We start from the raw sequence: 42,801 nt of genomic DNA on the forward strand, positions 1-42,801 counted from the left end.
TTGATCCAGCATGGCAAAGTGGTGTGGGAAGGCGGGCTGGGGGTGAAACGGCTGGGCGGAGATGCCCCTGTCGGCGCGCACACCCGGTTCATGATCGCATCGAACACCAAGGGCATGTCGACGCTGTTGCTGTCCATGCTGGTCGATCAGGGCAAGCTGGGCTGGGATCAGCCCGTCACCCAGGTCTATCCCGGGTTTCGCCTGGGCAGCGACGCCACCACCCGCGCGGTCGTTCTGCGCCAGCTGGTGTGCGCCTGCACCGGCCTGCCGCGCAAGGATCTGGAATGGCTGTTCAACGGCGCCGGCAAACCCGCCCGCGACACCTTTGCGCAACTCGCGCTGACCGAGCCGACCTCGAAATATGGCGAAGTGTTTCAATACAACAATCTGATGGCGGCGGCGGCCGGCTATATCGGTGGCCATATCGCCTATCCCGATCTGGAACTGGGCGCGGCCTATGACAAGGCGATGCAGACGCGGATTTTCGATCCGCTGGGGATGACGGACACCACATTTGACATGGCCGCCGCACTGGCCGGCGATCATGCCGACCCCACCGGGCTTGATATCGATAGGCACCCGATCGTGCCGACACAAACGGTGAACTATCAGATTCAGCCCTATCGGCCTGCTGGCGGCGCGTGGTCAAGCGCGCATGACGTGGCGCGATATGTGCTGCTCGAACTGGGCGAGGGGCAAATGCCCGATGGCACGCGGCTGGTCAGCGCAGCCAACCTGCTGGAACGCCGCCGGCGCAATGTGCCGGTGTCACAGGACAGCTGGTACGGCATGGGGCTGGAAACGCGCCACCGTTATGGCATCGACGTGGTCTATCACGGTGGCAGCCTGGCGGGGTACAAGACCAACTGGTTCGCGCTGCCCCAGGCGGGCGTGGGTGCGGTGGTACTGACCAATTCGGACGAAGGCGTGCAATTGCTCGATCCGTTCCTGCGCCGGCTGATCGAGATGCTGTGGGATGCCAAGCCCGAGGCAGCCACCCGGATCTCCGCAGCGGCCGCTGCGCAACAAGCGGTGTATGTCGCGATCCGGGCCAAATTGACGTTTGGCGAAGCGGCGATCGACAAGCTGGGTCTGGCGACACGTTATCGTAATGCCGATCTGGGCCAGCTAGTGATCACCCGCGCCGATGGACACAGCCGGATCGCGCCGGGGCCATACAACGATGCGTTCGCCGTGCAGCACAACGCGGATGGCACCGACAGTCTGGTTATGACCGGTCCCGATCTGGTCAGCTTGGATTACCTGGTCGGCAAAGCTGCCGGCAAACGCACGCTGACCCTGCGCGATGGTCAGCATGTTTACGTCTATACCGAGGAATAGTTTCGCCCCCCGGGGGGGCTAAGCCGCCACGCCCACCGCGCGCAGCACGCTTTCAAACAGCGCGCGGCCATCACTGCCGCCATGCGCCGGTTCGATCATGCGTTCGGGGTGCGGCATCATGCCCAGCACATTGCCCGCGGCATTCAATACGCCAGCGATATTGCGCTGTGACCCGTTAACCGGCTCGGCATAGCGAAACGCGATGCGGTCGTCCGCTTCCAGCTGGTCCAGCGTGGCGGCGTCGGCATAGAAATTGCCATCGTGGTGCGCGACCGGGATGGTGATCCGCTGATCCTTGAAATAGCCTGACGTAAACAGCGACTGGCTGGTGCCCACGGTCAGCGCGACATCGCGGCAGACAAAGCGCTGCCCGCCATTGCGCAACAACGCGCCGGGCAACAGCCCCGCCTCGGTCAGCACCTGAAACCCGTTGCACACGCCCAACACCGCCACGCCGCGCGCGGCCTCTGCCACCACCGCCTGCATGATCGGCGATCGCGCCGCCATCGCGCCCGACCGCAGATAATCGCCATAGGAAAACCCGCCGGGCAGCGCGATGAAATCCAGGCCATCTGGCAGCACCGCATCGCCGTGCCACACGCGATGGACTGTGCCACCGGTGATCTCCTCGATCGCAACCGCCATGTCACGGTCGCAGTTCGATCCCGGAAAAGTGATGACAGCAGCGGCAAAAGGCATTTTAAGCTACCTTTTCAATGCGGTAATTTTCGATCACCTGGTTGGCCAGCAGCTTGCGGCACATATCGTCGAGCGCAGCGTCAGTCACGCTGTCGGCCACATCCAGCTCGATCAGGCGTCCCGCGCGCACATCCTCGATTCCCGCAAAGCCCATCCCTTCCAGCGCATGGTGGATGGCACGGCCCTGCGGATCGAGCACGCCGTTCTTCAGGCTGACATGGACGCGCACTTTCATCGTTCGCACTCTTTCATGACGGAATTTGCCTGCCCTATGCCCCCACTGGTGCCCCGGATCAAGCCGGTTCGGGCCAATTGCGCCAATCCCCCCGCGCACCTTCAAACCAGTGCGCCACGCGCAGCACGCCATGGTCATCAAACCGCCGCCCGACAATCTGCAGCCCGATCGGCAGGCCATCGGGCGTGACCCCGCAATCGATCGATGCGGCGGGCTGTTCGGTCATGTTGGCGGGCATCGTAAACGCGATATGGTCGAACGGCCGCGCCGGATCATTGTTGGGCCCGGGCAGCTGCGCGGCAAACGCCGGCATCGGCGCCACCGGCGACAGCACATAATCAAACCCCTGGCTGAACCGCACGCCTGCCTCGCGGATCGCCATCAGCTGCTGATATCCCTGGTACAGCTCCAGCGCGCTGGTGCGCTCCGCCGGTTCGACCCAGGCACGGATATAGGGCAGGATGCGGTCATAGCGTGCGGCCGGCAGATCGCGCGTTTCCGCCCAGAACCGCGTGCGGAAAAACGTGTCGAACGCATCGAACATGGCCGGCGTCAAAAACGGCGCCACTGGTTCGACAATCGCGCCGCCGGCCTCAAACACCCGCGCTGCCGCCTCAACCGCCGCGCGCACCGCCGGCTCCACCGGCGTGCCCGCGCCGGCGTCGGTCATCAGCCCGATGTGCAATCCCCGCACATCACCCGCCAGATCCATCCAGTCGATCGCACCGGGCGGCAGGCTCATGAAATCGCGCGCATCGCCTTTCGTGATCGCGGTCATCATCAGCGCGGCATCGGCCACGCTGCGCGTCATCGGCCCGGCTACGCGGCCCATATAGGGCGGATCGATCGGCACCCGCCCGTTCGACGGTTTCAGCCCGAACACCCCGCACCACCCCGCTGGCAGCCGGATCGACCCGCCGATATCGGTGCCCAGATGCAGCGGGCCATAGCCTGCCGCCGCCGCCGCGCCCGCGCCGCTGGATGATCCGCCGGGGGTGCGCGTCAGGTCCCACGGATTGCGGGTGAGCGCGTGAAAGCTGGACAGACCGGATGACAGCATGCCGTAATCGGGCGCAGTGGTCTTCGCAAAGATGACCGCGCCGGCCTCACGCAGCCGCGCTGGCGCCGGGGCATCGGCAGGCGCTGGGGTCAGGATGCTGGCGGCGGTGCCCAATGGCGTCGGCACGCCCCTGGTGGCGACCATTTCCTTGATCGTCACCGGCACGCCATCCAGCGGGCCCAGCGCAGCCTGGTTGCGCCAGCGCGCCTCTGCCGCGCACGCTGCGGCACGTGCGCCATCGGCATCCACCGCATAGGTCGCGCACAGTGCCGGGTCCCACGCCGCCACCCGCGCCAGCACGGCGTCGATCACCTCCACCGGCGAAAGGGCACCACTGGCATAGGCGGGGGCGAGCGCGGTGGCGGGCAGCTGGGCAAGATCGGTCATCGCGCCATCATGCCCTGCGCGCGGGCCATCGGCAAAGGGGGATCACACGTGATCCCCGGTCTTTTTTCACGGCCCCGGCGTCGGGGCAGCGGCGGGCAGCACCAACAGTTCAACCGCGCGGTCGGGCGCCAGATAGCGCGCGGCGGCACGTTGCAGGTCGTCCGCCGTAATATCCGTCAACAGCGCCTTTGCCGCGGTCTGGCGCGCAATGCGGTCGGGCCGGCTTTGCGCACGCGCGACCAGCGCCAGCCAGCCGCCATTGTCCTTCAGCGCGTTGTCGATCCGTTGCAACATCGGCGCGCGCGCACGGGCGATCAGGTCCGGGTCGATCGGCCCGGCGACCAGCATAGCCATGGTCGATTTCAGCGCAGCACGGGTGGGTGCCAGATCGCGGCTGGCGACCGCCGCCTGCACCGAAAACGTGCCCCAGCCCGGCCAGAAATCCGATTGGGCGGAATAGGCACGCGGCGAATAGGTCTTGCCCATCGTCTCTCGCAGCGTGTCCTGCACCGCGATCGTGACCACGTCCTGCAACAGGGTCAACGTCAGCGTCAGGCGCTGGTCGTGATCGTCGGTGGTGGGCCATTCCATCCGCACAATTGCCTGATCCGCCTCGCCGCTATGGCGCACCACCTGCGGGCCGCGCGTGTCGGTGAACTGCCGTTGCAGCGCGGCGGGATCGACGCGAAAATCGGCCTCGCGCGCGGGCAGCGCGGCCAGGCTGTGCGCCACGGCGGCAATCGCTGCCGCCTCATCAAAATCGCCGACCATGCCAATTTCGATCGCGCCATGCGTCAGCCAATCGCCAATATCGCTGCGCAATTTGCCAAAATCCAGCGCGCGATAGGCCGCCAGCGAGGCCAGCGCAAAGCGCGGATCGTGGTCGGAAATGATCCCGCCCAGCGCATTGGCCAGCGCGCTGTGCGGGGTCGCATTGCGCCGCGCCAGCACATTGGCAATGGCGGCATGGAACGCAGTATTGCCCTCTGCACGATAACCGGGATCGCTGATCAGCGCGGCCCAGTACCGGCATTGCAACGCCAGATCATCGGGCGTGGTGGTCGCCTCTGCCACAAACGCATCGCCCTGCGCGATCAGCGATCCGCCGACCGATCGCCCGGCCAGCAGTGTTTGCAAATCATCGGCGCTGTGCTGGCCCAGCCCGCCTTGCGCCAGAAACGGCACCATCGCCACCGCCAGCGGATTGTCGCGCGTGCCCAGCGCCTCGCCCCCGGCCAGCGCCAGGCTGACCCGGATGCGCCCCTTGGCCAGATCGGTGTGGCGCAAGTTCAGCCGCACGCCATTGGCAAATTGCACCAGCCGCACGCCCAATTGCGCATCACGGGCATCGGCCACGACCACCCCGGGCGGGCCGAACCGGTCATACCCAAACCGGCCCGATACCGGCACGAACGGGGTGGCAGTGGCGATCTGGCCCGCTGCCCAGCCGGCGCGCAAACCCGCTGCGCCGCCATCGGGCGCGCGACGGCCGCGAAACCGGATCAACGGCATGTCCAGTGGCAGTGCATCATCGCGCAGCGCGGCCAGCACCATCGCCGGGGTGATGGTGGGCGCAAACTGCGTGTACCGCGCCAGCGCATCGGCGGGCGTGGTGGGCACTGTGTCATCGGCAATCAGCGCCAGCGCGGCCGCCACCAGCGCAGAATGCGACCGTGTCGATCCTGCCGCAGCGGCATCAACAAAACCGGCGCGCAGGTTTGCCAGCTGTTCGTCCAGCTCGGCCCGGGTGAACCCCTGTGCCAGCGTCTGCCGCAGCACGGCGCTGGCGGCGATCAGCCCGCGCCGCCAGCCGCCGTCCGGCGTGTCGATGACCAGATTGGTGGTGCGGCCCAGATGGAACACCGGTGCGGTGCCAAACCCGGCGCCGCGAAACGGCGGATCGGCGCGGCGCGCCAGGCTTTGAAACCGTCGGTCGATCACGCGATAGCCAATCATGCGCAGCACCGCGCGGCGGCGGTTGGCAATCGTATCAGGCTCATCGCGCCACGGCCCGTGGCGCGACACGGTCACCCGTTCGGTCAGCGCCGGGTCGATATGGATATCTACCAGATCGCGCCGGTCGGTATCGACCGTGCCCAATGGCTGGCGCGGCGGCGGTGGGGTTGCAGGTTCGCGCCAATCGGCAAAATGCGCCGCCACCGCGCGTTCCATCGTGGCAGCGGAAAAATCGCCGACAATCACCACGTGCGTGCGCGATGGGCGGTAATGCGCCTGCCAGAATGCGCGCAAACCCGCCGCGCTGGCCAGTGTCACCCCCTGTTCGGTGCCAATCGGCAGCCGCTGGATATAGGTGGCGCGTGGGTACAGAAACCGCTGCGCACCCTGCCGGTCGGCCAGTGCAGACCCGCGCCCGTCGCGCATTTCGGCCAGCACCACGCCGCGCTGGCGTTCAACCGCCGCTGGCGCAAACGCCAGTTCGCTGGCGGTTTCGCGCATCAGCATCAGCGCGGTATCCAGCAGTGCCGGGTCGCCGCGCGGCAGATCAAGCTGATAGACCGTGCGTTCAAACCCGGTTGCGGCATTGGTGTCGGCGCCAAAGGTCAGCCCGGCGCGCTGCAACAGCGGCACCATTGTGCCCGGCGCCACATGGGTGCTGCCCTCAAACGCCATGTGTTCGACAAAATGCGCGTAACCGCGGCTGTCGGCCGCTTCATCCAGCGATCCGGTCTCCATCACCAGCCGCACCATCGCCGTGCCTGCCGGTGTCGCATTGGATCGCACGATCGTGCGCAGGCCATTGCCCAGCCGGCCATAATGAAATGCCGGATCGGGCGTCACATCGCTGGCCGCGAACGCCTGGTCGGGGCGGGGTGGGGGGGGCGTAACCAGCCCCCCGCCACCTTTTGCGCAGGCCCCCAGCAGCGCGACCGGCAGGATCAACCATGCAAGGCGGCGTTGCAAACCCAGCGTTCAGTTCACCACTGGCAGGTCGATATAGCTGCCATCATCGCCGCCCACGCTGATCATCTGCGTGGCCTTGGCATAATCGCCGGGTTTGGCGTCCAGGATCGACGCCACAAACGTCTGCGGGTTGCGATCATACAGCGGGAACCAGCTCGACTGGATCTGCACCATGATGCGGTGGCCGGGCAGGAACACGTGGTTCGCCGGCGGCAGCGCGAATGTATAGCCCAGCGGTGCGTTCGGCGTCAGCGGCTTCGCCTCCGACAGGCTCTGGCGATAACGGCCGCGGAAAATGTCCATGCCCACTGCCAGTTCATAGCCGCCCATGGCCGGGTCATACGCGACCTCGTCGGGATAGACGTCGATCAGCTTCACCACCCAGTCGCTGTCGGTGCCGCTGGTCGACGCGGTCAGGTGCACCACCGGTTGCCCGGCGATGGTCACCGGCTTGTCCAGCACCGCGCCGGTAAAGGTCAGCACATCGGGCCGACCCGACACCACGCGCTGGTCGCTGGTCAGCCAGGTGGGCCAGGGGTTGCCGTCATACCCCACCAGCTTGTTGGGGCGCGGCATGAACGACACCGGGTTGGCCGGGTCCGACACGTAATCGATCCGCGCCGCGCGGTCCGATGGTCCAAACCCCAGCGATTGATCGGCATGCAGGAACAGCTTGGTTTCCGGCTTTGCCACCGGCCAGCCGGGCAGGTGCTGCCAGGTCTTGGTGCCCGATTGATAGGCGGTGACCGGGGTCAGATCCATCGGCTGGTCATACAGATAATGCGCCAGAAACGGCGCCAGCACATGCATGCGCCACCATTTGGCGGTGTCGCTGTCCCACCGGATCGGGCCCAGCGATTCGGCGCGTTCAATCTCCTGCCCGTGGTACCAGGGCCCCATCGACATGAACAGATTACCAGCTTTGTCCTGCGATTTCAGCGCGGCCCATACCGCTGGCGCACCATAGATATCCTCCTGATCCCACAGCGAATGCACCAGCATGGTGGGCACGGTCAGCGGCGCGCGCGCCAGGATCTTGTCCATCGCCTGTTCCTGCCAGAACGAATCATAGGCCGGATGCGCTTTCAACTTTTGCCAGAATCCGATCTGGTCCAGCCCGTGCGCGGTGCCCAGCGCCCCGGCCGATCCTGCACGCATGAACAGCGTATAGGCATCGGCCTGCCCGGATTCATACTTGGCGGAATTGTCGCGGCTGGCCACCTGGTCCCAGATGTAATCGTTGTTGTACTGGCGATAGGCGCCATTGTGGAACCAGTCATCGCCGCGCCAGCCATCGACCATCGGGTTCATCGGCACCGCCACCTTCAGCGCGGGGTGCGGGTTGACCAGCGCTGCGAGCGCGGTGAACCCGTCATAGCTGATGCCCAGGATGCCGACGCGGCCGTTGGATTCGGGTACATTTTTCACCAGCCAGTCGATCGTGTCATACGTATCGGTGGCGTGATCGACCTTGGTGGGGTTCAGCGATGTGCCCACGAACGGCCGGTTCATCACATAGCCGCCGCCCGAACCGTATTTGCCGCGCACGTCCTGCACCACGCGGATATAGCCCCCCGCCATGACGACATCGGGTGCGCTGTCATAACCATCGATGCGGTTGGCCATATGCGGCGAATGGCCATAGCTGGTCTGTTCATCGGCACTATAGGGCGTGCGCGTCAGCAGCATGCCTGCGCCCTTTGCGCCGCGCGGCACCAGGATCACGGTGTGCAGCTTCACCCCGTCGCGCATCGGAATTTCCACCGCGCGGCGGTCAAAATCGCGCAAGGCGGTCGCCTCCTCCAGCTTGGCCGGGCGTTCGTCATAGACTGGCGGCGGCGCGGCGAGCGCAGGGACGGCGGCGCCCAGCATGAGGGCAAGACCAAGTGCGGTGGTGATTTTCATTGTCGCTCTCCCCAGGAATTCACGCCGGCGCACGGTCAAGCCGTTCGCCGATAATGTTGCTCAGCCGCCCCAATTGCGCCTTCAGCAAGCGGTTTTCGGTTTCGATCAATCCGGCATGCAGCGCCGCCAGCGCCAAGCCCACTTCATGCGCGGCCCAGCCCAGCAGCGCAACCTCATCCGGGCGATACAATGCGCCATTGCCCTTCAAATCCAGCAGCACCAGCCCCGCCAGCGCGCCATGGTCGAGCATCGGCAGCGCCAGCACACCGGGCAGGCTGGTAGACGTTTCACCCAGATCAAGCGGGTCACGTTCGGCGCGCATCAGCGCAAAGGCCGGATCATCGTCGCGGAAATGGCGCGGGGTCGCATCCCAGTTGCCCGCCACGCGGTCCAGCGCGCCTTCGTTGCGGCGATAGACCGCCACCCGCGCCTCCCCGCCAAACCGCACCAGTTCATCGGCAAACCCCCGCGCCAGCGCGCGCGCATCCTCAAAATGCGCCGCCGAAGCGACAAAGCGCCGCAGCGCATCCTCATTCGCCTGCCACTGGCGGAAAAACAGATGCTCGACCCGGTGCTCCACCCAATCGTGGACGCGGTGAAATGCCAGGTACACCAACACCGCTGCGCCCGCATCGATCCACGCGCTGGCCTTCACCCATTCTTCGGGCAGCAGGTGTTCAACACTCCATTCGATCAGGCCGAAACTGCCCAGCAGGATTACGCTGAACGTGCCATAGACCACCGTGCGATTGAGCGCGAAGCCAAGGTCGACTACGCGGTGGCGCAAGACGGCATAGGCCAGCGCCAGGGGCAGCAGCAGATTGCCCGGCAGCACCAACGCGATAATCACCGCAGGCGGATCGCGCGACATGTCATGACCGATGAACGCAAGAACCGCCTGCGTAAATCCGGCCCAGACCATGCACGTCATGGCAATGGCCATGACGGCAAACCGGCTCCGGTCCGCCCCGTCCGCCTCTCGCCATCCGCGCAAATTCCATACCATGCCCACGACGGCGCAGACCAGAAACGCCGCAGGGATCAGCGCCCGGCCATCGCCCAACACGGCAACGCTGGCATCGTTGAGAGCACACCACGCACCGAACAGATTGACGACCAGGCGCACGGCAGCCAGCAGGCCAAAGGCGGTGATCCAGCCACGTGATACCTGTGCGATGCGTTCGGCGTAAAGTGCGGCCGGGACCACGCACATGGCGGTGCTGCCGACGCTGGCAAACGCGCAGGCATACCGGATCGCGGCTGCCGACCATGGCGTCGTCGGCCAGGCCGGAAACGCGGTCTGCAAGCCGATCCCCATGATGCCGATACCGAACGCCAGCGCGGATACGCTGCCCCAGCCGCGCACGATCGCGATCGGTCCGAGGATCAGCGACACCATCATGGACAGGATAAAGGTCGATTGCTGGAACTGGTCGGAAGGCGGGAGCGCAGCAAAATGGGTCGGTGACACAGCAATTGTCACATGCTGCATCCGACCATCGCGGTCGGCGGTCAGCCCGATGGCCCGACCGGCCACCGGGCGCACGCTGGATTCATAGGGATGGTCAAAACGCACGCGCATCCCGACAGTCAGTCCCGCGCGCTGGGCGCTGCCTTGGGGCGTTACGGCGGTCACCCGTTCCCAGCCCGTTTGGCCTACCAGCCGTTCTGCCGCAAACCCGCGATCAGCGCCGGCGAACATGCCGAACGCACCGGTACGAAACAGTCTGTCAAGTCCTGACGATGCGCTGATCACCAGCACGAAGCCCGCAAACAGGACGACCGCGACGCTGCGCCAGCCGGTAAAAACCCAGCCAGCGGAGGCCGCCCCGGTGCCGTCACTTCGCCCCATGCACACACGCCCCCGCCGCAGAAGTGGCAGAGGTGCACAAGCGGGGGCGTTCCGTCAACCGGGGATGGCACCGGGTGCGATGCTGTGTACCGCCCTCAATTTTTGTCATTCCTGCGAAGGCAGGAATCCAGTTCTGCGCTATGTATCAGGATAGCCGCAGCGCAATATTGCTCAGCCGCGCAACTGGATTCCTGCGTTCGCAGGAATGACGTGGATTGTGGGGCGAACACCCAACGGCAAGGCGTACGCTACTTCTTGGTGCGCAGTTTCCGATGCGCGCCCAGGTCCAGCACTTCGGACGGGCCGCCTTCGTTGTCCAGCAGGCCAAGCCGGCGCGCGACTTCCTGATAGGCTTCTTCTTCGCCGCCCAGGTCGCGGCGGAACCGGTCCTTGTCCAGCTTTTCGCCGGTGGCCATGTCCCACAGCCGGCAGCCGTCGGGGCTGATTTCGTCGGCCAGGATCACGCGCGCAAAATCGCCATCCCAGATGCGGCCGAATTCCAGCTTGAAATCGACCAGGCGGATGCCGATCGTGGCAAACATGCCGCACATGAAATCGTTGACGCGGATCGCCATCGACGAAATGTCGTGCATTTCCTCGTTGCTGGCCCAGCCAAAGCAGGCGATGTGTTCTTCGGCCACCATCGGGTCGCCCAGCGCATCGTCCTTGTAATAATATTCGATCAGCGTGTGCGGCAGCGGTTCGCCTTCGGGAATGCCCAGCCGTTTTGAGATCGATCCGGCGGCGACATTGCGCACCACCACCTCGATCGGGATGATTTCCACCTGGCGCACCAGCTGTTCACGCATGTTCAGCCGGCGGATGAAGTGCGTGGGGATGCCGATATGCGCCAGCCGCGTGAACACATATTCGCTGATGCGGTTGTTGATCACGCCTTTGCCGTTGATCGTCCCGCGTTTCTGCGCGTTGAACGCGGTGGCGTCATCCTTGAAATACTGGATCAGCGTGCCAGGCTCCGGACCCTCATACAGGATCTTGGCCTTGCCTTCATAAATCTGGCGGCGACGGGACATGGGGCAAATCTTCCTGTGCAGCGAATGCAGACGGTACTGCCTTTTCGTATGGCACGAAACGGGGTTGGCTTAAAAAAACCCCGGAAAAACCGGTGCGCCCGGCAGGGGCAACACGCGATCGGCAACCGTCGAGTCTTTCATGGAGGTGCGCGCATAGGCGAAAAGTGCCCCCCGCGCAATTGGCCTGACCCGGCGTGTGCCGTTACCAGACCTGTTGCCGCGCCATACATTTTTTGGATCGATCCATTTTGCCATGGCGCGCAAGGGCCTGCCGCACTTATGGGGGTGGCCGGAAATAATTTTGCGGAAAACAAACCTGCCATGACCCGTGCCGCCACACTTGCGCTGATCGAACGCTATTACGCCGCTTTTAACGCGCGCGATTGGGCGGGCATGCTCGATTGCCTGTCCGACGATGTGGCGCATGATATCAACCAGGGCACGCGCCAGTCGGGCAAACCGGCGTTTGCCACGTTCATGGCGCATATGGAGCGCTGCTATCGCGAAAGGCTGGCCGATGTGGTGATCATGGCCAGCGAAGACGGCACGCGCGGCGCAGCCGAATTCGTGGTCCACGGCGAATATATCGCCACCGACGATGGCCTGCCCGATGCGGCGGGGCAGACCTATGTGCTGCCCGCCGGCGCCTTCATCGGCATTGCCGACGGGCGCATCAACCGCCTGACGATGTATTACAACCTGGCCGACTGGACCGCGCAGGTGGCGCCGGACGCAGCATGATCCTGGCCGTGCGGCCGCTGACCGGGGCGGAACTGGCGGCGGCGCTGGGCGATCTGGCCGATCTGCGCATCCGTGTGTTTGCCGATTTTCCCTACCTTTATGACGGCGATGCGGATTACGAGGCGCAGTATATCACCGAATTCGCCGCCGCGCCCGATGCCGTGCTGGTCGCCGCGTTCGATGGCGCACGTATCGTGGGCGCGGCCACGGCTGCGCCGATGATCCACCAAAAGGCCGAATTTCGCGATCCGTTCGCTGCGCGCGGCGTCGATGTCGCGCGATTGTTCTATTTTGGCGAAAGCGTCCTGCAGCGCGAATATCGCGGGCAGGGTGTTGGGCACGCGTTCTTTGATGCGCGAGAGGCGCAGGCGCGCCAATGCGGCGCCACTGCCGCCTGTTTTGCCGCAGTCATCCGCCCCGCCGACCACCCCGCTCGCCCGCACGGGTATGTCCCGCATGATGCGTTCTGGCAAAAACGCGGCTATGCCCCGGTGCCCGGGCTGGTCACACAGTTGGGCTGGAAGGACCATGGCGACATGGCCGAAACCGACAAACCCATGCAATACTGGATGCGGCAATGGTAGTTTCACACTGGCGCGTGGCAGCCGCGCAATATCCGATCGATCAGCTGGCGGACTGGGACGCCTATGCGGCAAAGCTGTCGCGCTGGGTGGCAGAGGCCGCCGCCGGTGGCGCAGTACTGGCGGTGTTTCCCGAATATGCCGCGATGGAACTGTCCAGCCTTGATCCGGCGACAATGGGCGATCTGCAGGGATCGATCGCGGCGGTGTCGGCGCTGCTGCCGCGTGTGGATGCGCTGCATGCTGATCTGTCGCGCGAACACGGCATCTGGCTGCTGGCGGGCAGCGCGCCGCGGCGGCTGGGTGATGGCCGGTTCGTCAACACCGCGCGGCTGTTTTCGCCCGATGGTCGCGCCGGGTATCAGGACAAGCTGATGATGACCCGGTTCGAACGCGAACAGTGGGGCATTGTCGGGGGCAGCAACGGCATCAACGTGTTCGTCACCCCGATCGGGCGGCTGGCGGTGCTGATCTGCTATGACAGCGAATTTCCGCTGCTGGCGCGCGCCGCGGTAGAGGCCGGCGCTGAGGTGCTGCTGGTGCCCAGTTGCACCGAAACCCTGCACGGATACTGGCGCGTGCGCATCGGCAGCCAGGCCCGCGCGCTGGAGGGGCAGTGCTATGCGGTGCATTGCCCGACCGTGGGCGATGCCGACTGGTCACCCTCGGTCGATCGCAACCGGGGGGCCGCGGGCATTTATGGCCCGCCCGATCGCCATGTGGCACAGGGCTTTGCCATGCCCCAGGACGGGGTGCTTGCAATCGGCGAAGAATCGCGCGCGCAATGGGTCTATGCCGATCTGGATCTGCGCCAGATCGCTGCGCTGCGCGCCGATGGCGGCGTGCTCAACCGGCGTGACTGGGCGGAACAGCCCGGTGCCGAACCATTGCCGCACGTCACGCTGGTCGATATGACCTGAATGCGTCAGGGCATTGTCGCTGGTGCGATGATCGGGTTGGGAGTGGTCGGTGATGCAGATGGCACGGCGCAATATTCTGGCGGGCGGCGGTGCGATTGCGGCCGCGCTGCTGGCCGGGATCGGCACCAGCGCGCGCGCAACGGGCGCGGTGCGGCCGGTCAAACCGGTGGTGCTGGGCCATCGCGGCTGCAGCGCGCTGCGCCCCGAACACACGCTCGGCTCCTATGCCAAGGCGATTGCCGATGGCGCCGATTTCATCGAACCCGATCTGGTCGTGACCAAAGACGGCGTGCTGGTCGCGCGGCACGAAAACAACATTGCCGAAACCACCGACATTGCCGATCATCCCGAATTTGCTGCGCGCAAAACCACCAAAATGGTCGACGGCATATCGCAGACCGGCTGGTTTACCGAAGACTTCACCCTGGATGAACTGCGCGCCCTGCGCGCGCGCGAACGCATGGTGGGTGAGGGGTTGCGCACCGAAAGCCATTCCTATGACGGGATGTTCCGCATTCTGACGCTGGCCGAAATCGGTGATTTTGTGGCCGCTGAATCCGCTGCGCGCGGGCGCATCGTGGGTTTGATCCCGGAAATCAAGCATTCCACCTATTTTGCCGCCGCCGGCCTGCCGATGGAGGACCGGTTCGCCAGCGAACTGGCGGCCAGCAAATACCTGATGAATGCGCCGATCATCGTGCAATCGTTCGAAATCGCCAATCTGAAGGCTTTGCGCGGGCAGCTGGGCGATCGCCCCAATGTGCAATTCATGCAATTGATCGATGACGATGGCCTGCACCCGGCCGATGTGCTCAAGGCTGGCGGCACACTGACTTATGCCGAAATGATGACGCCCGACGGGCTGGCAGCGATCGCGACCTATGCCGATTGGGTGGCGCCGTGGACGCGCCAGCTGATCCCGCTGGGCGACGATGGCAAACTGGGCGAGCCCAAGGCGGTGATCGCCGATGCGCACCGCTGCGGATTGCTGGTCGGGTGTTACACGTTCCGTCCCGAAAATCAGTATCTGGCCGCTGATTGGCGTAACGAGGCGGGTGTGAATGCGCGCAATCCCGAAGGCAGCGTGGCGGAAATCCGCCGCTATCTGGCCGAAGGGCTGGACGGATTCTTCACCGATGACCCCGCGCTGGGTCGCCGCGCGGTTGATGGCGCGTAATACCAACGTGCGGTGAGACAAACCTATCAAGCCCCTCCCCTTCAGGGGAGGGGTTGGGGTGGGGCCCATCCCCAAAGGCCGATCCATGTGGAGAGGCCCCACCCCCGGCCCCTCCCCTGAAGGGGAGGGGGGAAAAGCCCGCCATCATCGCAACCTGGTATGAGACTCTGACCAATCCATGGCACACGTGCCAAGGGACTGGACTTTTCGTGGCGTAACGGTTTCACTGCGATTTGGGATGGGATGCGGACCCGAAGGGTTGATTGTTCCTGCAGCCAAGGGATTTGCATCGCGCAATGATTCAGAAATCGGTTCTGTTCGTGTGTCTGGGAAACATCTGCCGCTCTCCGCTGGCAGAGGCTGCGCTGCGGGCAGAGGCCGTGGCGCAGGGCCTGGCGCTGACCATCGCGTCCGCCGGCACCAGCGCGTTGCACGCCGGCGAACCCGCCGATCCGCGTGCGCTGGCAGAGGCGCGCAACCATGGCATCGATCTGTCCTATCACCGCGCGCGCCAGGTGACCGAGGCTGATTTTACGCGGTTCGGCAACATCTTTGCGATGGATCAGCAGAACTTGCGCGATCTGCACGAAATGGCACCGCGCCGCCCGCTGGCGCGGATCAGCCTGCTGCTCGATCATGTACCGGGCCGCCACGGCACCGCGGTGGTCGACCCGTGGTATGGCGATGCCGATGATTTCGCCACGGCCTGGAACGATGTGGCCGAAGCCGCACGGTACATCGTGGCGCAACTGGCGCGCTAATCCGGCACGGTTCGCCGCGTGAATCAGGCCGTGCGCGCGCGCCGCCGCAGCCCGCGCGCGCCGGTTGACAGCCGTTCGCGCAGGAAACGGCTGGCCGCGCTGGCTTCGGCATAGCCCAGGCGGTGGGCCAGGTCGGTCAGGTTGGGTTTGCGCTGGTTGGTGAAATAATCGTCCGCCACGCGCCGCCGCACGGTGGTCAGCACGTCGGAAAAGGTCATGCCGCGTGCCGCCAGCGCGCGTTGCAGCGTGCGGGCGCCCAACCCCAGCGTGGACGCCGCACGATCCAGCGTCAGGCCGCCGCCCGCCAGGTTGGCGGTCACCAGCCGTTCCAGCGGGCGCAACACATCGTCGCGGCGCAGGCTGTGCGCTGTTTCCAGCTGGCGTTCCAGATAGGCGGTCAGGTGCGCGTTGCCGTGCGGGCTGGTGCGCGCCAGATCATCGCGGTGCAGCACCAGCGCACAGCGTTCGGCACCGAACACCAGCGGGCAGCGGAACACGCTGCGGTGAAACCCCAGCTGGTCGGGCGCGGGATGCGCAAATTCCATCCGCAGCGGGTGCCATTGTTGACCCAGGATCAGCCGGATGGTGCGCAATTGCAGCGTGATCGTCGCATCCAGATAGTGGCTGCCACCCAGCAGGGTCGGCACGGTCAGAAACTGCACCACCGCCACTTCATCGCCTTCGGCCAGGGCAGTTGACCCGATCGCCTCGGTTTCCAGATGCAGATAGCGCCCGCTCAGCCGCAACAGCTGATCGACGCTGGTGCAATGGTCCCACAACAGGCTGAGCGGGCCATAGCCATGCAGATTGCACCACATGGCAAAGCCGACGCCCAGATCATCGCGCCGCGCCGCGATCGCCACGATCTGGAAAATGTCGACCAGCGCTTGCGCCGGGACCAATTCGCTGGTGCGCGCAGCATGCAGCACGGCCCGGTGCGCATCGCCCAGAATCGCATCGAGGTCGATCCCGGAACTGTGGGCATAGCGTGCGAACTGTTGCAGCGCGGCGGTATGGGCAAGGGCGGTATTGAGCATCGGCGTTTCGCGTTTGCCCTTAAGCAGAAAGGATTTTTTGAATCAAGCCACTGGGGATGTGTGTGCCAATGGCAACACTTTGGGGCGGGGCGCGATCTGTCATGTTGCTGTCGCGATATGTCAAGTTTTAACGCCGGCGCGGTCGCAAAGGGACGCAACGTCCGGGCCAACATCCCCCCGCGGCCACCCCCATGGCCAGGCCCGGGCTCCACGCGATCACGCGTGCGAAACAACGTGACCATTTGGAAGAGGACTATTTATGCAGGGCATTTGGCGGGCCGGTACGGCCACCGCTCTTTTTGCATGTGTTATCGCCACCCCGGCGTTTGCCGCTGACGCTGCGCCCGGTCAGGCCGCCGCGGCCGCGCCGCAGGGTGGATTGCAGGAAATCGTCGTCACCGCGCAGCGCCGGTCGGAAAAGCTGCAGAACGTGCCGATTTCGATCACCGCCGCCAATGCAGAGGCGCTGGCGCTCGCGCGCGTTGAAAACGTGTCCAACATCGGTGCGATCACCCCCAGCGTGACCTTTCGCGTCACCAACATCGCCTCATCCAGCGCCAACGTGGTGATCCGCGGTCTGGGCACCGCCGGTATCAGTCGCTCGTTCGAAGGTTCGGTCGGCGTGTTCATCGACGGCGTCTATCGCACCCGTGCGGGCGCGGCGTTGCAGGATTTCCTGGATATCGACAATCTGCAGATCCTGCGCGGCGCGCAAGGGACGCTGTTTGGCAAGAACACCACCGCCGGCGCGCTGCTGCTGGCATCGACGAAGCCATCAACCACCGCGATCGGCGGTTCGTTTGACGCGACTTATGGCAATTACAACGCCTATGCGCTGCGCGGGTCGATCAACGTGCCGTTGGCCAGCAACCTGGCGCTGCGGGTATCCGGCCTGACGTCGAGCACCGATGGCTATTTCACCGATGTGAACACCGGCCATTCGGTCAACAGCAACGCCACCAACGCGGTCAAGGCGCAATTGCTGTGGCAGCCGTCATCGGCCGTCACCGTCCGCCTGATCGGCGATTATTCGCGCAGCCACGGCGATTGCTGTTACGCCACTGCGCGCGTGGTGGCCGGGCCGACCGCGCCGCTGATCGACGGGCTGACCCGCGCGCTGGGACTGAAACTGCCATCGACCGATGCATCCAAGTTTCAGGTTTCGCTCAACCGCCTGGGCTATCAGTCGACCAAGGATTACGGCACGACGCTGCTGATCGACGCGGCGGTGGGCGCAGGCACGCTGAAATCGGTAACCGCCTACCGCCATTTCGACGTGGCGCAACTGGGTGAGGATGCGGATTTTTCGGGCGCCGACGTGCTGCCCTATGATGAGGATTTCCACAGCCGGTTCCTGTCGCAGGAACTGACTTACAACACGCGCATCCCGTCGCTGAACGCAGACGTTCTGATTGGCGCGTTTGCGTCAAGTGAACGTCTGACATCGGGTCGCTCGCTGTACAACGGGGTTCAGGCGCAGGCCTATTGGAACGCCGTGCTGGGCTCAAAAGGTCTGCCGCCGGGCACCGCCGATGCCACCCCCGGCCGCATCGAATCCGAAGCGATGCGCGGATCGACCGATTCCTATGCCGCCTTTGCGCATGGCGATTTCAAGGTCACTGATCAGTTCAGCGTGATTGCGGGCCTGCGCTATTCGATCGAACACAAGCGCGGCGCGTTCAACTATACCTACACCAACGGCATTCCCAACGAATGGGCCACGCTGCTTAACCTGGAGCCGGCGCCGGCCTATGACGTCGGCCACACCGACAAGGCGTTTTCGGGCACATTCGGGCTGCAGTACAAACTGTCCCCCGATGCCATGGTCTATGCCACCTACAACCGCGGCTTTAAGGCGGGCGGGGTCAACATGGATGAAAACGGCGCCGGTGGCGTGCTCAACAACGCGGCCTATTTCGCCACGCTGCCGGTACCCTATCAGCACCTGATCGCCGCGATTGCCGGCGCGACCGGCACAGCCGCGCCGCTAGTGCCAACCTACAAGCCGGAAACGATCAACGCGTTCGAACTGGGTGCCAAGGTCCAGTACCTGGGTCATCGCGGGCGGACCAACGTGTCGCTGTTCTACTATGATCTGAAAAACCTGCAGATCGCGCAGTTCGTGGGTCTGCGCTTTACCGTGCTCAACGCGCGATCGGCGGTTGATTATGGTGCGGAGATCGAAAACACGTTCCAGCTGAGCAAGGCGCTGACGCTGAACGCCGATGCCACCTGGCTGCCGCATGCACAGTACGGCGTCGATGCCAATATCGATCCGGTGCTGTCGGGATCGCGGTTCCGGTTTGCCCCGCGCCTTACCGCCAATGCCGGGCTGACGCTGAACACGCCGCTGAACGACAGCGTCGATCTGCTGGGCCGGGTGCAGTACCAGTACGCCAGCAGCCAGCTCGACAATGTCGCCGGGATGAACGTGCAGGGGCCGGTGGGGCTGCTCAACGCCAATCTGGGCGTGAAGTTCGCCCATCGCTTTACGGTCGAAGGCTGGGTGCAGAACCTGACCAACAAGACTTATGCCACGCAGGTGTTTGAAACCCCGCTGCAAACGGGCACGCAGAACGCCTATATGGCGCCACCGCGCACGTTCGGGGTACGTCTGCACGGATCGTTCTGATCCGCTGCCGGGCGGGTCTCAGGACTCGCCCGGCACCCATTTGCGGGTCAGGCGCTTTGGCGCACGACCAACTGGGGCAGGAACTGCACCGATTGGGTCTGCGCGCCGACCATGCGCCGGATCAGCAGGTCCACCAGCATGCGTGCCCCACCTTCGATATCCTGGCGCACGGTGGTCAGCGGCGGGCTGGTCAGCTGGGCCAGCGTAATGTCGTCAAACCCGGCGACTGCGATGTCGTCGGGCACGGACAGGCCAATTTCGCGCGCGGCGGCGATCACGCTGATCGCGCCAATATCACTCGCGGCAAACACGCCATCGGCGCGGTTGCCCGCGGCAAACCACGCGCGCGCTGCGGCCAGGCTACCCTCTGGCGTGATCGGCATCGGCACGATCGCGGTATCGGCGCGGATGTCAGCGGGCAGCGCTGACAGAAAACCGGCCTGACGCGCGGCGAATTCGGGCGCATCGGCATGGCCGAACCACGCCAGCCGCCGGCAGCCGCGCTGCACCAGGTGGCGTGCGACCATCGCGCCCCCGGCATGGTTGTCCGACCCGACCGAGGTATAGGCGTTCTCAGGTGAATAGGCACCCCACACCACCAACGGACGATAGTGTGCAGCGACCCGGTTGATGGCCGCATTCTGGTCCGACTGGCCGATCATGATGATCCCGTCGGTGCGCCCCGAACGCACAAATTCACCCAGCCAGTCATCGCCCTGCGGCACCACGCGCGATAGCAGCAGATCATAACCGTGCCCGGCCAAAGCCTCGGCAATATGGCCGAACAGCGCCGAAAAAAACGGGTCCGACAACGCCTGCTTGCGTTCGTGGCCCAGTGGCAGCAGGATGCCGATCGCGCCGGTCCGGCCCAGCCGAAGGTTTTGCGCCGCGACATTCAGCTGAAATCCGTGCTCGGCGGCGATCACGCGGATGCGGTCGCGGGTAGACTGGTTCAGCGTGCCTTTGCCGGTCAGTGCACGCGACACCGTCGATACCGAAACACCGGCAATCCGCGCCAGATCGGAAATGCTGCGAACCGATGGTATGGCAGAGCCCATGCTGGTCTGTTCCTCTCCCGGGGATGATGGCGAGAACTTGCAACCGCGCCCCGGCGCGTACTAACTATAGTAACAATGAAATCGCCGATGAAAAGCGCAATCGTTCGCCCCCGCAGCATGCCTATTGCGGTGCAACGACGATTTTCATGCGCACCGGCTTGCCATCGATGCCGACATGGACATGACCGTCGCTGACCAGCCGGATTTTCAGATTGCGCGCCTGGTCGGGGGCAATTTGCAGCGTGTAATCGCCTGGGCGGATCTGTTCCATCAGCGTGAAACCGTCATTTTCGCTGCGCGCGTGCGCCATCAGGCGGCCATTGCGATCGACCAGTTGCAGCACCAGCCCGGCCACCCCGCGTTTGTGGCTGCCATCGGCATAGACCGCGGTGGCCTCTATATCGCTCAGCCGTTCGATCGCGAAATCGACCACCGGGATGCGGCCGGGGCGGGCGACGATTTCCACCCCCGGGCGCGCCGGCGCCATCGCGATATCGGGCAGGCTGGCGCTGTCGATGCGCACCGCGGTGCGGTTGCCATCGCCGATCCCGGTCAGCATCGCGGTCCCGTCGCGGCCTGCCGTCACGTGCTGCGATGCGGTGAAAAAAGCCGCGTTGGCAATGGTTTCCTCACCCGGATCAAACACCCCGTTGCCATTGCTGTCGGTAAATGCCCGCACCGCCACCGCGCCGCTGCTCGACAATCCCGGCCGGGCCACGAACATCCGCCCGCTCAATGGATTGCGCCCGAAACTGACCCCCAGCCGCAGCGTAAAGGCAAAGCTTTTGATCGGCATGACATACGTCGAATCAAATGCCAGCGCGACCGGCCCGAACTTGCGCGTGGCCGACAGGCCCAGCGTGGTCTGGTGGTTGTCAAAGGTCCGGTTGATGCCGGCGCGCACCGTGGTGTCGTGGCCGATATCGCGCGCGAGTTCCCCGCCGAGCGAGGTCAGCCCGGGCCTTGGCCCCAGGCTGTACCCGACCTGGCCGCGAAACTGCGTGTGGCTGCCGGCAAAGGTTGCCAGATCGAACGTGCCGGTGGTGGTGTGGGTGGTGGCGGTGCCCGGGCTGGCGGTGTCGGTATAGTTGATGACATTGGTGGCCATCACCCGGCCCACGGTCATCGTCTGGTGAAACGCGGCAATGTTGCTGACCTGGCCATTGGCATAGGCCAGCCGTTGCCAGCTGAACGCCAGCGGAAACGTGCGGTTGCCCACGTGCAGCGTCTTGGCCAGATCGAACTGGCTCATCGATTTCAGCGGCAGATTGCCGGGCGATCGCACCTCGTCGATAAAGCCGTGGCCATATTCGGCGTGGGTGGCGACCACGCTGGCGCCCAGCAGGCGGCCCGCCACGCCCAATTCGACCGCGGTGCCGCCACCGCTGCCGATCGCGGCATCCAGCTTGGCGGCAAATCCGCCCAGCCCGGAACGCAGCCCCGCCGATGCCAGCCATTGCGACCGTCCGCCCCATTGGTACAGCGCGCCGCTGCCCACCACGGTCAGCGCACTGGTCAGGCCATATTGCATCGCCACCCCGCCGCGCCAGGTGCCATAGCCCTGCGATGGCTGAAACCCCGGCGGGCTGACGTTGATCAGCGTCTTGTCGCGTTGCACTGCAAACACGTTGTAGGTGAACGCGCCCTTGGCCAGTCGCCCGTCGCCGACGCTGATCCGCCGCACTTCTTCACGCCGCTGGCCCTGCGGGCCGTAAAACACCAGGCGGAACACATTCAGCCCGAAATCGACCGGCACATGCAGGAATTCGTACTGCCCGGCCACGGCATCACGGGTTGATCCGACCAGCGTGTCGTTGCGATACAGCTCGACTTCGAATCCCGATGGCAGTTCGCCGCGGAAATCCATCTTTTCAAACACCGATGCGCGTTCCAGCGGTTCGTTGGTCAGCGCAAAACCGCGGCCCGCCACCCCGCGCAGACCCAGCGGCAGCGATGCGCTGGCGACATCGCCCAGGGCAAATTCGGTGGCGTGCAACGGCCCCAGCAGCCGCGCGTCGGGATCGCGCCGGCCCAGTTGCAGCCGCGCGGCCACCAGCCCGTCGGCCGATGACAGGCTGGCATAGGCACGCGCGGTCATGAACAGCAGATCGCCCGACGCGCGCAGATCGCTTTCCACATGCGTTCTGATTCCGTCGCTGCCTGCCGCGCGCAGCTCCACCTCGCCAATCGGCGCGTCGAACAGGTGATAGGGCGTCTGCTGGCGCGGATACGTCGGCGGCGGGGCGTGGCCGCCGGCATTGGCCAGCCGTTCGCGCGCGTTTTCACGGTCCAGCCGCTGTTCGAACGGAAACCGTTCCAGCGTCTTGATCACCACCGTCTGTGCGCGCAGATCGGTGAGGACCGCGATCGGCAGAATGTCGGCCAGCCGGTCTGCGCGGATCCACATTTCACCGTCGTGCGCGGCAAAATCGCGTTTCGGCAGCGGCGCTTCCTTGCCACCCTGGGTGATCGTGCCGGCGCGCAGGTTGATCGATATCGTGCGCGATGGGGACAGGTACCAGCCGCTGGCGTAATTGCCATCATCGCTGATGGTGATCTGCAGATCCAGAAACCGGGCCAGATCGCCCAGCGGCAGATAGACCGCGCCGCGCGTGCCATGCGCGGTGATGGTATCGGTCATTTCGCGATGCTGGGTGCGGATTTCCAGGATCAGTTCGTCGTTTTCGGTCAGCACCGGATAGGCATTGGCCACCGCCTGGCCGGGGCTGGCGGCACGGCCCGCGGTGGCCGCTGGCGGCGGTGCCGCCGATGAAACGGTCTGCGGCAGGCCGGGTGATGGTGCTGGCGCGGGGGATGGCGCAGGGGATGGCGCCGCGACTGCCGCAACCGGCAATGCAAACAGCGCACCCGCCGGCACCATCCCGGCCACCCAGCGTACCGCGCCGGACGGGCGCCCGGGCATGATGCTGATCACGTGTTTGCGCAGGGCAGGGGTCACGCCGGATGTCGCGTCAGGGATCAATGGGGGTGCCCCCATCCGGATCACGGAACGGTGAAGTCCTGCCGCGCGATCGTCTTGCCGGGGGCAAAGTCGTCATCGACATACGCTGCCGTCAGCTTTGCCCCGTGCGCGACAAAGCGCGCATCCAGCGCGGGATCGACCGGCACGGTCACGGTGCGCTGATCGACTTCGGTATAGACGCCGACGCCCTTGACCACCGCCACCGGTTTTGGCGCGCCGGGCGCGGTCACGGTGATATCGCCAAACGCCGATCGCGTCCCGCTGCGGGTGATTGTCAACCGGATCTGCCGTTGCCCGTCGGCGCTGGTCAGCACCGCCAGGTCGGTCAGCCCGGCGGTCAGCGTGGTATCGCCGACGCGGATGATCACCGGGATCGAAATGCCGAACCGCGGCGTGATCTTCACCCCGATGCCGCTGCTGGATGCGCGGCCGTTGGTGGCTTCGTCAATGGTCAGGCCTTCGTCGCCCGGTGGCACCGCGATCGCCGAAAAGTGCGTGCGGTATTCGCCGGCCGGCAGATCGGGCGACACGCGCGCCATGATCCGCACCATCTGCGATTCATTGCCGGGCAGGGTAAAGCGGTGTGGCGACCAGCGCACCATTTCGCCCGCGCCTTTCAGCCGGGCGCGGGTGGCGTCATCCGCCGGGACCGAGGCCGGTTCCACCAGCCGGCCTTCGCGGGTCATCATCATGTCGGCAATTGCGATGTCATAATCGCCGGTGTTGCCGGTCTTGTTGTACACGCCGACGCTGGCGACGCGGTTGCGGTCATCGATGACCACGCGTTTGGGATAGAGATTGATGTCGCCCATCCCGCCGACCGATCCGGTCGGAATGGCTGCGGGGGCGGTACCCTGCGCGGCGTTCGCGCTGCTGGTCGCCGGTGCCGCCTTGGTATTGCCCGGGTCATCAACCGCTGGCACGCTGGAAACCTGGCCCAGCGCGATGGCCGGCGCGCCTGCGCACAGCAACATCCCCCGCCTGATGTGCCGATGCACTGCGCCGGACAGGCAAAACCGGCTGGCCGGTTGCACGATCATCGCTGTTTCACTCCTGTGGACGTGACGCGGGTTAACCCTCTCCGCGAGCGATAAGTAGATTTACGGTATGATCAAGTGGGCAGGTCAGTAATAGGCCACCGTAATCGGAAATGTCCCCGTATAAGTGCCCACTGCCTGACCGGCCGTTGCGGTCAGTGTGCCGCCAATGGAGAACGCGGCGGTGCCGTTGGTGGCGATCTGGCCAATCGCAAAGGTCACGTTGGTGGTGAACTGGCCCAGCGTCATTTTCGCCGCGCCGTTGCTGATCGTCACCTGGCTGACGCCATAGATGGCATAGAGCGCGGATGGTGCGCCGGTCAGTGTAAAGCTGGCCGCGCTGCGTGTCCCGGTTTGAGCGATCGCGCTGGATGTGCCCATGTCACCGGTGCTGGTCAATGTGCCCTGGGGCGACATGGTCAGCGTGCCACCGGTGACGGGCTGGGCAATCTTGCCGAACTGCATCGCGCCCGTCGCCACCAGTTGCATTGGCGCGGTTACCTGCGCGCTGGCGGTTCCGGCAACAGTTTTGGTGTTGCCGGAAGCGGCCATCGCGGCATGCCCGGCCAGCGCGCCGACACAGGCCGCCATGACCGCGATGGTGCGAATGATCTTGTGCATGATCCGGTTCCTTCTTGGATCAGCCAAGCCGCGCGCTGTTTACTGGTAAACTACGGTCGCGTTGTAGGTGCCGGTATAGCTGCCGGCGGTTTCGGTGCCGACCACGGTCAGCGTGCCGCCAACCGAAAAGCTGTAAGTGCCCGACGTCGTGGTCGTGCCGCTGGCCGACGACGGCGCGGTGGTAAAGCTCATCGTTTTCGAACCATTGCTGATGGTCCCGTTGGTGGTGGTGATGCCGAACGCGCGGCTGGTGTCGCCGGTCAGCGAAAACTGGTCAGCCGTGGTGGCCGAACCGGGCACAAAGCCGACATCGCTGGTCACCGAACCGGTGCCGCTGGACGCGACCACCACGGTGCCGCCAGTGCCGGTGGTGAACTTGCCAAAATTGAGCGATGCGCCAGCGGTGTGCGTCAGCACGATCGGCGCGACGATAGTGGCCGACGCGGTACCAGCTGCGGTCGACGTGTTGCCGGTGGCGGCATGCGCAGCCGAAACGGTGCCAAGCATGGCGATCGTTGCTGCAACCCCAAAAATGCGCGTGTTCATGATCATCGAAAGGCCCCGTCCATGTTGCGATGGCGCCAGGCGCCATATCGCTGTTTCCCGTGCAGTCATGCGGGGCTGGTCGGTATCATCGACGATGATCGCTGCCCGCCCGCTGCCTGCAAAACGGGAAGTAAGCGAATATGGTTAACAACCGGTTAGGCACGTTTGCTTAAGTAAAAATACGTGAAAAACGCAATCAGGGCCGATGCAGGGGGTGTGATCCCCCGCATCGGCCCTGTGCCGTTTTTCCAGTGTTCCAGGCGCGATTGCGCCGCTTGGGTCAGTTGTAGGTGACCGTCGCGTTATACGTGCCGGTGTAGTTGCCCGGGGTTTCGGTGCCGACCGCGGTCAGCGTGCCGCCGACGGTAAATGCCGCCGTGCCGGTTGCGCTGGTCGTGAGCGTGGCGGCCGACGGGGTGGTCGTAAATGCCATGGTGCGCGCACCATTGCTGATCGTGCTGTTGGTGGTGGTGATTGAAAAGCTGCGGGAATTGTCACCGGCCACCGTAAACCGGTCAGCGGTCACCACCGTGCCACCGGGCACAAAGTTGACGCTGCCCGTGGTCGATCCGGCGCTGGCGGCGGTAACCACCACGGTGCCGCCGGTGCTGACCGTGAATTTGCCAAAGCTGAGCGCGGCGCCCGTGACGTGGGTCAGCACGATCGGTGCGACAACCGCGGCCGTAACCGTGCCAGCAGCGGTCGACGTGTTGCCCGATGCGGCAAACGCGTTGCCGGCCGGAATGGCCCCAAGCGCCAGGCCGATCGCGACGGCGGAAAGAATGCGATGTTTCATAAATAAGACCTCATCCTGGCGCACCGGGCCGGGGAAGGCAGGCAAACGGGATGTTTCCCCCCATTTGCCTGCATGCCCTGGTCGGTCTGGCCACGGTGATCCACAGCAGGATCACCCGGGTTGTGCGCGATCGATCAGTTGTAGGTGACCGTGGCGTTGTAGGTGCCGGTATAGGCGCCCGCTGCTTCGGTGCCGATCACTGTCAGCGTGCCGCCGACCGAGAAACCGGCAGTGCCGGTCGCGCTGGTCGTGCCTGCTGCGGCCGAAGGCACAGTGCTGAACGCGATCGTGGTGGCGCCGTTGGCAACCGTGCCGCCGGTGGTGCTGATCGAAAAGCTGCGCGATTTGTCGCCCAGAACGGTGAACTGGTCAGCGGCTTCGGACGTGCCGGGCACAAAGCTGACATCGCCGCCGGTCACGCCGGCGCCGGATGCGTCAACCGAAACCGAACCACCGGTGCCGGTGGTGAAGCTGCCGAAATTCAGCGTTGCGCCAGAAACGTGGGTCAGCACGATCGGCGTGATCACGTTGGCGGCTGCGGCGCCCGCGGCGGTCGAGGTGTTGCCAGTGGCGGCATAGGCCGGAGCGGTCACGGTCAGCGCGACGAGCGCCGAAAACAGAATCTTCTTCATAAGCCAAATCCCCAGATCGAAGGTGCGGACAGTCCCGTCTGCCCGGCACGGATGTTCCCCAATGATCACCGGATGGTCGGCCGCGGTCTGCGCCACTCACCCTGCGATTAGGTGGTAATACGTGTTCGACTTGAAAGATTGCTTAGGTAGTATACTTACCGCGCTGTAGATTTTATTTAAGAAATTCCAAAAAATTGATAACCAAGCATAAAAATCGGTAAATTTACGCCGATTTATTGGTTAATATCAAAAAAACTTAATGCAACTTAACGTTAATCCTTAACTATCCATAGTTGTGCGCGCTGCTGCATCGACGCGGTTTGGTCTTGAATCCGGCCGATAAATCCGGGTGTGCACCACGGCCAATGGGTAAACCCGCGCGGGCGATCGGCTGTGCCGATATGCATGGGCGCTGTTTCCATGCCGCAATGGCTGGCGCGCCACGGCGGTGCGCGCGACCACCGGTCAGCCAACAGGAGGGATGACTGCACGCCAGTACAGCGCGGGATCAGATGTAGCTGACGACCACGACAAAGCTGGCGCGGTACCGCGCGGCGGGCAGATCGGCGGGCAGGGTGATCGTGCCGCCGACGTCGAAATGGTCGGTGCCGGTCTGGTCCAGCCGGGGGCCCGTGCCGCCGCTGACAAAGCGCATGGTCAGCGTCCCCACGTTCAGCGCCGGCGCGCCGCCGGCGGCATGGGCAGTGATGGTGGCGGGCAATTGCACGCTGTAATTGCGCAGCGGTTCGCCGCTGACGGCAAACCCTGCGGCATGGGGCAATGCGCAATCCGCTCCGGCACATACCGCGCCGGCATTGCCACCGAATGTGGCGCCGGCGACCCCGGGACTGACCGTGACCGTGCCACCAGCGCCGGGGGCATGGGTGATCGTGCCGAAATCCATGTCGGTCAGCGCGATCACCCCCAGCGGCCGGATCACTGTCGCGCTGGCCACCCCGTTCGCGCCCGATTGCGTGCCGGATGCCAGGGCCGGGGCCGCCCCTGCGGTGGCGAGCCACAGCGCAGTAGCGATCAATGTCGCAATCCGGTGCCACTGCACGCGCGGTATCATCCGAACACCCGTCATCCGAAAACCGTGGTGACCGTGGTCAGCAGCAGCAATGGAAAACTCAGCGTCGCGCCACCGCTGGCACGGGTGACATTCAGCGTGCCGCCAACATGAAATGTGACCGAACAGGTCGCCGCGACGCAATTGGGCAAGGTATAGACCGCGGTGGCGCCGGGTTGGAGTGTCGCTGCGCCGGGCAGATCGGTGGTAAAGTTGGTCAGGCTGCCCTGGACCCCGGACGCACTGACATTGGGCGCCGCGGGCAGGCTGAACTGAAAGATCAGCTGATAGGTGCTGCGATCATTGCTGGCGCGGGCATAGGTCATCGTGAACTGCGCCGGGCCGCTGCTGCGGTCGCCCAGTGGAAACACGCTGTTGTTGCTGGTTGAACCATCGGCGCCGACGGTGCGTGAACCACTGCCGACCGTCACCATTGTCCCAAATCGCAACGGCTGATCGGCGGTGGCGGTAAATGTTGCGGCGGTTGCGGCGTGCGCAGGATTGGCGGAGCCTGCGATGGCCATCGCAGCGCCCATGATGGCCAGCCACTGCCGCCGGCCGGGATCGGCAAAATCATGAAATCGCGCGGAATAAACGCGCTGATCGCCACCGGCCCTGAACCGGTCTCCAATCCCAGTGGTGGCGTGATCAGCGGGTTTCACCAAGGCGTTTTACACCCCGCGTTGCCCGCTGTGCAAGCGATCAACCGCCAGGCCTGTGTAGGAATGTGGGACAGGCGCGCCGGGGGAAAGCAAATTTGTCTAGCATGGAACTAGAGATTGTGCGTTTCGCCATTGCACAGACTTTGGTTTCGCCGGTATAGGTGGTTTCCGATGGTGATGATCGGTGTTGCTGGGGTGCTTTTCGATCCGATTCCATCGGATCGCGCGCTCCGGGATTATTGGTTTGTCGCATTTTCCAAATCGGCAGGTGATGTCACCTGCCTTGAAAATGCTCTAGGTCCGGGATCCGTAATGCTGGCGCACTTCGATGTTCTTCACGCCATTGCGGGGCTCCTGGTCGGGTTTCTGGTCGGATTGACCGGGGTCGGCGGCGGTTCGCTGATGACCCCGCTGCTGGTGCTGATGTTCGGCGTCAGCCCCGCCACCGCGGTGGGCACCGATCTGCTGTTTGCCTCCACCACCAAAATTGCCGGATCGCTGGTCCACGGCTGGCGCGCCACAATCGACTGGGTGATCGTGCGCCGGCTGGCCAGCGGCAGCGTTCCGGCAGCGGTGGTCACCTTGATGATCATATCGGGCATCGGCCATCCGCCGCGTGCCGCCAACCATACGATGCTGGTGGTGCTGGGTGTGATGCTGATCATTACCGCACTTACCACGCTGTTTCAGGAACAGCTGGCTCAACTGGCCAAACGGTACCACCCCGCCAAAGCCACCCCGTCGCGGTGGCCGACGATCGTGCTGGGCGCATGCCTGGGCGCGGCGGTCACGCTGACGTCGGTGGGCGCGGGCGCGATGGGGGTGACCGCGCTGCTGATGCTGTACCCGGCCTTGCGGGTGTCGCGGATTGTCGGCAGCGACATTGCCCATGCCGTGCCGCTGACCATGGTGGCCGGGTTCGGGCACTGGTTCATCGGTGATGTCAACGGGCTGCTGCTGGTCAATCTGCTGGTTGGTTCGATCCCCGGGGTCGTCGCCGGCAGCCTGCTGTCCAGCCGGTCGCCCGACCGGGTGCTGCGCCCGGTGCTGGCGATGGTGCTGCTGTTTTCGGGTTATAAACTGCTGGCGTGACGATGATGCCCGAAACCTTTCCGGGCTTCGACGGCCTGCCGTTGGCGCTCACCCGGATTGGCCCCGATCCGGCTGCTGCCGGCACCCCGGCGCGGACGGTGGTGCTGTTGCACGGGCTGTTTTCCAATGCCCAGATAAACTGGGTGCGGTTTGGCACCGCGGCGCAACTGGCCGACGCGGGCTTTGCCTGTGTGATGCCCGATCTGCGCGCACATGGCGGCAGCGCGGCACCGCACGACGCGGCCGCCTATCCGCCCGATGTGCTCGCGCGCGATCTGGCCGCGCTGGTGGCGCATCTGGGGCTGACAGATTTCGATCTGGTTGGCTTTTCGCTGGGTGCGCGCACGGCGGCGCGCAGCGTTTTGCGCGGGGTGCGCCCGCGTCGCCTGGTGCTGGCGGGTATGGGGTTGGAAGGGCTGTCCGGCTGGGCCGGCCGCAGCGCCTTTTTTCGCGACGTGATCGACCGGTTCGGCACCGTCCGCCCCGGCGATCCGGCCTATACCGCGCAGCAGTTCCTGAAAAGCACTGGCGCCGACCGGGTCGCCTTGCGCCTGCTGCTGGATACCATGGATGACACCGCGCCGGCTGCGCTGGCGGCGATCACCATGCCAACGCTGGTGGTGTGCGGCGATAAGGACAACGACAACGGATCGGCCGACCGGCTGGCACAGGCCTTGCCCCATGCACAACGCGCCACCATTCGCGGCACGCATATGAGCAGCGTGACACTGCCCGATCTGGGTGCGGCGCTGGTGGCGTTCCTGGCGCACGACGCGGTTGGTGGCGGGGGCTAACGGCCCCAAAAACGGCGCTTGCCGCCAGCATGGGTTTATGAGACGTTCGGGACATAACAAAAAACATATCCTGAGGATGTCTGCCCATGAAATCGGTGTGTGCCCCGATTATCCGTCCCCTGCTGTTTGCCGCGCTGGCCGTGGCGGTGTCTGCCCCCGCTTTTGCCGCCGCGCCTGCCATCGCTGCTGTGCCGGATGCGGTTGCAGCGGCCGAACCCGCTGGCGTGCTGGCCGCGTTGCAGGCGGCCGGCCATCGCGCCGTACTGACGCATGATGACAGCGGCGATCCGCTGATCCGCGCCAGCATCGGCGGCTGGACCACGCAAGTGGTGTTCTATGACTGCAACGAGATCAGCCACGCCGGCTGTCAGTCGCTGCAATTCAACGCCAGCTTCATGCCTGAAAAACCGTTCGACGCCGCTGCCGCCGCCGCGTTTGTGCGCGACAACCGGTTTGGCGCGGTCACCGTCGCGCCCGACAAGTCGATCAACGTCACCTGGGATGTGATCACCGGCCGCGGCATCGATCCATCGGTGTTTGCGCTGGTGGTGAAAAGCTATCGCCTGGCGCTCGACACCATCGGCAACGAAGTGTTCAGCCCCGCCAACCGGCCCCATCTGGCCAGCGCAGCGCGATAAGCACCGCCGACTTCAAAGCCCTCCCCCTCAGGGGGAGGGTTGGGTGGGGGTGTCCGACGCCGCGACGGCGCGCGACAATTCAAGCGTCGGACACCCCTCCCCAACCCCTCCCCTGAGGGGAGGGGCTCACGTCCATTCGAAAAAACGCATCATGAACACAATCACCGGAACGGCGGCTCGTTAAACGCGCGCAATTTGCGTGAATGCAGTTTCGCGCCCTGTTGGCGCAGCAGTTCACACGCGGTGGTGCCAATCGCCAGATGCGCGGCAATCGCCTCTTCGTAAAAACGGTTGGCCTGGCCCGGCAGCTTGATTTCGCCGTGCAGTGGTTTGTCCGACACGCACAGCAGCGTGCCATAGGGCACGCGAAAGCGGTAACCCTGCGCGGCGATCGTCGCCGATTCCATATCGATCCCGACCGCACGCGACAGGCTGAGCCGACGCGCCGAATGCGAAAAGCGCAGTTCCCAGTTGCGGTCATCGGTGGTGACCACGGTGCCGGTGCGCATCCGCCGTTTCAGGTCGGTACCGCCGATGCCACTGACCTGTTCGGCCGCGGTCTGCAGCGCGACCTGCACCTCGGCAATCGCCGGGATCGGGATTTCGGGCGGCAGCACCGGGTCCAGCACATGGTCATCGCGCAGATAGGCATGCGCCAGCACATAATCGCCGATCTGCTGGGTGGGGCGCAGTCCGCCGCAATGCCCGATCATCAGCCACGCCTCTGGCCGCAGCACCGCCAGGTGGTCGCAGATCGTCTTGGCATTCGATGGCCCGACCCCGATATTTACCAGCGTGATCCCCGACCTGTCGGGTGCAACCAGGTGATAGGCGGGCATCTGGTGCCGGCGCCAGGCGGTGTCCGACAGCCGCGCGCGCGCATCGTCGGTCGCGGCATCGATCGACAGCCCGCCCGCGCCGGTCAGCGCGACATAGCGCGTGCCATCCAGCTGCCGCCCGGCCCAATCAACAAATTCATCGACATAGCGGTGGTAATTGGTGAACAGGATGAACCGTTGAAAATCCTCAGCGCGCGTGCCGGTGTAATGCGCCAGCCGCGCCAGGCTGAAATCGGTGCGCAACCCGTCAAACAGCGACAGCGGCATCGGCCCGTCGCCAATCACATATTCGGCATCGGCAATTTCATCCCCGATCGCCGCCAGTTCGGTGGTGGGAAAATGCCGCGCCAGATCCTGCGGCCGCACCACACCGATCTCCGCCCCGAAAGCACCATCCAGCACATAGGGAAACGGGATTTCCTGGGCCGACGCGCGCACCGTCAGCGCGACGTCATAATCCTCCAGGATCAACCGCAACTGTTCGCCCAGATAATCGCCAAACAGCACCGGCCGCGTCACGGTGGTGGTATAGGTCCCGCGCTGCGTCAGCCGCCCAAACGCGCGGCCGGTGGACAGATTGTCCGGATCGGCGGCCAGATCGATCCGCAATTCGGGATAGGCATAGGCCCCGTCATCGCGCCGTGACGGCGGTGGCACCGTGCCATCGGCGGCAAACGCGGCAATGTCGGCGCGCAGAGTGGCAACCGCGCTGTCATACAGCCGGTTCAGTTCGGCCAGCGTGGCGGCAATCGTGGCTTCATGATCGGTCATCACCCTGACCTATCGCGGTTTGGTGACGTTGCAAAGGCAGGGGTCGCGCTGTCCGTTCGCGCAATCATGTCCGTCACAGCGTGCCGTAGACCAGCTTTCCATCGACGATCGTCGCCGCTACCCGCGCGCTGGAAATTTGCTCCTTTGGCAGTTCCAGGATGTTTTTCGTCAGCACCACGATATCGGCCAGCTTGCCCGCCTCCAGCGTGCCAAGCTTTGCCTCGGTATGGTTCGCATAGGCCGCGGTGCGGGTATAGGCGATCAGCGCCGCTTCCGGGCTGACAGCTTCTTCGGGTTGATGATCGTGTTTCAGGCTGCCGACCGGGCCATGCGCGTCATATTGGCGATAGATCCAGCGGTTGGCCGCCTGTTCGATCCCGGCAACCGGGTCTGCCGGCCATGAACAGGGCCAGTCGCTGTCAAACACGATCGCCGCGCCGCTGTTCAGCACGGTGCGCCATGGGTTGTCCATCTGGCTTGGCTTCCCGCCGTATTCGCAGCAGAACGCCGGTTGCGTGCTGAGCACGACATGCAATTGGGCCAGGCGCGGCAGATCTTCCGCATTGATGCGCTCGCCATGGGTGATGCGAAAGCGCGCGTCGTGCTGGCCATTGGCCGCTTGCGCGATCTGATACCCGTCAAGCGCCATCTTCACACCTTCGGCGGTCAGCGCGTGCGACACGATGTAATATCCGCGTTTATCCAGTTCCTTGATCAGCGCGTTGTAATCGGCCGCTTTGTACAGCGGTGGGGTCGGATCGCCGTCCATAAAGAATTTGACGATATTGGCCGACAGCCAGTCATTGTGCCAGGTGGTGCGCGCGGTTTCCAGATCGGCGAAAAATGCGTCGGTCATGTGGTGGTTGACGGCCACTGCGCCAAACGACTGGCGCACGCGCAGCGTCAGTTCGCCGCGTTTGCGGATCGCATCCCAGGCGCGCAATTCATTCAGCCCGCCGGTCATCGCCGCTACGCTGGTCACGCCCAGACTGTTGAGATAGTGCTCGCCCGCCTCCAGGATACGCACCTGTTCATCCATCGGCATTGGCGGCAGTGCGCGCTCCATCACCTCCATCGCCGCTTCGTCGAGCACGCCGGTGGGATGGCCCTGGGCATCACGCTCGATATAGCTTTCCTCCAGCGGATCGGGCAACGGCGCGTCGGTGATCCCGGCCAGCGCCAGCGCCCTGGAATTGACCCACAGCCAATGTTCATCGACATGATGCACGACGACCGGCCGGTCGGGCACCGCCTCATCCAGGATCGCCATTGCCGGCCCCGGATGCCGGTCAAATTCGCTGCGCACAAACACGATCGGCTCCACCGGATGCGCGGCGGCATATTCCCTGATCCGCGCGATATAGTCGGCGCGGTTGGCATCGGGCCGGATATTGGCCCACTCGGTCGACAGATTGAGGTGGGTAAGCGCCAGCGAACCGAACCACGGATGCGTGTGATTGTCGGTCACCCCCGGAATCACCATCTGCCCTTTCAGATCGACCACCCGGGTGGTGGCGTTGCGGGTTTTCAGAACTTGCGCGTTCGATCCCACCGCCTCAATCGTGTTGCCGGTCACGGCAATCGCCTCTGCCCACTGGGGTGCCGCAGCGGTGTAGATCCTGCCGTTGATCAGGATCAGGTCACTGGCCTGCGCCCCGCTCGATGCCAGCACGCTGCCAAGCAAAAGGCCCGCCGTGAAAAGTCCTGCCGCAAACCGCATGATGTCATCCCCCGCATATAGTGACTTTGATGACGGTTAACCTGCACAAATCGACAATTTCAACGAGTGTGTCTTCATCGTCAGACCAGCACCATCACCGCCGCACCAACACCTCACGCGACGCAACATGCCCGGCCAGCTCTTCCGGCCAGAAATGCACGCTACGCAAATCCCCCCGCGCATACCGATCAACCTGGTCGGCAAAGTGCGGCGATGCCGGGGCGTTGCTTTCCCCGCCAATGCTGACCGCGCGCGCCGCCACGCGCGGGCCGAATTCCACCGCGGCGACAAAGCTGTTGCCGCTGGTGCCATAGATGCGTTTGGTGCCCGGATAACGCTTCGCCCCGAACGAGGCGAGCGATCCCCAGCGCGCGCTGGCGAACGGGATGGCGGTGGAGGGCTTGGCATCGTCGAACACCTGTTCGATCGCGCCGTCGTTGCGCTGGTACCGGTTCATGTCGCCCCACGGCACGCGCCAGTCGCCAAAATCGGCCTTCAGACGCGCCATGGCTTCGTCCAGCGCGGCCAGCCGTTGCGCGGGGCTCGCATGGCGTTCCATCCAGTCCCAGACCGAATTGCTGTCATCCTCTGGATCGGGGTTGTCGCCGCGTTTGGCCCACAGCGCTTCACCCCAGTTGACCGCCAGCGTGGTGGCGGTCGATGTGGCGGACCAGCGGTGGTCCCACCCGGCCAGCAGCGCAATCGCCGCCTGCCGGTCGGCATTGCCGGGGTCGGCCGCGGCCGCCGCGATCAGCGGGGGCAACAGATGATCAAACGCCGGCATCCACGGATCATACGCCGCGCCGATCAGGCGATCGATTGTGAAATCACGGTTGTCGCCCAGCACGCGCATCGCATGCGGCCCGCGCGGGTTGTCACCGGCCTGGTCCATATAGGCGGGAAAGGCGGCCTTGGCCGGGCTGTCGGCCCCGGCGGCGTGCCACGGCGCATCGTTGGAATTGTAGGCCCAGCCATTGCCCGGGCGCAGCACGCTGGGCAGATCGGCCAGCGCGTGCAGCCCTTTCCAGTCGGTCGCCGGGTCGCTGCCATCGACCGGTTTGGTATAATCGAACCGCGCATCGCGGATGGGCACGAATTGCGGGTGGAGATAGGCAATCTCACCCTTGTCATCGGCAAACAGCGTGTTGTTGGAACTGTTGGCGCGCAGGCCCGCCACCGCCAGAAACGATGCCAGATCGTGCGTTTTGGTGCGCAGCCAGCTTTGCTGCAGCGCGGGCACCGGTTTGTTCATCAGCGCAAAGGCGATCCATTTGCCGTGATCTTCGCGCACGATCGGGCCATGGTGGCTGGCCCAGGTGGCAAAGCTGCGCGTGCCGAACGTGCCATCACCCTTCGCATAGCGCAGCGTGATCCGCGATTGCGTCAGCGGGCGCAGCGCCGCGCCATAGCGATAGGACTTTGTACCATCGGCATTGTCGACCACGGTTTCGGCAAATTCATCGACATTGTCGATCCCGCTGGATGTGTGCATCCACCCGGCATGGGCGTTAAACCCCTGATAGACAAAGAACTGCCCCCAGGTGACCGCGCCATAGGCATTGAGCCCGGCATCGCTGGTCATCTGCAGTTCCGACCGGAAAAAGAAACTGGTGTGCGGGTTGATCAGCAGCAGCGCATGGCCGTTGGCAGTACGCGACGGCGCGATGGCGATGCCGTTTGACCCCGCCGGTTCACGCCACACCAGCCCGCGTTCCTGCGCGGTCATCGCCACCTGGCGGTGTTCGTAAAACGCGCGCAATTGCGACAGCGGCACGCGTTCGACATCGCCGCCGATGCTGCCTTCGGTAAAGGCCAGCGCCATCCACGGTTCAAACCGGGTCAGCACTTTGGGTTTTACCGCAGGATGATCGGCCAGATACGCGTTGAGCCCGGCAGCCCAGGCCACCATCAGCGTGCGCAGCCACGGCGGGCTTTTGGCATAATCGGCGCGCAGCACGGCGGGATTGATAAACAGGCGCTGGCGCAAGTCCTGCCACAGCGCCGGTTCGCCCTCCGCCTCGGCCAGCCGGCCCAGATTGACCAGATAGTTGCGCTCGATCCGGGGGAAATCGTCCTCTGCCTGGGCATAGATCATGCCATAGACCGCATCGGCATCGGTGTGGCCATGCACATGCGCGGTGCCCCATTCGTCGCGGGTGATGGTCACGCGGTCGGCCGTTTTTTGCGCCGGTCTGGCATGAACCGGCGCGGTCAGCATGGTGGCGACGAGCAGTGTGGTGAGCGGACGAACGAGCGGGCGCATGGACGAGGGGCTCCTTTGGCAATGACGACCCAGGCTAGCGCGCCTTTGTCCCGACCGCCAGCCACGCGCGATGCTTCACGGAGCGATAAGCGTGGGTTCGAACGTCTCGCGAGAACACCGATAGTCAGTGCAATGCGCGAAAATGGAAAGCCCTTCCCCTCAGGGGAAGGGTTGGGTAGGGGTGTCCCACGCTGCGATGGCGCGCGAAAATTCGGGCGTTGGACACCACTCCCCAACCCCTCCCCTTAGGGGAGGGGCTCACAGCCGCTCAGTCAAAACTCATCGCACGTCAGGGCTGTAAACCATGAATGATATCCCGCCCCACCGCACCGTGGCCGATCAATCGCTCGCCCGCGCCGACATCGCTGCGCTGGTCGCCTCGGGCGGGGCGGCGGCATTGGTGGATTGCGATCTGGCCGATGCCGATCTGTCTGCGTTGGATATGACCGGGTGGCGATTTGAACGCTGCGACCTGCGTCGCGCGCAGTTTGCCGGCGCCCGGCTGGAGAGCACGCATTGGCAGGCCTGCCGTGGCGCCATGGCGGGGTTTGTTGGCGCCGATCTGACCGATGCGGTGCTGGTTTCGTGCGATTTCAACAACAGCGTGTTTCGCAATGCGCGGCTGGCCGGGGTTGCGTTGACCGGGTGCAAGCTGACCGGGGCGGACCTGTCCAATGCGACGGCGATCGACCTGCGGTTTGAAGAATGCCTGCTGATCGCGGCCAAGCTGCCCGGCCATGCGTTTCGCAAACAGACGCTGCGGCGCATCGATCTGGGCCAGGCCGATCTGCGCAAGGCCGATTTTCGCGAAACCGTCTTTGACCAGTGCAGCCTGCGCGATGCCAATCTGGCGGGCGCGCGATTTGACAAGGCGGATTTGCGCGGTGCCGATCTGGGCGGGTTGCAACTGGTCGATGCCAGGCTGTTTCGCGGGGCGACGATTTCGCACGATCAGGCGGCACAACTGCTGTTGCAGCTTGGCCTGCGGCTCGGCTGAGGCGGGGCCATGGCAGCGGCGCCCTATCGGCTGGATATGACCGCGGAACAGATCGCGGCCGCGCTGGGGGCGGAGCAGGGCGGGGATGTCTGGCCTGGCGGCGGGGTCATGCCCGGCGGCTATGCCCCGGTGGTGATCCGCGGGCGTGATCGGCGGCGGCGGCTGGTGCCGCGCCAATGGGGCGTGCCGCCGCCACCGCGTGGGGAACATTCGGTGACGCATGTGCGCAATCTGCACAGCCCGTTCTGGATCGGCACATTGCGCCACACCGAATTCCGCTGCCTGGTGCCGGCCACCGCGTTTTATGGCAGCGGCGGGGGCACAAAAGGATGGTTTGGTGTCGAAGGTGCGGCAGTGTTTGCGATCGCCGGCATCTGGCGCGATTCCGATGTGGCCAGCTATGCCATGCTCACCACTGATGGCGACGGGCTTTACCCGGCCGAGGGGCTTACCACGCTGCTGGCGATCCTGCGTCCGGATGATTATGACCTGTGGCTGTCGGCGGATTGGAAAGCGGCGCAGGATCTGGTTTCGCCGGCGCGGCTGCCGCTACGCGTGATGCGTTATTGATCCGGATCGCCGCGTGGACCGATGCGGTCGAACGGTGGCGGCGGGGTGGTGTTGCCCAGATTGAGCTGCGCATTCATCATCGCGCTGCGTTGCGCCCGTTCCTGATCGCCACTGCTGCTAAGCGAAACCAGCGTGGCCTGGCTGGTGATAAAGTTTTTCAGCCGTTGCAGCAGCGCCTGTGCCAGATCGGGCTGGCCCATCATTGACACGATGAAACGCTGGCCGTCCTTGCCGAATGCGACCGTGTGCACCTCTGCCACCCACAGCCGGAATGTCATGCCTTCGATCTGCACGACCTGGCTGCTGGTGTGCAGGTTGGCGGTATAGCGGTTGCCTTGCGCGATTTCGGCGGCGGTGAAGCTGCCATTCATGTCCATCCAGATCAGCGTTGAGCGGAAATCGAACCGCAGCGTCAAAAACCGCGCGACATCGAACGCCGCCTTGGCCAGCGCCCACACAAATACTGCGCACACGATCAACGGCCCGACCCCGTCGCCGCCATCCAGCAGCGCCCCCACGGCCAGAAAACTGGTAACCGTCGCCACCAGCACCAGCACCAATGCATAGGCGTTGATCGCGGTGATGATCAGCGGGTTGCCCGATGCAAACGGCCGGTCGGCGTTGCGGCCATCGATGGCGGCACCATCGATGACGAACGGCACCGGCTGCGTTTCTTCAACCATGCTGCCCTGAAATTGCCCCGATCGCGTTTGCAGATCGACCTGCGGATCGGTGCGGCAATAGCGGCGGTTGGGGATTTTTTCCCACCAGCCATCCTGCATCGCGCGCATGAATTCGGCCGAAATCATCGCCGGGTTGACCGATATGTTCCAGGTATCCTGGATGGTGGTGACCGCAGTCGATGGTGCGGCCATGCGGTGGCGCAGCACGGCGGCAAAAAACAGCGCGTGCAGCAGCCCGGCCATGCCCAGCAACAGCAGCAATATGCCGGTGCCGATCGCGATCGGCGCCGGCGGCAGTGCGCTGCCGATCAGCGCGATCACCACCGGGCCCAGCACGGCAAACGCGATCAGCCCGGCCATCTGCGGGATCGACAGCACGTTCAGGCCCAGATCAGCCTTTGGACTGCCCGCCTTTGGGTTGATCAGCCCGGGCGCGGCGGCCACCAGCAGCACGATCGCCACCCAGCTGGCCACGCGCGCGGCACTTTCGCCGCCCCCGCCGCCCAGGATCGCCGATACCACCAGCCCGGCCAGCAGCGCCGCGGTCAGCATGCCCGATTGAAACTGCCGTTCGGCAAAGCCGCGCACCGGGCGCGGGGCATAGATCAGATCGGGCACCAGATAATACAGCAGTCCCGACAGCGGATCACCGGGTTCGGGGTATTCCAATGCCTGCTGGCGCAGCGTTTCCTTCAGCAGCGTTTCGGCTTCAGGACTGGTGCCAAGATCGTCGGGCGCCAATTGCGGCGCCAGCCCGGCGGGGCGGCCACGCCCGAAAAAGAACCGCAGCTGGCTGAACAGCTGAAACAGCAGATATCCGGCGATCACGATAAGCCCAAACGCCACCACCGCCGCCGCCAGTGCATGCACGCGCGCGCCCGAATGCAGTGCAAACCGCGCCTGAAACAACAGCACCAGCCCGGCAATCCCGGTCACGCCCACCGCGGCGCCCACGAAAAAGTTGTGTTCGCGCAACGGGTTGGGAAAGGTGAAGTTCTGGCTGCTGCTGCCGTATTCGTAGCTCACGGACGACCCTTTTTCACGGGCGCATGGTCAGCGCCTTATCCCTTCGCGTTGTGACAGCCGATTGCCGCGGCGGCAAGTGTCGCCGCCGTGCGGTCACACCGGCAGCGGCGGTGTGCTGGCCTGATCCAGCAGCGCCAGATCTTCGCCGGTCAGCGTCAGCGTGATGGCGCCCAGCAGGTCATTGACCTGGGCGACGCTGGTGGCGCTGGCGATCGGCGCGGCGATGCCCGGCTGCGCGGCGATCCAGGCCAGCGCGACTTGTGCGCAAGTGGCGTTGTGCGCAGCGGCGACCGTGTCCAGCGCGGCCAGCACGCGTGGGCCATCGCCATCGACATATTTGCCCACGCGATAGGCGCGCGCGCCTTTGACGTCTTCAGCGCTGCGATACTTGCCGGTCAGATAGCCACAGGCCAGCCCGAAAAACGGCGTCATGCCAATGCCCTCGGCCACGCAGAAATCCTGGACCGCGCCCTCATATCCGCCGCGTTCCAACAGGTTGTATTCGTTCTGCAGCGCGCGATAGCGGCTGAAACCGCCCGCGTCCTGCGCCGCCAACGCACTGCCCAGCCGTTCCGCGCTGAAATTCGATGCGCCCAGCACACGCACTTTGCCCGCGCGCACGGCCGCATCAAACGCCCCGGCCACTGCGCCCTGGTCCTGCGCATCGTCGTCCTGATGCGCCAGGTACAGATCGACATAGTCGGTGCCGAGCCGCTGCAATGAATTGTCGATGGCCACCGCGATCAGTGCGGGATCAAGCTTGGTGCGGTCACCCAGCGGCAGCATGCCGACCTTGGTGGTGATCATCACATCATCGCGCCGGCCGCGATGGCGCAGCCATTCACCGATCACGGTTTCGGATTCGCCGCCGACATGCCCCGGAATCCACGCCGAATAGACATCGGCGGTATCGATCATCGTGCCACCGCCCGCCACAAACGCATCGAGCACGGCAAAGCTGGTATCGCGATCGGCGGTCCAGCCGAACACGTTGCCGCCAAGGATGAGCGGAGGGGTCATCAGGCCGGATTGGCCAATCGCGCGCAAGTTGGTCACAAATCTCTCCCACCGGGCTGATCGCCAGTTGCGTTTGCCATCATACAGCAAGGCCAGCCGGCTTGTGCAAGCACCGATCACCGGGTTGCCAGCCGCGCACGGCGGACCGCATAAATCCTCCGCATGAATATCCTTGCCGTTTCGCGGAGGATTGCCTGGCCGAAGGTTCGGTCACAACGGAAAAGGGCGCCCCCGCAAAGGAGCGCCCTTCTTAATTCCAGCAACCGGAAACCAATCAGGCTTCGGCGGCGGCTGCGTCGTCCAGCAGGTCGGCGGGGATTTCGCCCGGTTCGGCATTGGGGTCATAGGCTTCGGTAAAGCCGCCGACTTCGGTGTCGAACATGGCGTCGATCACGTCGACACCCTTTGACTGCAGTTCGGCTTCGTCAGGCGAACGGGCGACGTTGGCCTTGACCGTGACCGACACTTCGGGGTGCAGCGAAACGCGCACATCGAACACGCCGATGGTTTTGATCGGGCGTTCCAGCACGACCATCGCCTTGTTGACCTTGCAGCCTTGCGCGATCAGTCCGTCGGCGATGTCGCGCACCGAAACCGAACCGTACAGCTGTCCGGCGTTGGATGCAGCGCGGATCAGCACCACTTCCTTGCCTTCGACATTGCCGGCTTCGGCCTGGGCGTCGGCGCGGCGTGCCGCGTTGTCGGATTCGATCCGCGCGCGGTTGTTTTCAAAGATTTTGCGGTTGGCATCGTTGGCGCGCAGCGCCTTTTTGTTGGGCAGCAGGAAATTGCGCGCATAGCCATCCTTGACGGTGACCTCATCGCCAATGGTGCCCAGCTTCTCGATGCGCTCGAGCAGGATAATCTGCATGACTGGCGCTCCTTACTTCACGAGGTAGGGCAGCAGGCCGATGTGCCGGGCGCGCTTGATCGCCTGGCCCAGCTCACGCTGCTTTTTGGCCGAAACCGCGGTGATGCGGCTTGGCACGATCTTGCCCCGTTCGGACATGAAACCCTGCAACAGGCGCACGTCCTTGAAATCGATCTTGGGGGCGTTCTTGCCCGAAAACGGGCAGCTTTTGCGGCGGCGGAAAAACGGACGAGCCATGGTTTATTCCCCTTCGCGTTCGCGGCGACGCGTGCGTTCACGGTCGTTCTTGCGCATCATCGCCGATGGCCCGGCTTCCAGTTCGTCCACACGGACGGTCAGGAAACGGATCACGTCTTCGTTGATCGCGGTCTGGCGCTCCAGCTCTGCCACCACGCCCGCGGGGGCATCGATGTTGAGCATCACGAAGTGAGCCTTGCGGTTTTTCTGAATCTTGTAGGCCAGCGAACGCAGACCCCAGGTTTCAACCTTGGTGATCTTGCCGTGGTTGGCTTCCACGATTTCGGTGGCGGTGGTGGCCAGCGCGTCAACCTGAGCCTGGCTCAGATCCTGACGCGCAAGGAAGACATGCTCGTATAGCGGCATGAACCGTTGCGTCCTTGTCAATTCAACCGATCGCTGGCTTCCTGCGGGATTGCAGGGCCCCTCCGGCTTTCTTCGATTCCGCAGGGCCTGTCGGCACGTGCGGAAGTCGCGGGCCTTAGCGAGTCGGCGCTGGAATGCAAGCGCGCAATGTTTGGAGCTGCACTGACGTGCAGGCAGACCTCCCGCCCCGCCTCCCCACCCGACCACCAATGATACCATCATGCTGTGG

Annotated in this window: 37 protein-coding genes (1 of these 37 cut by a window edge); 12 read left to right on the forward strand and 25 right to left on the reverse strand. The window is 64.6% G+C overall.

Features of this window, described 5'->3' with window-relative positions; translation table 11 throughout:
• Positions 1-1,341, forward strand: the 3' portion of a protein-coding gene (locus ABWP89_RS08255) for a serine hydrolase domain-containing protein (RefSeq protein ID WP_353228541.1). The gene continues 618 nt to the left of window position 1, outside the view; the window shows 1,341 of its 1,959 coding nt (coding positions 619-1,959); its start codon lies beyond the left edge, outside the window; the stop codon is at positions 1,339-1,341.
• A gap of 18 nt (positions 1,342-1,359) precedes the next feature.
• On the opposite strand, the gene purQ is transcribed toward ABWP89_RS08255, so the two are convergent.
• The 7 genes from purQ to purC form a co-directional block, all read right to left on the reverse strand.
• Positions 1,360-2,040 (reverse strand): phosphoribosylformylglycinamidine synthase subunit PurQ, encoded by a 681-nt coding sequence (gene purQ, locus ABWP89_RS08260; protein WP_353228543.1) that lies wholly within the window; start codon positions 2,038-2,040, stop codon positions 1,360-1,362.
• 1 nt (position 2,041) lies between these two features.
• Positions 2,042-2,275: a phosphoribosylformylglycinamidine synthase subunit PurS gene (gene purS / locus ABWP89_RS08265; RefSeq protein WP_353228544.1), complete on the reverse strand. Its 234-nt coding sequence runs from the start codon at positions 2,273-2,275 to the stop codon at positions 2,042-2,044.
• A 58-nt stretch (positions 2,276-2,333) separates the two neighbouring features.
• The gene (locus ABWP89_RS08270; RefSeq protein WP_353228545.1) at positions 2,334-3,722 is read right to left on the reverse strand and encodes an amidase; all 1,389 of its coding nucleotides are present in this window, start codon (positions 3,720-3,722) and stop codon (positions 2,334-2,336) included.
• A gap of 66 nt (positions 3,723-3,788) precedes the next feature.
• A complete protein-coding gene (locus ABWP89_RS08275; protein WP_353228546.1) occupies positions 3,789-6,644 on the reverse strand; it encodes a M16 family metallopeptidase in 2,856 nt (951 codons plus the stop codon).
• Between the two features lie 9 nt (positions 6,645-6,653).
• Entirely contained in the window at positions 6,654-8,549 is a 1,896-nt protein-coding gene (locus ABWP89_RS08280; RefSeq protein WP_353228547.1) for a CocE/NonD family hydrolase, read from the reverse strand.
• Positions 8,550-8,568: 19 nt separating this feature from the next.
• Positions 8,569-10,401, reverse strand: a complete 1,833-nt coding sequence (locus ABWP89_RS08285) for a hypothetical protein (protein ID WP_353228548.1) — start codon at positions 10,399-10,401, stop codon at positions 8,569-8,571.
• 248 nt (positions 10,402-10,649) lie between these two features.
• Positions 10,650-11,435 carry a phosphoribosylaminoimidazolesuccinocarboxamide synthase gene (gene purC, locus ABWP89_RS08290; RefSeq protein WP_353228549.1) on the reverse strand — a complete coding sequence of 262 codons (786 nt, stop codon included), beginning with the start codon at positions 11,433-11,435 and terminating at the stop codon, positions 10,650-10,652.
• A 321-nt stretch (positions 11,436-11,756) separates the two neighbouring features.
• Between purC and ABWP89_RS08295 the strand changes: the two genes are divergently transcribed.
• From ABWP89_RS08295 to ABWP89_RS08315, 5 genes are all read left to right on the forward strand, one after another.
• A complete protein-coding gene (locus ABWP89_RS08295; RefSeq protein ID WP_353228550.1) occupies positions 11,757-12,176 on the forward strand; it encodes a ketosteroid isomerase-related protein in 420 nt (139 codons plus the stop codon).
• A complete protein-coding gene (locus tag ABWP89_RS08300) occupies positions 12,173-12,760 on the forward strand; it encodes a GNAT family N-acetyltransferase (RefSeq protein ID WP_353228551.1) in 588 nt (195 codons plus the stop codon). The genes ABWP89_RS08295 and ABWP89_RS08300 overlap by 4 nt, the downstream gene beginning before the upstream one ends.
• Entirely contained in the window at positions 12,754-13,677 is a 924-nt protein-coding gene (locus ABWP89_RS08305) for a carbon-nitrogen hydrolase family protein (protein ID WP_353228552.1), read from the forward strand. Before ABWP89_RS08300 ends, ABWP89_RS08305 begins: the two co-directional genes overlap by 7 nt.
• A 52-nt stretch (positions 13,678-13,729) precedes the next feature.
• Positions 13,730-14,854: a glycerophosphodiester phosphodiesterase family protein gene (locus ABWP89_RS08310; RefSeq protein WP_353228586.1), complete on the forward strand. Its 1,125-nt coding sequence runs from the start codon at positions 13,730-13,732 to the stop codon at positions 14,852-14,854.
• 296 nt (positions 14,855-15,150) lie between these two features.
• The gene (locus tag ABWP89_RS08315) at positions 15,151-15,615 is read left to right on the forward strand and encodes a low molecular weight protein-tyrosine-phosphatase (protein WP_353228553.1); all 465 of its coding nucleotides are present in this window, start codon (positions 15,151-15,153) and stop codon (positions 15,613-15,615) included.
• Between the two features lie 23 nt (positions 15,616-15,638).
• On the opposite strand, the gene ABWP89_RS08320 is transcribed toward ABWP89_RS08315, so the two are convergent.
• Positions 15,639-16,652 (reverse strand): AraC family transcriptional regulator ligand-binding domain-containing protein, encoded by a 1,014-nt coding sequence (locus ABWP89_RS08320; RefSeq protein ID WP_353228555.1) that lies wholly within the window; start codon positions 16,650-16,652, stop codon positions 15,639-15,641.
• A gap of 259 nt (positions 16,653-16,911) precedes the next feature.
• Between ABWP89_RS08320 and ABWP89_RS08325 the strand changes: the two genes are divergently transcribed.
• Positions 16,912-19,284 carry a TonB-dependent receptor gene (locus tag ABWP89_RS08325; protein WP_353228557.1) on the forward strand — a complete coding sequence of 791 codons (2,373 nt, stop codon included), beginning with the start codon at positions 16,912-16,914 and terminating at the stop codon, positions 19,282-19,284.
• Positions 19,285-19,331: 47 nt separating this feature from the next.
• Here the strand turns inward: ABWP89_RS08325 and ABWP89_RS08330 are convergent, their stop codons facing one another.
• The 9 genes from ABWP89_RS08330 to ABWP89_RS08370 all read right to left on the reverse strand — a co-directional run bounded on the left by ABWP89_RS08330 (position 19,332) and on the right by ABWP89_RS08370 (position 28,550).
• Positions 19,332-20,342 (reverse strand): LacI family DNA-binding transcriptional regulator, encoded by a 1,011-nt coding sequence (locus tag ABWP89_RS08330; RefSeq protein WP_353228559.1) that lies wholly within the window; start codon positions 20,340-20,342, stop codon positions 19,332-19,334.
• Positions 20,343-20,463: 121 nt separating this feature from the next.
• Positions 20,464-23,301: a hypothetical protein gene (locus tag ABWP89_RS08335; protein ID WP_353228561.1), complete on the reverse strand. Its 2,838-nt coding sequence runs from the start codon at positions 23,299-23,301 to the stop codon at positions 20,464-20,466.
• Between the two features lie 44 nt (positions 23,302-23,345).
• Positions 23,346-24,365, reverse strand: a complete 1,020-nt coding sequence (locus ABWP89_RS08340) for a fimbrial biogenesis chaperone (RefSeq protein ID WP_353228562.1) — start codon at positions 24,363-24,365, stop codon at positions 23,346-23,348.
• Between the two features lie 84 nt (positions 24,366-24,449).
• Positions 24,450-24,983 carry a DUF4402 domain-containing protein gene (locus tag ABWP89_RS08345; RefSeq protein ID WP_353228564.1) on the reverse strand — a complete coding sequence of 178 codons (534 nt, stop codon included), beginning with the start codon at positions 24,981-24,983 and terminating at the stop codon, positions 24,450-24,452.
• 39 nt (positions 24,984-25,022) lie between these two features.
• Positions 25,023-25,535 (reverse strand): DUF4402 domain-containing protein, encoded by a 513-nt coding sequence (locus ABWP89_RS08350; protein ID WP_353228566.1) that lies wholly within the window; start codon positions 25,533-25,535, stop codon positions 25,023-25,025.
• A gap of 274 nt (positions 25,536-25,809) precedes the next feature.
• On the reverse strand, positions 25,810-26,325 hold the full coding sequence (locus ABWP89_RS08355; protein WP_353228567.1) for a DUF4402 domain-containing protein: 516 nt from the start codon (positions 26,323-26,325) through the stop codon (positions 25,810-25,812).
• A 134-nt stretch (positions 26,326-26,459) separates the two neighbouring features.
• Positions 26,460-26,957, reverse strand: a complete 498-nt coding sequence (locus tag ABWP89_RS08360) for a DUF4402 domain-containing protein (RefSeq protein ID WP_353228568.1) — start codon at positions 26,955-26,957, stop codon at positions 26,460-26,462.
• Between the two features lie 508 nt (positions 26,958-27,465).
• Positions 27,466-28,029: a DUF4402 domain-containing protein gene (locus ABWP89_RS08365; RefSeq protein ID WP_353228569.1), complete on the reverse strand. Its 564-nt coding sequence runs from the start codon at positions 28,027-28,029 to the stop codon at positions 27,466-27,468.
• Positions 28,030-28,040: 11 nt separating this feature from the next.
• Entirely contained in the window at positions 28,041-28,550 is a 510-nt protein-coding gene (locus ABWP89_RS08370; protein ID WP_353228570.1) for a DUF4402 domain-containing protein, read from the reverse strand.
• A gap of 450 nt (positions 28,551-29,000) precedes the next feature.
• Here ABWP89_RS08370 and ABWP89_RS08375 point away from each other — a divergent pair, with 450 nt between their 5' ends.
• From ABWP89_RS08375 to ABWP89_RS08385, 3 genes are all read left to right on the forward strand, one after another.
• Positions 29,001-29,780: a sulfite exporter TauE/SafE family protein gene (locus ABWP89_RS08375; RefSeq protein ID WP_353228571.1), complete on the forward strand. Its 780-nt coding sequence runs from the start codon at positions 29,001-29,003 to the stop codon at positions 29,778-29,780.
• 2 nt (positions 29,781-29,782) lie between these two features.
• Entirely contained in the window at positions 29,783-30,574 is a 792-nt protein-coding gene (locus ABWP89_RS08380; protein WP_502915265.1) for an alpha/beta fold hydrolase, read from the forward strand.
• A gap of 86 nt (positions 30,575-30,660) precedes the next feature.
• The gene (locus tag ABWP89_RS08385) at positions 30,661-31,212 is read left to right on the forward strand and encodes a YbjN domain-containing protein (protein WP_353228573.1); all 552 of its coding nucleotides are present in this window, start codon (positions 30,661-30,663) and stop codon (positions 31,210-31,212) included.
• A gap of 161 nt (positions 31,213-31,373) precedes the next feature.
• Here the strand turns inward: ABWP89_RS08385 and ABWP89_RS08390 are convergent, their stop codons facing one another.
• From ABWP89_RS08390 to ABWP89_RS08400, 3 genes are all read right to left on the reverse strand, one after another.
• A complete protein-coding gene (locus ABWP89_RS08390; RefSeq protein WP_353228574.1) occupies positions 31,374-32,822 on the reverse strand; it encodes an AMP nucleosidase in 1,449 nt (482 codons plus the stop codon).
• 73 nt (positions 32,823-32,895) lie between these two features.
• Positions 32,896-34,542: an amidohydrolase gene (locus ABWP89_RS08395; RefSeq protein WP_353228575.1), complete on the reverse strand. Its 1,647-nt coding sequence runs from the start codon at positions 34,540-34,542 to the stop codon at positions 32,896-32,898.
• Between the two features lie 94 nt (positions 34,543-34,636).
• The gene (locus ABWP89_RS08400) at positions 34,637-36,805 is read right to left on the reverse strand and encodes a penicillin acylase family protein (RefSeq protein WP_353228576.1); all 2,169 of its coding nucleotides are present in this window, start codon (positions 36,803-36,805) and stop codon (positions 34,637-34,639) included.
• Between the two features lie 304 nt (positions 36,806-37,109).
• Between ABWP89_RS08400 and ABWP89_RS08405 the strand changes: the two genes are divergently transcribed.
• Both ABWP89_RS08405 and ABWP89_RS08410 read left to right on the forward strand, forming a co-directional pair.
• The gene (locus ABWP89_RS08405; protein ID WP_353228577.1) at positions 37,110-37,802 is read left to right on the forward strand and encodes a pentapeptide repeat-containing protein; all 693 of its coding nucleotides are present in this window, start codon (positions 37,110-37,112) and stop codon (positions 37,800-37,802) included.
• Between the two features lie 9 nt (positions 37,803-37,811).
• Entirely contained in the window at positions 37,812-38,372 is a 561-nt protein-coding gene (locus ABWP89_RS08410; protein ID WP_353228579.1) for an SOS response-associated peptidase family protein, read from the forward strand.
• Here ABWP89_RS08410 and ABWP89_RS08415 read toward each other — a convergent pair.
• From ABWP89_RS08415 to rpsF, 5 genes are all read right to left on the reverse strand, one after another.
• On the reverse strand, positions 38,366-40,081 hold the full coding sequence (locus ABWP89_RS08415; protein WP_353228580.1) for a hypothetical protein: 1,716 nt from the start codon (positions 40,079-40,081) through the stop codon (positions 38,366-38,368). The genes ABWP89_RS08410 and ABWP89_RS08415 overlap by 7 nt on opposite strands.
• A 93-nt stretch (positions 40,082-40,174) precedes the next feature.
• Positions 40,175-41,137, reverse strand: coding sequence for an aldo/keto reductase (locus ABWP89_RS08420; RefSeq protein WP_502915264.1), 963 nt, complete (start codon positions 41,135-41,137; stop codon positions 40,175-40,177).
• A gap of 235 nt (positions 41,138-41,372) precedes the next feature.
• A complete protein-coding gene (gene rplI, locus ABWP89_RS08425; protein ID WP_353228582.1) occupies positions 41,373-41,969 on the reverse strand; it encodes a 50S ribosomal protein L9 in 597 nt (198 codons plus the stop codon).
• Positions 41,970-41,981: 12 nt separating this feature from the next.
• Complete coding sequence (gene rpsR / locus ABWP89_RS08430; RefSeq protein WP_353228583.1) at positions 41,982-42,206, reverse strand: 30S ribosomal protein S18; 225 nt, start codon at positions 42,204-42,206, stop codon at positions 41,982-41,984.
• 3 nt (positions 42,207-42,209) lie between these two features.
• On the reverse strand, positions 42,210-42,572 hold the full coding sequence (rpsF, locus tag ABWP89_RS08435; RefSeq protein WP_353228584.1) for a 30S ribosomal protein S6: 363 nt from the start codon (positions 42,570-42,572) through the stop codon (positions 42,210-42,212).
• Positions 42,573-42,801: the final 229 nt, after the last annotated feature.

The sequence above is a fragment of the Novosphingobium sp. genome, from assembly GCF_040398825.1.
Classification (GTDB): Bacteria; Pseudomonadota; Alphaproteobacteria; order Sphingomonadales; family Sphingomonadaceae; genus Novosphingobium.

Bases quoted from the DNA above. Each gene is read 5' to 3' on its own strand.
- ABWP89_RS08350 (WP_353228566.1), bottom strand. From the start codon at position 25,535: ATGATCATGAACACGCGCATTTTTGGGGTTGCAGCAACGATCGCCATG.
- rpsR (WP_353228583.1), bottom strand. From the start codon at position 42,206: ATGGCTCGTCCGTTTTTCCGCCGCCGCAAAAGCTGCCCGTTTTCGGGC.
- purS (WP_353228544.1), bottom strand. From the start codon at position 2,275: ATGAAAGTGCGCGTCCATGTCAGCCTGAAGAACGGCGTGCTCGATCCG.
- ABWP89_RS08385 (WP_353228573.1), top strand. From the start codon at position 30,661: ATGAAATCGGTGTGTGCCCCGATTATCCGTCCCCTGCTGTTTGCCGCG.
- ABWP89_RS08345 (WP_353228564.1), bottom strand. From the start codon at position 24,983: ATGCACAAGATCATTCGCACCATCGCGGTCATGGCGGCCTGTGTCGGC.
- ABWP89_RS08370 (WP_353228570.1), bottom strand. From the start codon at position 28,550: ATGGCCATCGCAGGCTCCGCCAATCCTGCGCACGCCGCAACCGCCGCA.
- ABWP89_RS08330 (WP_353228559.1), bottom strand. From the start codon at position 20,342: ATGGGCTCTGCCATACCATCGGTTCGCAGCATTTCCGATCTGGCGCGG.
- purC (WP_353228549.1), bottom strand. From the start codon at position 11,435: ATGTCCCGTCGCCGCCAGATTTATGAAGGCAAGGCCAAGATCCTGTAT.
- ABWP89_RS08380 (WP_502915265.1), top strand. From the start codon at position 29,783: ATGATGCCCGAAACCTTTCCGGGCTTCGACGGCCTGCCGTTGGCGCTC.
- rpsF (WP_353228584.1), bottom strand. From the start codon at position 42,572: ATGCCGCTATACGAGCATGTCTTCCTTGCGCGTCAGGATCTGAGCCAG.
- ABWP89_RS08395 (WP_353228575.1), bottom strand. From the start codon at position 34,542: ATGCGGTTTGCGGCAGGACTTTTCACGGCGGGCCTTTTGCTTGGCAGC.
- ABWP89_RS08280 (WP_353228547.1), bottom strand. From the start codon at position 8,549: ATGAAAATCACCACCGCACTTGGTCTTGCCCTCATGCTGGGCGCCGCC.
- purQ (WP_353228543.1), bottom strand. From the start codon at position 2,040: ATGCCTTTTGCCGCTGCTGTCATCACTTTTCCGGGATCGAACTGCGAC.
- ABWP89_RS08320 (WP_353228555.1), bottom strand. From the start codon at position 16,652: ATGCTCAATACCGCCCTTGCCCATACCGCCGCGCTGCAACAGTTCGCA.
- ABWP89_RS08300 (WP_353228551.1), top strand. From the start codon at position 12,173: ATGATCCTGGCCGTGCGGCCGCTGACCGGGGCGGAACTGGCGGCGGCG.
- ABWP89_RS08375 (WP_353228571.1), top strand. From the start codon at position 29,001: ATGCTGGCGCACTTCGATGTTCTTCACGCCATTGCGGGGCTCCTGGTC.
- ABWP89_RS08400 (WP_353228576.1), bottom strand. From the start codon at position 36,805: ATGCGCCCGCTCGTTCGTCCGCTCACCACACTGCTCGTCGCCACCATG.
- ABWP89_RS08295 (WP_353228550.1), top strand. From the start codon at position 11,757: ATGACCCGTGCCGCCACACTTGCGCTGATCGAACGCTATTACGCCGCT.
- ABWP89_RS08305 (WP_353228552.1), top strand. From the start codon at position 12,754: ATGGTAGTTTCACACTGGCGCGTGGCAGCCGCGCAATATCCGATCGAT.
- ABWP89_RS08410 (WP_353228579.1), top strand. From the start codon at position 37,812: ATGGCAGCGGCGCCCTATCGGCTGGATATGACCGCGGAACAGATCGCG.
- ABWP89_RS08285 (WP_353228548.1), bottom strand. From the start codon at position 10,401: ATGGGGCGAAGTGACGGCACCGGGGCGGCCTCCGCTGGCTGGGTTTTT.
- ABWP89_RS08315 (WP_353228553.1), top strand. From the start codon at position 15,151: ATGATTCAGAAATCGGTTCTGTTCGTGTGTCTGGGAAACATCTGCCGC.
- ABWP89_RS08340 (WP_353228562.1), bottom strand. From the start codon at position 24,365: ATGATCGTGCAACCGGCCAGCCGGTTTTGCCTGTCCGGCGCAGTGCAT.
- ABWP89_RS08360 (WP_353228568.1), bottom strand. From the start codon at position 26,957: ATGAAGAAGATTCTGTTTTCGGCGCTCGTCGCGCTGACCGTGACCGCT.
- ABWP89_RS08405 (WP_353228577.1), top strand. From the start codon at position 37,110: ATGAATGATATCCCGCCCCACCGCACCGTGGCCGATCAATCGCTCGCC.
- ABWP89_RS08310 (WP_353228586.1), top strand. From the start codon at position 13,730: ATGCAGATGGCACGGCGCAATATTCTGGCGGGCGGCGGTGCGATTGCG.
- ABWP89_RS08270 (WP_353228545.1), bottom strand. From the start codon at position 3,722: ATGACCGATCTTGCCCAGCTGCCCGCCACCGCGCTCGCCCCCGCCTAT.
- ABWP89_RS08365 (WP_353228569.1), bottom strand. From the start codon at position 28,029: ATGATACCGCGCGTGCAGTGGCACCGGATTGCGACATTGATCGCTACT.
- ABWP89_RS08325 (WP_353228557.1), top strand. From the start codon at position 16,912: ATGCAGGGCATTTGGCGGGCCGGTACGGCCACCGCTCTTTTTGCATGT.
- rplI (WP_353228582.1), bottom strand. From the start codon at position 41,969: ATGCAGATTATCCTGCTCGAGCGCATCGAGAAGCTGGGCACCATTGGC.
- ABWP89_RS08390 (WP_353228574.1), bottom strand. From the start codon at position 32,822: ATGACCGATCATGAAGCCACGATTGCCGCCACGCTGGCCGAACTGAAC.
- ABWP89_RS08355 (WP_353228567.1), bottom strand. From the start codon at position 26,325: ATGAAACATCGCATTCTTTCCGCCGTCGCGATCGGCCTGGCGCTTGGG.